The organism is Sphingomonas spermidinifaciens, from assembly GCF_002351485.1.
GTDB classification, from domain to species: Bacteria; Pseudomonadota; Alphaproteobacteria; order Sphingomonadales; family Sphingomonadaceae; genus Sphingomonas; species Sphingomonas spermidinifaciens.
Window position 1 is genome coordinate 54935 of sequence record NZ_NWMW01000002.1, and the last position, 54681, is coordinate 109615.

The 54681-nt window shown below is 68.7% G+C and carries 58 protein-coding genes (2 of these 58 only partly in view); 32 read left to right on the forward strand and 26 right to left on the reverse strand.

The window, feature by feature from the left end:
* Both COC42_RS10355 and topA read right to left on the reverse strand, forming a co-directional pair.
* A protein-coding gene (locus COC42_RS10355) for an asparagine synthase-related protein (RefSeq protein ID WP_096343281.1) crosses the window boundary here: on the reverse strand, nt 1-101 show its start. The gene continues 1645 nt to the left of window position 1, outside the view; only the first 101 of its 1746 coding nucleotides appear in the window; the start codon lies at nt 99-101; its stop codon lies beyond the left edge, outside the window.
* A gap of 221 nt (nt 102-322) precedes the next feature.
* Nucleotides 323-2881 (reverse strand): type I DNA topoisomerase, encoded by a 2559-nt coding sequence (topA, locus tag COC42_RS10360; RefSeq protein WP_096343282.1) that lies wholly within the window; start codon nt 2879-2881, stop codon nt 323-325.
* A gap of 144 nt (nt 2882-3025) precedes the next feature.
* Between topA and COC42_RS10365 the strand changes: the two genes are divergently transcribed.
* Nucleotides 3026-3460, forward strand: coding sequence for a hemerythrin domain-containing protein (locus COC42_RS10365; RefSeq protein ID WP_245844213.1), 435 nt, complete (start codon nt 3026-3028; stop codon nt 3458-3460).
* A gap of 16 nt (nt 3461-3476) precedes the next feature.
* On the opposite strand, the gene dprA is transcribed toward COC42_RS10365, so the two are convergent.
* Nucleotides 3477-4559 (reverse strand): DNA-processing protein DprA, encoded by a 1083-nt coding sequence (gene dprA / locus COC42_RS10370; protein ID WP_096343283.1) that lies wholly within the window; start codon nt 4557-4559, stop codon nt 3477-3479.
* Nucleotides 4552-5160 carry a glycerol-3-phosphate 1-O-acyltransferase PlsY gene (gene plsY / locus COC42_RS10375; RefSeq protein ID WP_096344131.1) on the reverse strand — a complete coding sequence of 203 codons (609 nt, stop codon included), beginning with the start codon at nt 5158-5160 and terminating at the stop codon, nt 4552-4554. Before plsY ends, dprA begins: the two co-directional genes overlap by 8 nt.
* A gap of 123 nt (nt 5161-5283) precedes the next feature.
* Between plsY and murI the strand changes: the two genes are divergently transcribed.
* Nucleotides 5284-6081 carry a glutamate racemase gene (murI, locus tag COC42_RS10380; RefSeq protein ID WP_096343284.1) on the forward strand — a complete coding sequence of 266 codons (798 nt, stop codon included), beginning with the start codon at nt 5284-5286 and terminating at the stop codon, nt 6079-6081.
* On the opposite strand, the gene COC42_RS10385 is transcribed toward murI, so the two are convergent.
* On the reverse strand, nt 6078-7505 hold the full coding sequence (locus tag COC42_RS10385) for an MFS transporter (protein ID WP_141395831.1): 1428 nt from the start codon (nt 7503-7505) through the stop codon (nt 6078-6080). The genes murI and COC42_RS10385 overlap by 4 nt on opposite strands.
* Before the next feature lie 103 nt (nt 7506-7608).
* On the opposite strand from COC42_RS10385, the gene COC42_RS10390 reads away from it, so the two are divergent.
* A complete protein-coding gene (locus COC42_RS10390) occupies nt 7609-8832 on the forward strand; it encodes an MFS transporter (RefSeq protein ID WP_096343286.1) in 1224 nt (407 codons plus the stop codon).
* Nucleotides 8829-9719, forward strand: a complete 891-nt coding sequence (locus tag COC42_RS10395; RefSeq protein ID WP_096343287.1) for an alpha/beta hydrolase — start codon at nt 8829-8831, stop codon at nt 9717-9719. Before COC42_RS10390 ends, COC42_RS10395 begins: the two co-directional genes overlap by 4 nt.
* Before the next feature lie 3 nt (nt 9720-9722).
* On the opposite strand, the gene COC42_RS10400 is transcribed toward COC42_RS10395, so the two are convergent.
* Nucleotides 9723-10400, reverse strand: a complete 678-nt coding sequence (locus COC42_RS10400; protein ID WP_096343288.1) for a TetR/AcrR family transcriptional regulator — start codon at nt 10398-10400, stop codon at nt 9723-9725.
* Nucleotides 10401-10498: 98 nt separating this feature from the next.
* On the opposite strand from COC42_RS10400, the gene COC42_RS10405 reads away from it, so the two are divergent.
* The 6 genes from COC42_RS10405 to COC42_RS10430 all read left to right on the forward strand — a co-directional run bounded on the left by COC42_RS10405 (nt 10499) and on the right by COC42_RS10430 (nt 17684).
* Nucleotides 10499-11614, forward strand: coding sequence for an LLM class flavin-dependent oxidoreductase (locus COC42_RS10405; RefSeq protein ID WP_096343289.1), 1116 nt, complete (start codon nt 10499-10501; stop codon nt 11612-11614).
* The gene (locus COC42_RS10410; RefSeq protein WP_096343290.1) at nt 11614-12171 is read left to right on the forward strand and encodes an NADPH-dependent FMN reductase; all 558 of its coding nucleotides are present in this window, start codon (nt 11614-11616) and stop codon (nt 12169-12171) included. Before COC42_RS10405 ends, COC42_RS10410 begins: the two co-directional genes overlap by 1 nt.
* An 83-nt stretch (nt 12172-12254) precedes the next feature.
* Nucleotides 12255-14552: a TonB-dependent receptor gene (locus tag COC42_RS10415; RefSeq protein WP_096343291.1), complete on the forward strand. Its 2298-nt coding sequence runs from the start codon at nt 12255-12257 to the stop codon at nt 14550-14552.
* Between the two features lie 60 nt (nt 14553-14612).
* Entirely contained in the window at nt 14613-15380 is a 768-nt protein-coding gene (locus COC42_RS10420) for a TIM barrel protein (protein WP_096343292.1), read from the forward strand.
* A 1-nt stretch (nt 15381) separates the two neighbouring features.
* Entirely contained in the window at nt 15382-16695 is a 1314-nt protein-coding gene (locus COC42_RS10425; protein WP_096343293.1) for an MFS transporter, read from the forward strand.
* 14 nt (nt 16696-16709) lie between these two features.
* The gene (locus tag COC42_RS10430; protein WP_245844040.1) at nt 16710-17684 is read left to right on the forward strand and encodes a ThuA domain-containing protein; all 975 of its coding nucleotides are present in this window, start codon (nt 16710-16712) and stop codon (nt 17682-17684) included.
* On the opposite strand, the gene COC42_RS10435 is transcribed toward COC42_RS10430, so the two are convergent.
* A complete protein-coding gene (locus COC42_RS10435; protein WP_096343294.1) occupies nt 17666-17929 on the reverse strand; it encodes a DoxX family protein in 264 nt (87 codons plus the stop codon). The two genes, COC42_RS10430 and COC42_RS10435, sit on opposite strands and share 19 nt — an antisense overlap.
* A gap of 297 nt (nt 17930-18226) precedes the next feature.
* On the opposite strand from COC42_RS10435, the gene COC42_RS10440 reads away from it, so the two are divergent.
* Genes COC42_RS10440 through COC42_RS10465 form a run of 6 tightly spaced genes read left to right on the forward strand, consistent with a single transcriptional unit; the run spans nt 18227 to nt 25743 of the window.
* Nucleotides 18227-19234, forward strand: coding sequence for a sugar phosphate isomerase/epimerase family protein (locus COC42_RS10440; protein WP_096343295.1), 1008 nt, complete (start codon nt 18227-18229; stop codon nt 19232-19234).
* A gap of 13 nt (nt 19235-19247) precedes the next feature.
* Entirely contained in the window at nt 19248-19640 is a 393-nt protein-coding gene (locus COC42_RS10445; RefSeq protein WP_096343296.1) for a C-glycoside deglycosidase beta subunit domain-containing protein, read from the forward strand.
* A gap of 57 nt (nt 19641-19697) precedes the next feature.
* A complete protein-coding gene (locus COC42_RS10450) occupies nt 19698-22076 on the forward strand; it encodes a beta-glucosidase (RefSeq protein WP_096344133.1) in 2379 nt (792 codons plus the stop codon).
* Between the two features lie 10 nt (nt 22077-22086).
* Nucleotides 22087-23202 (forward strand): Gfo/Idh/MocA family protein, encoded by a 1116-nt coding sequence (locus COC42_RS10455; protein ID WP_096343297.1) that lies wholly within the window; start codon nt 22087-22089, stop codon nt 23200-23202.
* Between the two features lie 11 nt (nt 23203-23213).
* Nucleotides 23214-24269, forward strand: a complete 1056-nt coding sequence (locus COC42_RS10460; protein WP_096343298.1) for a sugar phosphate isomerase/epimerase family protein — start codon at nt 23214-23216, stop codon at nt 24267-24269.
* Nucleotide 24270: 1 nt separating this feature from the next.
* Nucleotides 24271-25743, forward strand: a complete 1473-nt coding sequence (locus COC42_RS10465; protein WP_245844041.1) for an MFS transporter — start codon at nt 24271-24273, stop codon at nt 25741-25743.
* Here COC42_RS10465 and COC42_RS10470 read toward each other — a convergent pair.
* Both COC42_RS10470 and COC42_RS10475 read right to left on the reverse strand, forming a co-directional pair.
* Nucleotides 25710-26246: a hypothetical protein gene (locus tag COC42_RS10470; RefSeq protein WP_096343299.1), complete on the reverse strand. Its 537-nt coding sequence runs from the start codon at nt 26244-26246 to the stop codon at nt 25710-25712. The genes COC42_RS10465 and COC42_RS10470 overlap by 34 nt on opposite strands.
* Nucleotides 26237-26845, reverse strand: coding sequence for a thioredoxin family protein (locus COC42_RS10475; RefSeq protein WP_096343300.1), 609 nt, complete (start codon nt 26843-26845; stop codon nt 26237-26239). The genes COC42_RS10470 and COC42_RS10475 overlap by 10 nt, the downstream gene beginning before the upstream one ends.
* 82 nt (nt 26846-26927) lie before the next feature.
* Between COC42_RS10475 and COC42_RS10480 the strand changes: the two genes are divergently transcribed.
* Nucleotides 26928-27566: a gluconate 2-dehydrogenase subunit 3 family protein gene (locus COC42_RS10480; RefSeq protein ID WP_245844043.1), complete on the forward strand. Its 639-nt coding sequence runs from the start codon at nt 26928-26930 to the stop codon at nt 27564-27566.
* 5 nt (nt 27567-27571) lie between these two features.
* Nucleotides 27572-29257, forward strand: coding sequence for an FAD-dependent oxidoreductase (locus COC42_RS10485; RefSeq protein ID WP_096344135.1), 1686 nt, complete (start codon nt 27572-27574; stop codon nt 29255-29257).
* Between the two features lie 21 nt (nt 29258-29278).
* Here the strand turns inward: COC42_RS10485 and COC42_RS10490 are convergent, their stop codons facing one another.
* Nucleotides 29279-30490 (reverse strand): UbiH/UbiF/VisC/COQ6 family ubiquinone biosynthesis hydroxylase, encoded by a 1212-nt coding sequence (locus COC42_RS10490; RefSeq protein WP_096343302.1) that lies wholly within the window; start codon nt 30488-30490, stop codon nt 29279-29281.
* Between the two features lie 194 nt (nt 30491-30684).
* Here COC42_RS10490 and COC42_RS10495 point away from each other — a divergent pair, with 194 nt between their 5' ends.
* From COC42_RS10495 to COC42_RS10510, 5 genes are all read left to right on the forward strand, one after another.
* Nucleotides 30685-33009 carry a DNA translocase FtsK gene (locus tag COC42_RS10495; RefSeq protein WP_096343303.1) on the forward strand — a complete coding sequence of 775 codons (2325 nt, stop codon included), beginning with the start codon at nt 30685-30687 and terminating at the stop codon, nt 33007-33009.
* A 62-nt stretch (nt 33010-33071) separates the two neighbouring features.
* Nucleotides 33072-33686: a LolA family protein gene (locus COC42_RS10500; RefSeq protein ID WP_096343304.1), complete on the forward strand. Its 615-nt coding sequence runs from the start codon at nt 33072-33074 to the stop codon at nt 33684-33686.
* Between the two features lie 214 nt (nt 33687-33900).
* Nucleotides 33901-34698 carry an exodeoxyribonuclease III gene (locus COC42_RS17930; RefSeq protein ID WP_245844044.1) on the forward strand — a complete coding sequence of 266 codons (798 nt, stop codon included), beginning with the start codon at nt 33901-33903 and terminating at the stop codon, nt 34696-34698.
* Nucleotides 34695-35753, forward strand: a complete 1059-nt coding sequence (ribA, locus tag COC42_RS10505; RefSeq protein ID WP_245844045.1) for a GTP cyclohydrolase II — start codon at nt 34695-34697, stop codon at nt 35751-35753. Before COC42_RS17930 ends, ribA begins: the two co-directional genes overlap by 4 nt.
* A 54-nt stretch (nt 35754-35807) precedes the next feature.
* A complete protein-coding gene (locus COC42_RS10510) occupies nt 35808-36314 on the forward strand; it encodes a DUF6265 family protein (protein ID WP_141395832.1) in 507 nt (168 codons plus the stop codon).
* Here the strand turns inward: COC42_RS10510 and COC42_RS10515 are convergent.
* The 3 genes from COC42_RS10515 to COC42_RS10525 are packed head-to-tail and all read right to left on the reverse strand — an operon-like array spanning nt 36311 to nt 38219.
* Nucleotides 36311-36859: a PH domain-containing protein gene (locus tag COC42_RS10515; RefSeq protein ID WP_176484635.1), complete on the reverse strand. Its 549-nt coding sequence runs from the start codon at nt 36857-36859 to the stop codon at nt 36311-36313. The two genes, COC42_RS10510 and COC42_RS10515, sit on opposite strands and share 4 nt — an antisense overlap.
* A 29-nt stretch (nt 36860-36888) precedes the next feature.
* The gene (locus tag COC42_RS10520; protein WP_096343308.1) at nt 36889-37554 is read right to left on the reverse strand and encodes an HAD family hydrolase; all 666 of its coding nucleotides are present in this window, start codon (nt 37552-37554) and stop codon (nt 36889-36891) included.
* Nucleotides 37551-38219 (reverse strand): YggS family pyridoxal phosphate-dependent enzyme, encoded by a 669-nt coding sequence (locus tag COC42_RS10525; protein WP_096343309.1) that lies wholly within the window; start codon nt 38217-38219, stop codon nt 37551-37553. Before COC42_RS10525 ends, COC42_RS10520 begins: the two co-directional genes overlap by 4 nt.
* Before the next feature lie 22 nt (nt 38220-38241).
* Between COC42_RS10525 and COC42_RS10530 the strand changes: the two genes are divergently transcribed.
* Nucleotides 38242-38799, forward strand: a complete 558-nt coding sequence (locus COC42_RS10530) for a thiamine phosphate synthase (RefSeq protein WP_096343310.1) — start codon at nt 38242-38244, stop codon at nt 38797-38799.
* 92 nt (nt 38800-38891) lie between these two features.
* On the opposite strand, the gene COC42_RS10535 is transcribed toward COC42_RS10530, so the two are convergent.
* The 5 genes from COC42_RS10535 to COC42_RS10555 all read right to left on the reverse strand — a co-directional run bounded on the left by COC42_RS10535 (nt 38892) and on the right by COC42_RS10555 (nt 43809).
* Entirely contained in the window at nt 38892-40358 is a 1467-nt protein-coding gene (locus tag COC42_RS10535; RefSeq protein WP_096343311.1) for an alpha/beta fold hydrolase, read from the reverse strand.
* A 16-nt stretch (nt 40359-40374) separates the two neighbouring features.
* Complete coding sequence (locus COC42_RS10540; RefSeq protein ID WP_096343312.1) at nt 40375-41010, reverse strand: hypothetical protein; 636 nt, start codon at nt 41008-41010, stop codon at nt 40375-40377.
* Nucleotides 41007-41279 (reverse strand): PadR family transcriptional regulator, encoded by a 273-nt coding sequence (locus COC42_RS10545; RefSeq protein WP_096343313.1) that lies wholly within the window; start codon nt 41277-41279, stop codon nt 41007-41009. Before COC42_RS10545 ends, COC42_RS10540 begins: the two co-directional genes overlap by 4 nt.
* A 135-nt stretch (nt 41280-41414) precedes the next feature.
* Complete coding sequence (locus COC42_RS10550; RefSeq protein ID WP_096343314.1) at nt 41415-43334, reverse strand: CocE/NonD family hydrolase; 1920 nt, start codon at nt 43332-43334, stop codon at nt 41415-41417.
* Nucleotides 43335-43416: 82 nt separating this feature from the next.
* Nucleotides 43417-43809, reverse strand: coding sequence for a MerC domain-containing protein (locus COC42_RS10555; protein ID WP_096343315.1), 393 nt, complete (start codon nt 43807-43809; stop codon nt 43417-43419).
* Between the two features lie 182 nt (nt 43810-43991).
* Between COC42_RS10555 and COC42_RS10560 the strand changes: the two genes are divergently transcribed.
* Nucleotides 43992-44696: a GDSL-type esterase/lipase family protein gene (locus COC42_RS10560; protein WP_176484636.1), complete on the forward strand. Its 705-nt coding sequence runs from the start codon at nt 43992-43994 to the stop codon at nt 44694-44696.
* Between the two features lie 39 nt (nt 44697-44735).
* Here COC42_RS10560 and COC42_RS10565 read toward each other — a convergent pair whose 3' ends face one another.
* Nucleotides 44736-45779 (reverse strand): DUF2332 domain-containing protein, encoded by a 1044-nt coding sequence (locus COC42_RS10565; protein WP_096343317.1) that lies wholly within the window; start codon nt 45777-45779, stop codon nt 44736-44738.
* Nucleotides 45776-46501: a dienelactone hydrolase family protein gene (locus COC42_RS10570; RefSeq protein WP_096343318.1), complete on the reverse strand. Its 726-nt coding sequence runs from the start codon at nt 46499-46501 to the stop codon at nt 45776-45778. The genes COC42_RS10565 and COC42_RS10570 overlap by 4 nt, the downstream gene beginning before the upstream one ends.
* A 70-nt stretch (nt 46502-46571) precedes the next feature.
* On the opposite strand from COC42_RS10570, the gene gpmA reads away from it, so the two are divergent.
* Nucleotides 46572-47258: a 2,3-diphosphoglycerate-dependent phosphoglycerate mutase gene (gene gpmA, locus COC42_RS10575; RefSeq protein ID WP_096343319.1), complete on the forward strand. Its 687-nt coding sequence runs from the start codon at nt 46572-46574 to the stop codon at nt 47256-47258.
* Here gpmA and COC42_RS10580 read toward each other — a convergent pair.
* Nucleotides 47240-48442, reverse strand: coding sequence for a phospholipase D-like domain-containing protein (locus COC42_RS10580; protein ID WP_096343320.1), 1203 nt, complete (start codon nt 48440-48442; stop codon nt 47240-47242). The two genes, gpmA and COC42_RS10580, sit on opposite strands and share 19 nt — an antisense overlap.
* 125 nt (nt 48443-48567) lie before the next feature.
* On the opposite strand from COC42_RS10580, the gene rpoZ reads away from it, so the two are divergent.
* Nucleotides 48568-48912, forward strand: a complete 345-nt coding sequence (gene rpoZ, locus COC42_RS10585; protein WP_096343321.1) for a DNA-directed RNA polymerase subunit omega — start codon at nt 48568-48570, stop codon at nt 48910-48912.
* Nucleotides 48913-48974: 62 nt separating this feature from the next.
* Here rpoZ and COC42_RS17675 read toward each other — a convergent pair whose 3' ends face one another.
* Nucleotides 48975-49145 carry a hypothetical protein gene (locus tag COC42_RS17675; protein ID WP_176484637.1) on the reverse strand — a complete coding sequence of 57 codons (171 nt, stop codon included), beginning with the start codon at nt 49143-49145 and terminating at the stop codon, nt 48975-48977.
* Nucleotides 49146-49370: 225 nt separating this feature from the next.
* Between COC42_RS17675 and hemA the strand changes: the two genes are divergently transcribed.
* Entirely contained in the window at nt 49371-50615 is a 1245-nt protein-coding gene (hemA, locus tag COC42_RS10590) for a 5-aminolevulinate synthase (protein WP_096343322.1), read from the forward strand.
* A 3-nt stretch (nt 50616-50618) separates the two neighbouring features.
* Here the strand turns inward: hemA and COC42_RS10595 are convergent, their stop codons facing one another.
* Nucleotides 50619-50993, reverse strand: coding sequence for a response regulator (locus COC42_RS10595; RefSeq protein WP_096344136.1), 375 nt, complete (start codon nt 50991-50993; stop codon nt 50619-50621).
* 36 nt (nt 50994-51029) lie between these two features.
* Between COC42_RS10595 and COC42_RS10600 the strand changes: the two genes are divergently transcribed.
* From COC42_RS10600 to COC42_RS10615, 4 genes are all read left to right on the forward strand, one after another.
* The gene (locus COC42_RS10600) at nt 51030-51308 is read left to right on the forward strand and encodes a DUF3572 domain-containing protein (protein WP_096343323.1); all 279 of its coding nucleotides are present in this window, start codon (nt 51030-51032) and stop codon (nt 51306-51308) included.
* The gene (locus tag COC42_RS10605) at nt 51305-51946 is read left to right on the forward strand and encodes a hypothetical protein (protein ID WP_096343324.1); all 642 of its coding nucleotides are present in this window, start codon (nt 51305-51307) and stop codon (nt 51944-51946) included. Before COC42_RS10600 ends, COC42_RS10605 begins: the two co-directional genes overlap by 4 nt.
* Nucleotides 51943-52407 (forward strand): RidA family protein, encoded by a 465-nt coding sequence (locus COC42_RS10610; protein WP_096343325.1) that lies wholly within the window; start codon nt 51943-51945, stop codon nt 52405-52407. Before COC42_RS10605 ends, COC42_RS10610 begins: the two co-directional genes overlap by 4 nt.
* Before the next feature lie 206 nt (nt 52408-52613).
* Nucleotides 52614-53462 carry a TorF family putative porin gene (locus COC42_RS10615; protein WP_096343326.1) on the forward strand — a complete coding sequence of 283 codons (849 nt, stop codon included), beginning with the start codon at nt 52614-52616 and terminating at the stop codon, nt 53460-53462.
* A gap of 67 nt (nt 53463-53529) precedes the next feature.
* Here COC42_RS10615 and COC42_RS10620 read toward each other — a convergent pair whose 3' ends face one another.
* The 3 genes in view from COC42_RS10620 to ileS are tightly spaced (each overlapping or abutting the next) and all read right to left on the reverse strand, a layout consistent with a single transcriptional unit that may run on beyond the window.
* A complete protein-coding gene (locus tag COC42_RS10620; RefSeq protein WP_096343327.1) occupies nt 53530-53964 on the reverse strand; it encodes a DUF3035 domain-containing protein in 435 nt (144 codons plus the stop codon).
* Entirely contained in the window at nt 53957-54475 is a 519-nt protein-coding gene (gene lspA / locus COC42_RS10625; protein ID WP_096343328.1) for a signal peptidase II, read from the reverse strand. Before lspA ends, COC42_RS10620 begins: the two co-directional genes overlap by 8 nt.
* Nucleotides 54475-54681 carry the final stretch of an isoleucine--tRNA ligase gene (ileS, locus tag COC42_RS10630; protein ID WP_096343329.1) on the reverse strand. It continues 2793 nt past the right edge of the window, so 207 of the gene's 3000 nt are visible here — the last part of the coding sequence; the start codon falls outside the window, past its right edge — the gene reads right to left on this strand; its stop codon occupies nt 54475-54477. Before ileS ends, lspA begins: the two co-directional genes overlap by 1 nt.

The following is a 54681-nucleotide window of genomic DNA, read 5'->3' on the forward strand; positions in this document are numbered from 1 at the left end:
GGCTGGCCGAAGCCGTGATCGCCATATTGCCGGGCGGCGGCGTCGATCCGCGCGCGCGCGCGATCGGGATCGTCCGCGCGGGTGAGATAGAGTCCGGCCATGCAGGTGGCCTAGCGCGGCATGCTTAACAAAGCGAATAGGGGTGGGGGGGCGGATGCGTGTCCGCCGGTCGCATCTCGCGGCAATACCCCCGGCGAAGGCCGGGGTCCCGTCGAGCGGCGCGTCCTCCGCAGCGTGCCGAAGGTGAGCCCAGGCCTTCACCGGGGTACGAGATGGAAGCGCGAGACGCTCCCTCGACACGTCACCCCGTGAAGGGCAAGGACTACGCTTTTTTCGCGACCGGTTTCTTTGCCGTGGCTTTTTTCGGTGCTGCGACCTTCGGCGCCGCCTTCTTCGCGGGTGCTTTCTTCTTCCCGCCCTTCTTCGCCGGGGCCGCTGCCGCGCGCGCGTCAATCAGCGCCGTCGCCTCCTCGAGCGTCAGCGCGTCCTTGTCGGCGGTCTTGGGTAGTGTCGCGTTGGTGGTGCCGTCGGTGACATAGGGGCCGTAGCGGCCCTCCATCAGCTTTACCTCGCCGCCGCTGGTCGGATGCGTGCCCAGCACCTTGAGCGGTGCCTGCGCCGCCCCGCGCGCCGGCCGGCCGCCGCCCGCTGCCGCTTCGGCGAGCTTCACGACTGCGGCGTTCATGCCGGTCTCGAACACCTCGGCGGTCGAGGCGAGGCGGGCATATTTGCCCGCATGCGCCAGATAGGGGCCATAGCGGCCGATCGAGGCGGTGATCGGCTCGCCGCTCTCCGGGTGCGCGCCGATCGTCCGCGGCAGGCTCAGGAGCTTGAGCGCCATTTCGAGATCGAGCTCGCCGATATCCTTGGGGATCGACGCGCGCTTGGCCTCCTTGCCCTCGCCGAGCTGGATATAGGGGCCGAACCGACCCGACTTGCGCTCGACCGGCAGGCCGGTTTCGGGATCGTTGCCCAGCGTTTCCGGCCCCGTATCCTCGCCCGCCTCGCCGCCCGGCTGCGCGAAACGGCGGGTATATTTGCACTCGGGATAGTTGGAGCAGGCGACGAACGCGCCGAAGCGGCCGCCACGCAGCGCCAGCCGCCCGTTGCCGCAATTGGGGCAGAGCCGCGGGTCCGAGCCATCGGCCTGTTTGGGGAAGAGATAGGGTTCGAGGAACTTGTCGAGCTCGGCGGTGATGTCGCTCGGCTTCTGTTCCATCACCTCGTCGGTGCGCGGGCGGAAGTCGCGCCAGAAGTCGGCGAGAACCGACTGCCATTCGGCGCGGCCGCCCGACACGTCGTCGAGCTCCTCCTCAAGCCCAGCAGTAAAGTCGTAGCTGACATATTTCTCGAAGAAGCGCTCGAGGAAGGCGGTCAGCAGCCGGCCGCTTTCCTCGGCGAAGAAGCGGTTCTTCTCGACCCGGACATATTCGCGGTCCTTGAGCACCTGAATGATCGACGCGTAGGTCGAGGGGCGGCCGATGCCGAGCTCCTCAAGCCTTTTCACCAGCGAGGCTTCGGAGAAGCGCGGCGGCGGCTGGGTGAAATGCTGCTCGGCGTTGACGCCATGCCTGGCCGGCGCGTCGCCGGTGCGCAGGAGCGGCAGGCGGCGGGAGTCCTCGTCGCCCTCGTCATCCCGGCCCTCTTCGTACAGCGCGAGATAGCCGGGGAAGAGCACGACCTGACCCGTCGCGCGCAGCATGTGGCGGCCGGTGCCGTCCTCCATCTCGATCGCGGTGCGCTCCATCCGGGCCGAGGCCATCTGGCTGGCGAGCGCGCGCTTCCAGATGAGGTCGTAGAGGCGCGCATGGTCGCCGGTGCCGACGCGGTCGCGGCCGAAGTCCGTCGGGCGGATTGCCTCGTGCGCTTCCTGCGCGTTCTTCGCCTTGGTCTGGTATTGGCGCGGCTTGTCGGGGACATAGCCCGCGTCATAGCGATGCGCGATCGCCGCGCGCGCGGCCTGGATCGCCGAGCCGTCCATCTGGACGCCGTCGGTCCGCATATAGGTGATCGCGCCATCCTCGTAGAGGTTCTGCGCGACCCGCATCGTGTGGCTCGCCGAGAAGCCGAGTTTGCGCGCGGCCTCCTGCTGAAGGGTCGAGGTGGTGAAGGGCGGCGGCGGATTGCGCGTCGCGGGCTTGGTCTCGACCGCGGTGACGGTAAAGCGGCCGGCCTCGACCGCCGCCTTGGCGCGCATCGCGGTGCCCTCGTCGCCGATCGACAGGCGGTCAAGCTTCTCGCCCTCGAACCGCGCGAGGCGGGCGGTGAAGCGGGTGCCGTCGGCCTCCATCTCGGCCAGCACGGACCAGTATTCCTGGGGGGTGAACCCCTCGATCTCGCGCTCGCGCTCGACGATCAGGCGGAGCGCCACCGACTGGACGCGGCCCGCCGACTTGGCCCCCGGCAGCTTGCGCCAGAGGACGGGCGAGAGCGTGAAGCCAACCAGATAGTCGAGCGCGCGTCTGGCGCGGTAAGCGTCGATCAGGTCAGTATCGAGTTCGCGCGGAGCCTTCATCGCCGCAAGGATCGCGGGCTTGGTGATCGCGTTGAAGGTGACGCGCTCGACCGCCTTGGGCAGCGCCTTCTTCTTGGCGAGCACCTCCTGCACGTGCCAGCTGATCGCCTCGCCTTCGCGGTCAGGGTCGGTGGCGAGGATCAGGCGGTCGGCCTTCTTGGCTTCGTCGGTGATCGCCTTCAGCTGCTTTGCCTTGTCGGCGTAGGTTTCCCATTCCATCGCGAACCCCTCATCGGGGTTCACCGACCCGTCCTTGGGCGGCAGGTCGCGGACATGGCCGTAGGAAGCGAGGACGCGGTAATCGCCGCCCAGATATTTCTCGATGGTTTTCGCCTTGGCGGGCGATTCGACGATGACGAGCTGCATGGAGGCGAAATGGTCCCTTACGTGTACGCGCGAGGATGGGGAGCCGGTACGGTGGGCGTCAACCCGTCGATCGTCGATCCGAAGCGGAGGCAGCAATCACAGGCCGTTAACCCGACTCGGGGCAGGGTCGCGAGCGTGACTGCGATGTTGCCTCCGATCGCGTCCTATGCGCGGCTGATCGGCGAACATGCCGAGATCGCGGCGCGCGCCGCGCGGCTGACGGCGGCCACGATCGACAGCGATCCGGTCGAGGTCCGCGACGCACTCGACGAACTGGCCGACGCACTGGTCGATCACCTCGCCACCGAAGACCGCGAGGTCCACCCGCGCCTCATGACCGCGCGCGACGGCGCGACGCGGTGGGCGGCAGAGGCAGCCCGGCAGCGCTACGAGACGCTGGCGGACGACTGGATCGCGCTGATCGGGCACTGGACGACGCCGCGCATCGCCGCCGATCACAACGGCTTCGCCTCGGCGTCGGCCGTGCTGATCGCGCGCCTTCACGACCGCATTCGCGAGGAGGACGACCTCCTCTATCCCGCGGCACTCGCGACGGGGCAGATGGCGCTGAGGGGATAGGCGCGATCGGACCGCGTCACGCGAGGCTCACCCGTGCGCCGGCATGGCGCTCCAGCCGTCCCGCCAGTTCGAGCTCGAGCAACACCGTCTGGACGATCGCGGGGGCGAGTCCGGACTGGCGGATCAGCTCGTCGATCGCGACCGGCACCGGGCCGAGCAGGCCGGTGATCGCGGCGCGCTCGCGGTCGCTGGCGTCCTCGGGCGGCGAGGCGCCCCAACCCTGCACCGGCGAGCGCAGCGCGCGCAGGTCGATTGGGCGGAGCTGTTCGAGGACATCGGCGGCGGTCTGGATCAGCGTCGCGCCCTCGCGGATCAGCGAATTGCAACCCTGCGCGCGCGGGTCGAGCGGGCTGCCGGGCACCGCCATCACCTCGCGCCCCGCCTCTGCAGCCAGTCGCGCGGTGATGAGCGAGCCCGATCGCGGCGCCGCCTCAACCACCACGGTCCCTTGCGCGGCGCCCGCGATGATGCGGTTGCGCTGGGGGAAGAAGCGCGCGAGCGGCTGGGTGCCCGGCGGCTGCTCGGCGATCAGCAGGCCTTCCTCGCCGATCCGCGCCTGCAGCCCCTCATTCTCGGGCGGAAAGGCGATGTCGATCCCGCTCGCGATGACCCCCACCGTCCCGCTGCCGATCGAGCCCTGATGCGCGGCAGTGTCGATCCCGCGCGCCAGGCCCGAGACGATCGTCACGCCCGCCTGTCCCAGTTCCTGAGCCAGGCCGCGTGCGAAGCGGCAGGCGGCGGCCGAGGCGTTGCGCGCGCCCACCATCGCCGCGCTTGGCCGCGTGAGCAGCGACAGGTCGCCGCGGACGATCAGCACCGGCGGCGCGCCATCGGCCTCGGCCAGCAGCGCGGGATAGTCGGGGTCGCCGGTTAGGCAATGGCGCGCGCCGGCCTTCGCCACGCGGCGCACCTCTTCGTCGATGCGGCGCGGGTCGGCGGGTTCGATCGGCCTGCCGGCGCCTCGCGCGGCGAGCATCGGCAACGCCTCCAACGCGGCGGCGGCGGTGCCGAACCGGGCGAGGAGCTGTGCATAGCCGACGGGCCCGACGCGGTGCGTGCGCGCGAGCCGGAGCCGCGCGCGGCGCTCGGGATCATCCACGCTTGCCGCTGCCGATGCGCGGCTCGGTCCCGCTCGCCAGCCGGTCGATATTCTCGCGGTGCTTCCACAGGACGATGAGCGCGAGCGCGAGCAGGACGAGGACGATGTCGAACCGCCCGAACCATGCCGCCGCGACCGGCGCGCTGATCGCCGCGCTCATCCCCGCGACCGAGGAGATGCGCACGAGCGCCAGCAGGCCGAGCCAGACGACGGCATAGACCGCGCCGACCGGCGGGCTGAGCGCAAGGGCGATGCCCATCAGCGTCGCCACCCCCTTGCCGCCGCGAAAGCGCAGCCAGACGGGATAGCAATGGCCGAGGAACGCCGCCGCGCCCGCAACCGGCGCCAGACCGGGCCAGACCGCCACGACGATCCAAACCGCCGCTGCGCCCTTCAGCGCGTCGAGCAGCAGGGTTGCCGCCGCCAGCCCCTTGCGCCCGGTACGCAGCACGTTGGTCGCGCCGATATTGCCCGAGCCGATCTGGCGCAGGTCGCCCGCGCCCGCTGCCCGCGTCAGGATCACGCCGAACGGGATGCTGCCGAGAAGATAGCCGATCAGGAGCGCCGCGACGGGCGGCAGCCAGATGATCTCGGTGGTCATGATCGGCACCCCATTGCCACGGGCTTTAGGGCAGGGGGGCACGGTCGCGCAACGATCTCGATCAGCGATGCTCGGTTGCGCGGCGGTTGTCCGCTTGCGGACCGAACGCTAAGCGCCGCCGCGATGAGCGACGCGCGGCCGATCCTGTTCTTCGATTCGGGGGTGGGCGGCCTGTCGGTCCTCGCGCCAACGCGCGCCCTGCTGCCGACCGCGCCGATCGTCTATGCCGCGGACAATGCCGGCTTTCCCTATGGGACCAAGACCGAGGTGGAGATCGCTGCGCGCGTGCCGGCGCTGCTTGGCCGACTGGTCGAGCGGGTGCGGCCGCGGCTGGTGGTCATCGCTTGCAATACCGCCTCGACGATCGCGCTGGCGGCGGTGCGCGATGGGCTCGATCTGCCCGTGGTCGGCACGGTGCCGGCGATCAAGCCTGCCGCCGGGATGAGCGTCACCCGCGCGATCGGCGTGCTCGGGACCGAGGCGACGGTGCGCCAGCCCTATGTCGACGATCTTGCCCGGCGCTTCGCCGCCGACTGCACTGTCGTGCGCCACGGATCGGCGGCGCTGGTCGCGCTGGCGGAGGCCGAGCTGGCGGGCGAGCGGCAGCCTGACGCCGCCTATGCTGAAGTGCTGGCGGGACTGCTGGGGCAGCCGGGGGGCGAGGTGATCGACGTCGTCGTCAATGCCTGCACCCACTTTCCGCTGGTTGCCGACCGACTGGCGGCGGTCGCGCCGCGCCCGCTGACCTTCGTCGATGGCGGGCCGGGAATCGCGCGCCGGATCGCGTTCCTGACGGAGGGGCAGGGCTGGCCCGACGCGCCGGTGCCGGGGCGGGCGATCTTCACCCGGCTCGACGAACATGCGCGGGCGCTGGCGCCGGCACTGGCGCGCTATGGGCTCGAGACGATCGAGGCGCTCTAGCGCTTGAAGATGACGGCCGGCAGTCGGAGCGCCGCGAGCATCGCCAGCCCGAGCAGGCCCACGAACGCCGCGCCGCCCGGGTAAAGTCCCGCCAGCCGGGCGCTCGCGCCATCACCCGCCGTGAAGTAGGCCGCGCCGATCAACGCCACGCCCGCCGCGCCGCCGATTTGCTGCGCAGTCTTGAGCGTGGCCGAGGCCGCCCCCGCCTGTGCCCGGTCGACGTCGGCGACGATCACGGGCGGTAATGGCCCGGCGAGCATGCCCATGCCTAGCCCCGCGACCGCCAGCAGGGTGATCGTCGCGGCGTCGCCGGCCTGACCCCCCGCGACGCGCGTGAGCACCGCGAACCCCGCCGTCGCCAGCACCATCGCCCCCGCGACGAGGAGCTTTCGCCCGAGCCTCGGCAGCCAGCGCCGGCCGATCACGCTGATCCCCGCCATTACCCCGAGCCCGAAGGGTATGTGCGCGAGTGCGGTGTCGAGCGCGCTGAATCCCAGCCCCTGCTGCAATGCGACCGCGAAAATGAGGAGGAACCCCGCCGACGCCGCCGAAAAGGCGAGCACCGCGACGAGGCCCCAGAAGAAGGTCGGCAGCCTGAACAAAGCGGTGGCGATCACCGCCGAGCCGAGCTTCGCCTCGCGCGCTTTGGCATGGAACCAGCCCCCGGCGACCAGCGCCGCCCCCGCCGCGAGCGCCGCGATGGTGAGCGGCGGCCAGCCGCGCTCCGGCCCCTCGATCAGCGCGGCGAGCAGGGCGGCGAAACCCGCCATGAAGATTGCCGCACCGACGATGTCGATACGAATGGTGGCTTCAGACTTGAGCGACGGCACGAAGCGCCATGCCGCGAGGAGGGCAGCCGCGCCGATCGGCACATTGACGAGGAAGATCGCGCGCCAGCCGAGCCCCATCACATCGGCATCGATCAGCAGCCCGCCCGCCACCGGCCCGAGGATCGCCGCAAGCCCACCGAGCACGCCGAACCAGGCGAGCCGCGCGACGCGCTCGAGCGGGCTATAGAGGAGCTGGACGATCGCCATCACCTGCGGTGCCATCATCGCGCCCGCTGCCCCTTGGATCAGGCGCGCGGCGACGAGCTCGTCGGGGGTGCGCGACAGGCCGCACAGGCAAGAGGCGGCGACGAACGCGGCGATGCCGATGCCGAACATCCGCCGATAGCCGAAGATGTCGCCCAGCCGACCGCCGATCAAGAGGAGCGAGCCGAGCCCCAGGAAATAGGCTGCGGCGATCCACTGCATCGCGATGTCGCCCGCCCCCAGCCCGCGGCGGATCTGCGGCAACGCGGTGTTGACGATCGTCGCATCGGCGACCTCGAGTACGAAGGCGGCAAGGACGGTGGCGAAGGCGAGCGTGCGCCGCCAGTCGCTGCGCCCGGCCGATACCGGCGCGGCTTCGATGGTCGACACAGGGCGGCTCCCCTTCCGCTGAAATAGAATATGCCTTCTATTATTGACGTGGACGCGCTAAGCGTCAAGCATCAGCGGCGAAACGGCGCGTGGGGAGAGGCAAGTGACGAGCGAGACGGGCGCAAAGCGGGCCGGGCCGGCGCAGGGGCTGACGGTGATTGTCGCCGGCTTCCTGCCGATCCTCGCCATCGTGTCGATGTTCCCGGCGGTGCCGGCGATGATCCAGCATTTCGCGAGCGACCCCGATGCGAGCTGGAAGGTGCCGGCGATGGTGTCGGCGCCCGGCCTGACGATCGCGATCGTCGCACTGTTCGCAGGCGTCCTGGTGGACCGGTTCGGGCGGCGGCGGCTGCTGCTCGCCGCGACGCTGATCTACGGGTTCTTCGGCGCGCTCCCGTTCCTCCTCGAATCGCTCGACGCGATCTATGCCTCGCGGCTTGCGCTCGGCGTCGCCGAGGCGGTGATCCTGACGACGCTCAACACGCTGATCGCCGACTATTGGGCGGAGGACGGGCGGCGCAACTGGCTGACGCTGCAGGGGCTGGTCGGCCCCGCGCTCTCCTCGGTCATGATCTTCTTCGCCGGCAGCCTCGCCGCGTGGCGGTGGAACGGCATCTTCCTTCTTTATCTCGTCGCCTTTCCGATCTTCCTGGCGATGCTGCGCTGGATGTTCGAGCCGGCGAGTGATCTCACGGCGCGGCGAAGGCTGGGGATGGACGAGGATCGGTCGGGCTCGCGCTTTCCCTGGCCGACCGTCATTTCGATCGGCGCGCTGACGCTGTTCGCCTCGGCGCTCTATTATGTCTTCATCATCAACGGCGGTCTTGTCTGGAAGGAGCTGGGCGTCGCCGACCCGCATGCGATCGGCCAGATCAGCGCGCTGCCGACGCTGTTCATCCTCGTCGGCGCGGCGATCTTCTGGTGGATGGGCAAACGCGGGCTGTCGTCGCGGGTGCAGATCGCGACCTTCCTCGCGATCCTTGGCGGCGGCCTTGCGATCATCGGCCTCGCCGCCGACTGGCGCTGGATGATCGCGGGGATGGTGGTGCAGCAGACGGGCGCCGGCATGGCGATCCCGTCGCTGATCGCCTGGGCGCAGTCGAGGCTGCCCTTCGCGCATCGCGGGCGCGGCATGGGCGTATGGACCGCCTGCTTCTTCTTCGGCCAGTTCAGTTCGCCGCTGATCGTCAACCTCATCTCGCGCGTGACCGGCACGATGCAGGGCGCGTTCCTGGTCGCGGGGGTGCTGGGTGTCGTGGGGGCGGTTGTCGCCTTCGCGCTGCTTGGCCGGCGGGCGGACCGCGTACATGCCGTTGCGACGGCATGAGGACAGCGCTGATCCTTACGTTGCTGGTCGCGGGGACCCCCGCGGCTGCGCAGGTCCCGCGCACGATGGTCCCGACTCATGCCCGTCCGCAGCCGGGCGAGGTCGTGCTGGGCGACCCCGGGGGCCCCGACCGCGAGCAGTGGATGCTGCGCGACGGCGGCGTCGATGTGCGCAACATCACGCGACCGACGCTGACGCCGGTGCTGCCGGTCGGCCCCGGCAGCGGCGCGGCGGTGATCGTCGCGCCAGGCGGCGGCTTCCTCGGCCTCGCGATCGAGGACGAGGGGTGGAGGGTCGCGCGCTGGCTCGCCAATCACGGGGTCGCCGCGTTCGTGCTCAAATACCGCGTTCTGCCGACCCCGCGCGACCCGGCGGTCTGGCAGGACAGCCTCGCGCGGGCGATGCGCGGCGAGCGAACCGGCATCGCGCCGCCCGACGACACCCCGCCCGAGGCGCTGGCCGACGGCCTCGCCGCGCTTCGTCACGTCCGCGTGCAGGCGGGACGTTACGGCATTGACCCCGCCCGTGTCGGCTTCATGGGGTTCTCGGCGGGCGGGTTCCTGACGCGCAGCGTCGTGGCGAAGGGCGGAGCGGACGCGCCCGCCTTCGCCGCGCCCATCTATCCCAACATGAAGCCGATGGACGTCCCCGCCAACGCTCCGCCGATGTTCGTGACGATCGCCGCCGACGATTCCCTGCTCGGCCAGGCGGGCGGGTTCGGCCTGGTCGACAGCTATCGCGCGGCGGGCAAGTCGATCGAGTTCCACCTGCTCGCCGATGGCGGCCACGGGTTCGGCCTCGGCAAGCCGGGCACCGCAAGCGAGGGGTGGATCGAGGCGTTCTACCGCTGGCTCGGCGCCCGCGGATTCCTGAAGCCCGCCCGCTGACGTTCAGCGCGAGGTGCGCAGGTACGCCAGCACCATTTCGGCCAGCTCGACGCGCAGCGCGCCGAACGCCGTCTGGTCGGCGCCCTCCGCGGTCGAGCCGAGGCTGAGGTGCCGCGCCATCGTCGCGAAGATGATGTGAAAGGCGGCGAGCGCCTTTGCCGCGGGATCGGCGGCAGGCATCTCGTCGCGGAAGTGCAGCATCGCCTCGACCGCCGTCCGGGCTGACTGGGCGGCGGTCGCCTTGCCCGGCCCCGACACCGCCGGATCGAACGAGGCGCGCTGCATGACGAGGCGCAGCATCGGCGCGTGCTCGGCCAGCAGCTGTGAGTAGCGCTCGACATAGCGGGGCACGAACTCGGCCAGCGACTTTGACTGGTCCGCAACCTCGGCCAGCATCGCCGATTCGCTCGATATGATCTCGGTCAGCGCCTCGGCGATGACGGCGTGGATCAGATTGTCCTTGCTCTCGAAGCGCAGATAGATCGAGCCGATCGAGACCGCCCCGCGCTCGCTCACGTCCTGCAGCGTGAACTCCTCGCTCGCGCGTTCGAGCATCAGCTCGCGCGTCGCAGCCAGCATCCGCTCGAACGATTCGCGGCTGCGCCCCTGGCGCGGCTGTCTGGAGACGGCGCCCGCGGCAAGCTGGGCGGTGGCGGCAAGGCTGGAATTGGCGGTTGACATGCCCGCGACGTTGAAACAAATAAAAACAGAACGTCAATTCTAATTCATCTGCCGACCTTTGTTTTGATTCGAGCGGATGAGCCTGGGAGGGTCTGGCCATGCGTTTCTCTGTTTTCCTCAACGCGCGCACCATGCGACCCGAGGAGGATCGCCAGCTGATGCGCGACCTCGAGCGTCATGCCGTGAAGGCTGCCGATCAGGGTTTCTCGGCGATTTTCATGCCCGACCATCACTTTAACGGGTACATGCCGGTGGCCAGCGACAGCTTCGTCTTCGCGGCGTATCTCGCCGCCAAGCTCCCGCACATGCATTTCGGCTTTTCGGTGGTGTCGGTGCCGCTCCACCATCCGGTACGCTTTGTCGAGCGGATCAACATCCTCGACCAGCTGACCGACGGCAAGCTGCTGGTCGGGATCGGCTCGGGCACTACGCCCGAGGAGATGATCGGCTTCGGCGTCAACTATAAGGACGCGGGCGCCGTCGCCGAGAAGAACCTCGAGCTCGCCGAGGCGCTTTGGTCGAAGGCGATGGAGGATCCCGCGATCGTCATCGATAACGGCCCGCACCAGGGCCGCGTGCTGCAGCGCATCGCGCCGGCGAACTACACGCCGCGCCACGCGCGGCTGATGCCGGTCGCCATGAAGGAGGCGAGCATGCGCCGCGCGGCCGACAATGCGTGGCCGGCGTTCATTCCCGCCTTCACCCCGCCGAAGATCGGCGGGACCGAGCCGTTCGTCCATGTGAAGAAGTATTTCGACGCCTACCACGATGCGCTCACTGCCGCCGGCCATTCGGACGAGGCGGTCACGGCGGCGCTCGATTGGACGACGCACACCTATCAGTGCGTCCATGTCGCCGAGAGCGACGACCAGGCGCGTGAGGAGCTGGAGGTCATCCTGCGCGCCTATCAGGACGCGATCGAACGCGAGGCCGAGTTCAATGCCCGCGCCGAGAGCGACGACGCCAATAAGAAGACGGATCGCACGCCCAATGCGCTGACCGACGACTGGATCGGTACCTGGTGCCTTTACGGCTCGCCCGAGACGGTGATCGAGCATCTCGAGCCCTACCGCGACCTCGGCATCGGCAACATCCTGTGCGGGACGACGACCGGGCCACTGACCGAGGAGCGGCTGCGGCTGGCTGACCAGACGCTCGACCTGCTGTCGCAAAAAGTGATGCCCGCGCTCGCCAAGTCGCCGGTCGCCGCCTGATGCGGGTCGTCGGCATCGGCGGCACGCTGCGTGCCGGCTCGTCGAGCGAGCGGCTCGCGCGGGCGGTGCTCGCCGCGTGCGGGCGGCGGGGCGCGGAGGTGCGGATGTTCGACGGCCCGCATCTCGCCCGGCTGCCGCATTTCGATCCCGGAGCGCCCGACCGCTCGCCGGCCGAGGCCGAGCTGGTCGAGGCGGTGCGCAGCTGCAACGCGCTCGTCATCGCCTCGCCCGGCTATCACGGCGGCGTCTCGGGGCTCGTCAAGAACGCGATCGACCTGCTCGAGGACCTGCGCGTCGATTCGCGGCCCTATTTCGACGGGCGGCCCGTCGGGCTGATCGTGTCGGCGGCGGGATGGCAGGCGGGCGGCGTCACGCTCGCGGCGCTGCGCGGCATCGTGCACGCGATGCGCGGCTGGCCGACGCCGATCGGGCTGGCGGTCAACAGTATCGAACAACAGCCTTTTGACGCTCAAGGCGCGCTGGCCGACCCCGGCATCTCCGCCGCTGTCGAGGCGATGGCCGACCAGCTGACGCAAGGTGTGCGCCCCGGCGCTTGACAGCAAAACAAAACGAACTAGAACAATAATTCTATTAACTAAGCGCCGGCCCATTCGAATCGGCGCAGTTAGGGGAGGGTTACATGGCTCGATTCTCGAAGAAGTGCGTCCTGCTCGCAGGGTGCGGCCTGATGGCGGTGGCGACGCCCGCGCTGGCGCAGGACGTCCCGCCTGCCCCGGCCGACTCGCCGGCCGCCGAGGAGATCATCGTCACCGCGCAGAACCGCGCCGAACGTGTCGAGGACGTGCCGATCGCGATCGACGTGGTGGGCGCGGAGGCGATCGCCCAGGCCGGCGTCACCGACTTCCGCGAGGTCGAGCGGATTGCCCCCGTTCTCCAGATCACCCAGGATTCACAATATACCCGCGTCGCGGTCCGCGGCGTCGGCACCAATTCGAACGACGAGGCGCAGGACCAGTCGATCGCCATCAACATCGACGGCGAATATCTGAACCGCCCGAACATCCTCAACGTCTCGCTGTTCGACCTCGACCGGGTCGAGGTGCTGCGCGGCCCGCAAGGCACGCTCTACGGCCGCAACGCGACGGGCGGCGCGATCAACTTCATCACGCGCAAGCCGGGCAAGGACTTCGGCGTCAACCTGAATGCCAGCTATGGCAACTACAACGCCTTCACCGTCGAGGGCGGCGTCGATGTGCCGTTCGGCGACTTCGGCGGGCTGCGCCTGTCGGGCATCTATACCGACCGTGACGGCTATTTCTATCATCCCAACATCGACGCGCGCAGCGGATCGGCCGGGACCAAGGGCGGCCGTGCCAGCCTTCGCCTGACGCCGGTATCGGGGCTGACGGTCGACCTGGTCGGCGAATATGTCGAGATCGACAACATCATCCCCGCCTTCGCCGCGGTTAACGTCAATCAGGGCGGCCGTGCGCCGGGCGCGGGCTGTTCGGGCATCGGCTGGACGGAAGTCGCGCCGCTGACGCCGGGGACGCAGTGCATCCCGACGGGCACCAGCTATCTTCAGACGATCGACCGCAAGACCTATGATGCGCCGCTGTCGGGCCTCAGCCCCAACCACATCGAATCGACCGCGATCCGTGGCCGGCTCCAGTACGACTTCGGCGCGGCGACCTTCACCTATACCGGCGGCTATCGCGACAGTGCGCAGGCGACGCAGCAGTCGCTGCCCCCGGCTTACGAGTTCCTAGAGTTCGGCAACAATGTCGAGACGCAGAGCCACGAGATCCGGCTGAACGGCAACAACCCGGCGGGCGGTTTCCAGTGGCAGGTCGGCGGCTTCTACTTCCAGGAGAAGCTCGACAATGTCCGCGGCCTGTTCAACCGCTTCATCGGACCCAACGGCAGCTTCATCAACTTCTTCACCCGCGACAGCGAGATCAAGAGCTATGCCGCGTTCGGCCAGGTCGATGTGCCGATCACCGAGCAGCTGACCGCGGTGGGCGGCATCCGCTACACCAGCGACGACCGGACGGGCGTGTTCGGCAATTACGGCTTCGTCTTCAACTCGGGCCGAGTCGACCAGACGACCGTGCGGCCCGCCCCTTCGGTCCTGACGCCCGAGGCGAAGGGTGAGAAGGTGACGTGGCTGGCGGGCCTCAACTACAAGCCCAACCAAGACACGCTGATCTACGGCAAGGTCTCGACCGGCTACAAGGCGGGTGGGTTCGACAGCGTCGGGTCCTACGACCCGGAGAGCAACACTGCCTATGAAGTCGGCGGCAAGTTCGGAATCGGACCGCACCAGATCAACACCTCGGCCTTCTATTACGACTACAAGGATCTGCAGGCGTCGGTGCTGCTCAACCCGGCGGTCGGCGGCCAGATCTTCAACGCCGGCAAGGCGACGATCTGGGGCATTGAGGTCGAGGGCAATTTCAAGCTGTCGCGGAACGACACCTTCAGCGCGACCTTCAACTATCTGAATGCCAAGTATGACGACCTGCTTGCCGCCTACACGGTGTTCTGCGTGGGCTGTGCCGCCACGTCGGTCGGCGATCTCGACAACAATCCCGCCACGGTTACTCAACCCAACCTGGCCGGCAACAAGCTGCCGCAGAGCCCCGATGTCATCATCACCCTGGGCTACGACCATGTCTTCGACCTGGGCAGCGCCGGCACGCTGACCGCGAGCGCCTTCTCGCGGTTCAAGAGCGACTATTTCCTCGACATCTTCAACTATAATGACAGCCGCCAGCGCGGTTTCAGCCAGACCGACCTGACGCTGATCTATCGCCCGACCAGCGAGAAATTCAGCATCCAGGCGTTCGTCCGCAATCTCGAGGACGCGCAGCCGCTGGCGTTCGGTACTTTCGTGGCGGCGGGCCCCGACGACATCTACAACTGGAGCTTCGGCGCGCCGCGTACCTACGGCGTCCGCCTAACCGTCGACTACTGATCCCGTACTGGGGCGCCGCTCATCCTCGCGGCGCCCCGCTTTTCTTCTGGGAGTGATTGCGTGAAGCTTTCTGCGTGCATCGAATGGCAGTTCGCTGAGGGGAACGAGGGGCTGGGCGACCGCATCCGCGCTGCACACGCGGCCGGGCTCGACCATGCCGAGTTCCATCTCTGGCGCGACAAGGACATGGCGGGCGTGGCCGAAGCGCTGGCCGAAACCGGCGTCACCCTCACCGGGTTCTGCGTCGACCCGCGCCGCTCGATCGTCGATCCGGCGCAGCATGAAGAGTTTCTGGGCGCGGTCCGCGACACGCTCGCCGCAGCGCAAAAGGTGGGGTCTCCGCCGCTGATCGTCGCCTCGGGCTTCAATCGGGAGGGCGTGAGCCCCAACGAACATTTCGCCGAGGCGGTGAAGGCCCTGCGCGCCGCCGCCGATCTGGCCGAGGCTGCCGGCGTGACGCTGGTGCTCGAGCCGCTCAACGACCGGATCGACCATCCGGGCATGTACCTCGTCTCGACGACGCTCGGCCTCGACCTGATCGAGGCGGTGGGCAGCCCGCGCCTCCGCCTCCTCTACGACGTCTATCACAGCCGCGTGATGGGCGAGGACATGAAGGCGGTGCTCGCCGGCCGCATCCATCTGGTCGAGCATGTCCAGGTGGCCGACCTGCCCGGCCGCAACGAGCCGGGGACAGGCGACCTCGACTTCGCCGCGATCGTCGCCGACCTGCGTGCGCTGGGGTACGAGCGCGCGATCGGCCTCGAATACCGGCCGACGCTGCCCGCCGAGGCGTCGCTCGCCCAGACACGCGATGCGCTCGGCCTCTGACATGACGCAGAAGCTGAGCCTCACCGAGCGGCTCAGCTACGGCTTCGGCGATTTTGGCTACAGCCTCGCCTACAACATGGCGGGGGCGTTCCTCCTTTATTACTACACCAACGTCGCAAAGCTTCCCGCGGCGGCGGTGGGAACGATCTTCCTCGCCGCCCGCCTGCTCGATGCGGTGATCGACATCCTCGTCGGCATCGCCGTCGACAAGACCCGGTCGCGCTGGGGGCGGACGCGCCCCTATTTCCTGTTCACCGCCGTCCCCTATGCGGTCGTGGTCGTGCTGCTGTTCAACGTGCCCGACGGCAGCGAGACGATGCGGCTCATCTACGCTTTCCTCACGTTCAAGGCGCTCGGCATCCTCATGTCGCTGGGGTCGATCCCTTATACCGCGCTGTTGCCGATGATGACGCTCGACACGGGCGAACGGCTGAAGCTCAGCGGCATGCGTTCGATCGGCACGTCGGTATCGGTAATCCTCGGCACCGCGGCGACGATGCCGCTCGTCGGGCTGTTCGGCGGCGGCGACGAGCAGCGCGGGTTTCTTGCGACGGCGACTCTGTTCGCCGGGTTGTCGCTGGTGGCGCTGTTCATGCTGTTCCGCAACTGCCGCGAGCGGTTCGACGACAACGCCTCGCCGCGGTTCGCCGTCCTCCCGGCGATCGGCCAGATGCTGCGCAATCGCGCGTGGGGCGTCTGCTTCGGCTTTACGCTGCTCTATTTCGTTCGCTTTGGCACGATGATCTCGCTCACCGCCTTCTTCGCGGTCGAGGTTTTGGGGCGGCCGTGGATGATCTCGATCCTGCTGCCCGCGATTTCGGGCATGCTGCTGCTCGCCGCCTTTATCGCGCCGCCGATCCTCGCGCGCACGGGGCTGCGCAAGGGGTGCCTGGGCGCCATCCTCATCTCGATCGCGCTGTTCGCGCTGCTGCCGCTGACCGAGGCGTCGCCGCCCGCATTCATCGCCGTCTATCTCGCTGCGTCGGTCGCGACGTCGGTGACAATCACCGGCATCTTCACGATGGCGGCGGAGGCGGTCGATTATCACGAGGCCGAGTTCGGGACGCGCAACGAGGGGCTGCTGTCCTCGGGCATCAGCCTCGCCACCAAGATCGGCATGGCGGTGGGGACGGCGGCGATCGCCTATTCGCTGGGACTTGCCGGTTATGTCCCCGGCGGCGTGACCGAGACCGCACGCGAGACAATCCGCTGGTCCTATTATGGCTGGCCCATCGTGCTCCTCGCGCTCCAGGCGGGCGTCATCCTGCTCTGGCCCACGGTGCGGCGTCCCGCCGCGACCCTCGCTACCGCTTGATCCGGAGAAGACCGATGAAGCTCCTCGCCCTGCCGCTCCTCCTGTCCGCAATGCAGCACGTGCCCGTCGCCGAGATCCCCAAGATGCCCGGCAACAAGCCCTATGCTCCGCCAGAGACGGTGCAGCGCGTCGTCACGCCCGTCGATCCCAAGGAAGCGCGGCTCCGCGTCCTCATCATCAGCGGCCAGAACAGCTACGAGCATGACTGGACCGGGGTGAACAATCAGCTGCGCACGATGATGAAGGACACCGGCCGCTTCGACGTGCGCGTGACCGAGGATTTCGACGACGGCACGCTGGCGATGCTGAAGAAATACGACGTCGTGCTGCTCAACTACGCCAGCCGCTGGAACTATGGCGACAAGGAACAGCATCTCTGGTCGCCGGGCGCGTTCAAGGCGCTCTATGACTATGTGCGGGAGGGCGGCGGCCTCGTTGCCTTCCACTCGAGCTTCACCTGGGGCCGTGACATTCCCGAATATAAACGGCTGCTCGGCGCGGTGATGGTGCCGGGCGAGAGCCGCCGCTCGCCGCCCGACGCGTTTCGCGTGAAGATCGAGACGCAGGCGCACCCCGTCACCGCGGGGCTGCGCCCGTACATCTGGAGCTTCATGGAGGACAAATACACCAACATGTCCTTCGACCCCGCGGCGAAGGTGACGGTGCTCGCGACCGCGTTCGACGACGCCGCCGATTACGTGCCCGAAAAGGCGGGACCGAAATACGATTACGAGGCGTACAAGGCCGCCAACGTCGCCCGGATGAAGGGGATGAACGCGCCCAATCCGGTCGTCTGGACGCAGGACTATGGCAAGGGCCGCGTCTTCTCGATCACGCTCGGCCACGGGCCCGACACGCTCCAGTTCGACGGGGTGCGGACGCTGGTGACGCGCGGGGCCGAATGGGCGGCAACGGGCAAGGTGACAATCCCGGCGCTCGACAAGGCCTCGGGCTTCGACATTCCGGCGGCCTACCGCACCGAGAAGTAGCGCCGCGAGAGCCACGCGACGGAACCGAGCGCGGCGATCAGCACCGCGTTCTGTGGCAGTGCCTGCGCCTCGCCCGCGCCGGCATGGACCGCGGCGGCGACGAGCTGATTGGCGATCAGGATCATCGCCGCCGCCCCGCCGATCCGCGTATGGCCCGGTGCGAGGCCGGCGAGCAGCAGCAGCGCGCAAAGGATCTCGCTCACCCCAACCGCGCTGCCGAGCGGCTCGGAATCCGGACCGTCCATGCGCCGTGCTGCGCCAGCAGGCCAAGCGGCGCGCTCGCCTTCATCCAGCCGACGAAGCCGAAAAGGCGGCGAGCGGCAGCGACAGGAGGATGCGCAGCAACATCATCATTTCTTCGCTCTCCGCTTGACCGTCGCGCCCCGATATAGAATATAGGTTCTAATTGAGATGGGGAGAGGAGTCGAGCGGTCGGGCGCGTGAGCGCCTCATCCCGCCATGCCAAAACCCATGCTCGGTGAGGGTGCGCCGCCGGCGGCCCGCCTCCTGCGGCAATGCCGCGCATCGACGAGGGAATGGCCATGGCCGAGATCAAGCGGGGCGTCAGCCTCTACAGCTTTCAGAACGACACCTTTCAGGGGAAGATGACCCTGGAGGACTGCATCCGCACCTGTGCCGACATGGGCGCCAAGGGCATCGAGATCATCGGCGAGCAGACCTTCTGGGGCTGGCCGGAGGTCGGCGTCGATCAGGCAAAGGTCGAGGAGTGGCACCGCCTGATCAAGCAGTATGACTGCGTGCCCGTCAGCCACGACTTCATGCTCGACTACAAGCGCTACAAGGGCCGCGAGATGCCCTTCGACGAGCAGGTCGCGAGCGTGAAGAAGGACATCGATTTCGGTGCGCTGCTCGGCATGAAGTATATCCGCGCGCTCGTCTCGATCGCGCCCGAGGTGCTGGTCGCCGCGGCGCCCTATGCCGAGGAGAAGGGCATCACGATCCTGATCGAGGTCCACGCGCCGCTGCACTTCGACCATCCCTGGATCGTCCGCCATGCCGAGGCCTTCGAGAAGTCGGGCTCGGATGCGCTTGGCTTCCTCCCCGACATGGGCATGTTCCTTTTCAAGTTCCCGCGCGTGTGGAAGGCCAAGTTCGAGCGGATCGGCGTGCCCAAGCACATCGCCGACTATATCGAGAAAGCTTACGAGGACCGCGTCCTCAGCGAGTACGTCATCCTCAACGTCCGCGAGATGGGCGGGCAGGGGCCGGCGATCGCGATGGCCGAGACGCTGCGCCACAATGCCGCGTTCGAGCCCAAGCGGATGCTCGACTACATGCCGCGCATCCACAACATCCACGGCAAGTTCTACGAGATGGACGCCGATCTCTACGAGCCGTCGATCCCTTATGACGAGATCGTCCGCGTGCTCCAGAAGGGCGGGTACGACGGCTACATCTGCTCGGAGTACGAGGGCAATCGCTGGATCGAGGACGTCGAGGAGCCCGATTCGGTCGAGCAGGTCCGCCGCCAGCAGGAAATGCTCAAGCGCCTGATCGGCGAACCCACCCCCACCGCACTCGCCGCCTGAAAGGATCAGCGCCATGATGGACAACAAGATGATCTGCGTCGACGGCTTCGAGAATGTCGTCGAGGGCGGCGAGACGACCGGCTTCGCGTTCCTGGGGCGGCTGCCCTATTATCGCGGTCTCGGCCTTTCGATGGTCGAGGATATCGCCGTCGCCGTGGATGGCGAGGCGGTCGCGCGCGAGGATGTGCGCTTCTCGGTGCGTGGCAAAACCTACACGCTCGACGAGATGGAAACGGTTTATGACGACCGTTGGAACTTCGGCGAGAAGGCGCGCATCATCGTGCTGCGCGCGGGCGGGCTGACGCCGGGCAAGCACCGGATCGAGTTCGCCGTGCGGATGCGCGTTTCCTACCTGCCCTTCGTGCCGACGACGAAGGATGCAAAGGAACTCGACCTCGCCGCCTGACGGCAAGCAAGGCGCCCCGCCCGGCAAGGGCGGGGCGCTTTTTTCATGGAAATGACGATGCGCGATCCGACGATCGAGGATATGACCCGCCTGACCGCGGGCGCGGCGATGTGGGCGAGCCACGCGCTTCCCGAGGCGGGCATCCCCGCCTTCACGATGAGCGACGGGCCGATGGGCATCGCGTCCGGCCACGTCGACGAGCGCGACATCGCCCGGCTCAGCCCCTGCGCGACGGCACTCGGCGCGAGCTTCGACACCGACCTCGTCCAGCGGATCGGCGCGCTCGTCGGCAGCGAGGCGGCGGCGCGCGGCGTCGATGCAGTGCTCGCCCCCAACATCAACCTTGCGCGCAGCCCGCTCGCCGGCCGCGCCTTCGAATATTTCGGCGAGGATCCGCTCCATGCCGGCATCCTCGGTGCCGCCTGGATCACCGGGTTGCAGTCGACGGGGACCGGGTCGGTCGCCAAGCATCTGGTCTGCAACGACAGCGAGACCGAGCGCGACACGCTCGACGTCCGCATCGACGAGCGGACGCTGCGCGAGGTCTATCTCCTCCCGTTCGAGTTCGCGGCGCGCGCGGGCTGCGTGGGCATGCTGGCCGCCTACAACAAGGTGAACGGCGATTGGTGCGCCGAGCAGACGCACATCATCACCGAGGTGGTGAAGGGCGCGTGGGGCTATGACGGCCTTGTCATGTCCGACTGGTTCGGCACGCACTCGACCGCGCCGACGCTCAATGCGGGCCTCGATCTGGAGATGCCGGGGCCGGCGCGCTTCCTCGGCTTCAAGGCGGACGAAGCCGTCGCTGCCGGCGAAGTTCCGCCCACGCGCGTCGCCGACGCGGCCGAGCGGATCGCGCGCGCCGCGAAGCGCGTCACCGGCGCCAAGACTCAGCCCTATACCGACGACGAAACGCGCGACCTGCTGGTCGAAGCCGCGGCGGCGGGGTTCGTGCTCCTCAAGAATGACGGGCTGCTGCCGCTCGCGCCGGGCAGGCGGATTGCGGTGATCGGCCCCAATGCCGCGGCGCCGTGCTTCCAAGGCGGCACCTTCGCCAAGATCTCGGTGTCGCCCGACCTGCCGAGCCCGGCACAGGCGATCGCCGCGCGCTATGGCGCGGACAAGGTGACGTTCGAGGCGGGCGTCGATCCCGCGCCTCGACTGCCCGGCATGCCCGTGACCCCCGCGCGCGACATCGGCGACGGCTGCACCCGCGGCATGACGCTCGACTATTTCGCGAGCGACGACTGCACTGGCGAGCCGCTGACCAGCGAGACGCGCGCGACCAACTCGCTGGTCTGGTTCGTCGGCGTGCATGAGCAGGGGCCGTTCGACAAGGGCGGATCGGTGCGCGCGAGCGGCGTGTTCACCCCCGAGCAGAGTGGGCCGCACCGCTTCTATCTGGGCGCGACGGGGGAGGCGCGGCTGACCGTCGATGGCGAACCGATCGTTTCGACAGGCGCGACGCTCGCCAAGGACGTGATGGGGAAGCTCAAGTCCGGCGACGCCGAAACCGGCGGAGTGGTGCTCGAAGCGGGGAAGCCCGTCCGCATCGTCGCCGAGTTCGCCTATGCCCCCGCCCGCGTCCACGGCCTGTGGTACGGCGTGCGCGGGCCGGACAGCCGCGAGGCGATGCTGGCGCGTGCCGAAGCCGCCGCGCGGGACGCGGAGGCGGTGCTGCTGTTCGTCGGCGAAACCTCCGATTCGAGCGTCGAGAGCAAGGACCGGCCCGACACCCGCCTCGCCCCCGAACAGGCCGAGCTCGTCGCGCGCGTCCTCGCCGCCAATCCGCGCACCGCGATCGTCGCCAATATCGGCCACGCCTTCGACGCGAGCTGGGCCGAGGGCGCCGCCGCGCTGATCGCCGCCTGGTATCCGGGCGAGGGCTTTGCCGAGGCGATAGCGCAGGTGCTGGCGGGCGACCGCGAGCCCGGCGGACGGATGCCCGTGTCGATCGCGTGCGCGGAGGCCGACTATCCCGCCTTCGGCCTCAAGCCAGGCGAGGGCGGGCGGCTGTCCTATGAGGAGGGAACACGGATCGGCTATCGCGGCCTCATCGCCAACGGCACGCCGGCACGGCACTCGTTCGGCAGCGGCGAGGGCTATACGCGCTTCGACTGGGCCGAAGCGGCAGTCGAGGGTGGTGGAGTGGCCGTCACCGTGCGCAACATCGGCGACCGCGCGGGCAGCGAAATCGTCCAGCTCTATCGCGACACGCCCGAGCCGACCCTGGTCGGATTCGCCAAGGTCCACCTCCAGCCCGGCGAGGAACGCCGCATTTCCATCGCGCTCGCCGCCCGCCGGTTCATGATCTGGGGCGAAGGGGGCTGGACGCCGATCGGTCGCACTCTAAACCTGCGCGTCGCACGGCATGCCGAGGACCCCGGCATGCCGCTCACCGCCGCGTTCGCCGACCTGGACGACGCGGCTCTTTAGGGAGAGGCGAATGGCGCGGTTGCGCATGGGTATGATCGGCGGCGGACCGGGGGCGTTCATCGGCCCCGTTCACCGCATCGCCGCCGAGCTCGATCGGGAGATCGAGCTGGTGGCCGGCGTGTTTTCCTCCGATGCCGGACGCTCGCGGGCGGGGGGCGAGGCGTACCGGATCGATCCGGACCGCGCCTATCCGTCGCTCGATGCGATGTTCGCCGCGGAGAAGGCGCGGGAAGACGGCATCGACTTCGTCGCGATCGTCAGCCCCAACCACCACCACCTCCCCGCCGCGAAGGCTGCGCTGGAGGCCGGCTATCCGGTGCTCAGCGACAAGCCGATGACCGCGACGCTTGCCGAGGCGAAGGAGCTGGGCGGCGTGGTGGCGCAGGCGGGGCTGCCCTATGGCCTCAGCTACACCTATTCGGGCTATCCGCTGGTGCGCGAGGCGCGTGCGCGCGTCGCCGCGGGTGCGATTGGTAGCGTTCGCAAGGTCGTGGTCGAATATCCGCAGGGCTGGCTCGCGGGCGAGGCGACGGGAAAGCAGGCCGAATGGCGCGTCGATCCGGCCAAATCGGGCGCGGGCGGCTGTATCGGTGACATCGGCGTCCACGCCTTCCACCTCGCCGAGTTCATCACCGGTCTTCGCGTGACCGAGCTGCTCGCGGACCTCGCCGCCGTGGTGCCGGGCCGCGCGCTCGACGACGACTGCACGGTGCTGCTCCGCTTCGACAATGGCGCGCGCGGCGTGCTGCTGGCCAGCCAGATCGAGGTGGGCGAGCTGAATGGCCTGCGCATCCGGCTTTATGGCGAAAAGGGCGGGCTGATCTGGCGGCAGGAAACGCCGAACGAGCTGACCTTCCACTCGATCGACGGCTCGACGCAGGTGATCCGTGCCGGCGATGCGGCGATCGGCCCCGATGCGCGCGCGGCGACGCGTACGCCCGGCGGCCATCCCGAGGGCTATCTGGAGGCGTTCGCCAACCTCTATCGCGACTTTGCCAAGCAGCTGCGCGGCGAGCCCGGCTCGCTGATCCCCGGCATCGACGACGGGCTTCGCGGCATGGCGTTCATCGACACCGCCGTCCGGGCCAGCGCCGACCGCGCCGGCTGGACCGTGCTTCAGGTTTGAGGAGTAGGATTATGCGCACGATCAAGGGACCGGCGATCTTCCTCGCCCAGTTCGCGGGCGACAATGCGCCTTATAACAGCCTCGATACCATCGCCGATTGGGTCGCCGGCATGGGCTACAAGGGCATCCAGATCCCCAGCTGGGACGGACGCCTGTTCGACCTCGACAAGGCGGCCGAGAGCCAGACCTATTGCGACGAGGTGAAGGGCCTGCTTGCCGACAAGGGGCTCGAGATCACCGAGCTGTCGACGCACCTTCAGGGCCAGCTTGTCGCCGTGCATCCCGCCTATGACGCGCAGTTCGACGGCTTCGCGCCGGCGGCGGTCCACGGCAATCCCAAGGCGCGGCAGGCATGGGCGGTCGATCAGGTGAAGAAGGCTGCCCTCGCCAGCCGCCGGCTGGGCCTCACCGCGCACCCGAGCTTCTCGGGGGCGCTCGCATGGCCGTACATCTATCCCTGGCCGCAGCGGCCCGCGGGGCTGGTCGAGGACGCGTTCGACGAACTCGCGCGGCGATGGAAACCGATCCTCGACGTGTTCGATGAGAACGGCGTCGATCTCGCCTTCGAAATCCATCCGGGCGAGGATCTGCACGACGGCGTGACGTTCGAGATGTTCCTCGATCGCGTGGGCGGCCATGCGCGCTGCAACATGCTGTTCGATCCCAGCCATTATGTGCTGCAGCAGCTCGACTATCTGGCGCACATCGACATCTATCACGAGCGCATCAAGTGCTTCCACGTGAAGGATGCCGAGTTCAACCCGACCGGCCGGTCGGGCGTCTATGGCGGCTATCAGGGTTGGGTCGACCGCCCCGGTCGCTTCCGTTCGCTGGGTGACGGGCAGGTCGATTTCGGTGCGATCTTCTCGAAGATGGCGCAGTACGATTTCGCCGGCTGGGCGGTGCTCGAATGGGAATGCGCGCTGAAGCATCCCGAACAGGGTGCGGCCGAGGGTGCGCCGTTCATCGACGCGCACATCATCCGCGTGACCGAGCATGCGTTCGACGATTTCGCCGCCGGCGGCGCCGATCGCGAACTCAACAAGCGGATCATGGGCATCGACTGAGGTGAACGACCCGGCGAAGCTCGGCTGGGGCACGCGCATCGGCTTCATGGCCTGCGCGATGCCCGAGCTCATCAAGAGCTTCGCCTGGGACGCCTTCGTCCTCTTTTTCTATGCGCAGGTGGTCGGGCTCGATGGCTATCGCATCGGCCTGGCGCTGGCGATCATCCTCGTCTTCGATGCAGTCGCCGATCCCTATATCGGCGCGCTGTCCGATCGGATGGATCGCGCGCCGCTCGGGCGGCGGCACACGCTGATGGCCGCCGCGGTGCTGCCCTTCGCGGTCGGCATCGCGCTGGTCTTCGCGCCGCCCCAAGGGATGGGGCAGTGGCAGACCTTTGCCTGGCTGCTCGGCTTCGGGCTGCTCGCCCGGGTCGGCATCTCGTTCTGGACGGTGCCCGCCTATGCGATGGGCGGCGAGCTGACGCGCGATGCGGGCGAGCGCAACCTCGTTGCGGTGATGCGCAACCTCGGCAACCAGCTGGCGATCCTGACGGTGCCGTGGATTGCCTTCTCGGTGTTTTTCGTGGCGAGCCCCGGCTTTGCCAAGCCGCAGCTCAATCCCGCGCCCTATCCGGGCTTCGGCCTGTTCGTGGCGTTACTCGGCGCGGCGCTGATGGTCGTCGGGCTGGTCGGCACGCGGGCGCGGATGCGCGCGATCGAGGCGGCGGATCGCGGGATCACCGAAAGGAGCGCGATCGAGACGCTGCCGCAGCTCCTCCGGCGCCTCGTCGCGGCGATCCGGACGACGCCCAATATCGGCCGCCTGCTGATGGTCGCGCTGCTCGTCCTGTTCACCAATTCGGTGGTCAATCAGCTGACGCTGCACCTCTCCACCTATTTCTGGCAGCTCGATGGCGGCTGGACGCAGCGGCTGCTGCTGGCGGGCACGTTCGGCTCGATCGCGGCGATGTTCCTCGCACCGGCGTGGATGAGGCGGGTGGGCACGCGGTTCGCGATGGTGAGCGGCCTGATCGCGTTCTTCGTCGTGCAGGTCGCGGCGGTGCTGCTGCCATTACTCGGTCTTGCGCCGGCGGCTGGGACGTTCGCGATCGGCGCGTTCGTGTGCGCTGCGCGGGTGCTGGGGGGCTTCGCCTATGGCCTCTATGTCGTGCCTTTCAACACCGTCACCTACGACATCGGTGACGAGCACGAGGCGAATACCGGCGTGCCGCAGCAGGGGCTGGTCGCAAGCTTCATGTTCATCGGATTGCAGGTGGGCAGCGGCCTCGTTGCGCTGCTGGCGGGGTCGTTCCTGGGGATCATCGACTTCCCGGCGGGGGTGCCGGTCGATCAGGTGCCCGCCGGCAAGGTGCGTGCGCTCGCCTGGTTCGTCGCCGGGCTGATCGTCGTGGCGGGCGCGGCTATGGCGTGGCTGGTCGGGCGGTTCGACGTGTCGGCGGAAAAGCAGGCGGAAATCCGGCGCGTGCTCGCGGAGCGGCGTCAGGCCACCACGAAATCTGCACCCGCGCCGTAGAAGCGAACCGTCCCGCCCGCATCGCCGCCGCTGACGCCGACCGACAGTTGCAGCCCGAAGCGGAGCCGCAATGGTGCGGCGAGCGGCAGCTCGGTCAGTCGCCGGGCAGTTGCGGGATAATATTCGCGCCACTGCTCGGGCGGATCGAAGGGAACGGGGACCGAGGGCGGCGGTGTCCCCGGCGGCGTCAGCGGCAGGCGCTCCATGCCGCCATGCTGGAGCACGACCCAGTGGATCGACGCGCCGTCGAGCGTCTCCCACAAGAGTGACACGCCGGTGCAGGCGAGCGGCTCGCCATTGTGATGGACCGAGGTCGGGATGGGAAAGTGAAACCAAACGTCGCGGCCCGGATGGAGGCGGAAGGCGGAGAAAAAGCCGCGATTATAGCCCGCCTGTTCCGACCAGGCGGCGCCATCGACGGGCAGGAACACGCCCGGCCCGCATTCCTGCGGCACGACGGCGGCCGAGGGCACCCAGACGCTTTCGACGATCTTCACGCCCATGACGGATCCTTGCCTTCCTTCCACTTGATCGAGCAGCCGGCGCTCGGTCGTTGCGGCTCAGGCACCGGCCGCCCGGCGAGCACCGCGTCGACCGCCGCGCGCATGTCCTCGCCGGTGACGGGCAGGTCGGTGCGCAGCGGTACGCCGGGCAGCGGCGGGCGGTTGATCTTGGGCCGGCTCGCGTCGAACTGACCGGCATAGGCGAGCGTGCGGTCGGGACCGTAGAGGAAGAAGTCGGGCGTGCAGATCGCGCCATAGGCGAGCGCGACGGCCTGATCGCCGTCGTAGAGATAGGGGAAGGTAAAGCCGTATCGCGCGGCAAACGGCCCCATATGCTCGAACCCGTCCTCGGGGAACTCGGCGGTGTCGTTCGAGCTGATCGCGACGACCTGTAGCCCGCGGTCCGCATAGTCGCGCGCGAACGCGGCGAAGGCGTCGGCAATGTGCAGCACGAACGGACAATGATTGCAGATGAAGGCGACAAGCAGCGCGGGGCTCACATCGAACTCGGCGCAGGTGCGGATCCGTCCCTCGGTATCGGGCAGCACGAAATCGGGCGCGCGCTTGCCCCCGTCCACCTGTCGCGACTGGCGAAGCATTCTTGCCACTCTCCCGAAATAGAATTATCGTTCTGATATAGGCCGTGCGAGACGTGAGGCAAGCACGAAGCGGGAGAGGCGAGTGGCGAGCGAATCTGGCCGGGGGTGGAACCGGCGTGATTTCATGGGCGCGGCGGCGCTGCTGGCGATGGTGGTGGGCGTGCCTGCGGGCGCCGCGATCTGGGCGAAGGTGGAGGACGACGACGCGCCGACCGACCGTCAGCGCGCGATGATGCGCGAAGTGGCGCAGATCGTAATTCCCAAGACCGGCACGCTCGGCGCGGGCGAGGTGGGGGCGGGCGATTTCGTCATCCTCGCGCTCGCGCACGGGCTTGACGGGACACGCGATCCGGGCGCGGCGGCAGCGATCCCGGCGGGGATGACGGTGCCGCGCCGGCCCGACGGCAGCCTGCGCCACCTCGACTGGCTAGAGGCCGAACTCGACCGACGGGCGAAAGGCAACTGGGCAGGCAAGGATGGTGCGGCGAAGACCGCCGCCGTCGCAGCGCTCGATGCCGAAGCCTATGGCGGCGACGGCCGTGCGCCGCACCCATGGAAGGCGATCAAGGGCCTGATCCTGACGGGATATTACACCAGCGAAGTCGGCGGGTCTCAGGAGCTTCGCTACGAGCCCGTACCCGGCCGCTTCGACCCCGCGCTGCCCATGAGCCCGGGCACGCGCGCCATTTCCAACGACTGGACCGCGGTGGACTTCGGATGAGCGACATGGATTTCGATGCGATCGTCGTGGGATCGGGCATCACCGGCGGCTGGGCGGCGAAGGAGCTGACCGAGGCGGGGCTCAAGGTCCTGCTGCTCGAACGCGGGCGGATGATCGAGCATCAGACGGGCTATGGGAACGAGACCAAGGCGCCGTGGGAGATGCCGTTCCGCGGCGTCGGCGATGCCGAACTCTACGCTCGCGAATATGCGGTGCAGGTGAAGAACCGGCACTTCAACGAGTATACGCAGGACCATTTCGTCAACGACGCGGCGAACCCCTATGTCACCGCGCCCGGCACCGACTTCACCTGGTTCCGCAGCTATCAGCTCGGCGGGCGATCGCTGACCTGGGGACGGCAGAGCTATCGCTGGTCGGATTACGACTTTGGCGCGAACAAGCGAGACGGGCACGGCACCGACTGGCCGATTCGCTATGCCGACCTCGCGCCCTGGTATGACAAGGTCGAGGAGTTCATCGGCGTGTCGGGGGCCGCAGAAGGTCTGCCGCAGCTGCCCGACGGCCGGTTCCAGCCGCCGATGGCGCTCAACGTCGTCGAGCAGGCGGCGCGCGAGAAGATCATGGCGCGCTGGCCCGAGCGGCGGCTCACGATCGGCCGCACCGCCAACCTGACTGTCGCCAAGGACGAGGAAGGCCGCGCGGCGTGCCAGAACCGCTCGATTTGCGCACGCGGCTGTTCGTACGGCGCCTACTTCTCGACGCAGAGCTCGACGCTGCCCGCCGCGCAGAAGACCGGGCGGCTGACGCTCGTCACCGACGCGGTGGTCGAGAAGGTCGATTACGATCCCAAAACCCGCCGCGCGACCGGCGTGCGCTGGATCGACACCAGGACAAAGGCACGCAAACAGGCAACCGCGCGGATCGTGTTCCTGAACGCCGGGGCGTTCAACTCGGTCCACCTGCTGCTCAACTCCGCGAGCGAGGCGATGCCGCAGGGGCTCGCCAATTCGAGCGGGGTGCTGGGCAAGCACATCATGGACCATGCGAGCACGCTGTCGGCGATCGCGATGATGCCGGGGTTCGAGGGCTATACGACCTTCGGCAACCGACCGACCGGCGTCGTCATCCCGCGCTTTCGCAACATGGAGACGATCGACGGCAAGGGGCATAGCCGCGGCTTTTCGTATCAGGGCGGCGCGCTGCAATCGGGCTGGACGCGCGGCAAGCGCGAGGGCGGGATCGGCGCGGACTACAAGAACGGCCTGCAGGCGCCGGGGCCGTGGCGGATGGTCCTCGTGGCCTTCGCCGACTGTATGCCGCGAGCCACGAACCGCCTGACGCTGAGCAAGACCAAGGTCGATGCCAACGGCCTGCCCGCGCTGGAGATCGCCTTCGCCTTCGGGGCGGAGGAAAAGGCCGCGCTGGCCGACGCCAGGGCGGAGGCGGCGGCGATGCTGACCCATGCGGGCGGGCAGGTGATCATGGGGCTCGACAGCCCCAATCCGGGCGGCGGCGCGATCCACGAGATGGGCGGGGCGCGGATGGGGCTCGATCCCAAGACGTCGGTGCTCGACCGCTTCAGCCGCGCGCACGATGCGGGCAATTTGTTCGTCACCGACGGCGCGCAGATGAGTTCGTCGGCGTGCCAGAACCCGTCGCTCACCTATATGGCGCTGACGGCCCGCGCCGCCGCGCACGCGGTCGAGCGGTTGAAGGCGGGGGCGCTTTAGGTTCGTCCGTGACGCCTCAGATCAGGCCAGCACCCCCGTCAGCAGCTTGGGTCGATCGCCACTTTCGCCGCGAGCTTCGGCCATGAAGCGGGCCTTCAAGGGCGCGATCGCATCGACCGCGCCGATGCCGAAGCGGCGCACGGCCGACGCCGCCTTGCCCGGCACGCCGAACAGGCGAGTGAGTGTGTCTGTCGCGCCCGCGACCATCAGCGTGTCGAGTCCGCGCCACCGCTCATAGCGCTTCAGGAGCTCGGCATCGCCGACGTCAAGGCCCAGGCGCTTGCCCTCGACCAGCACCTGCACCAGCGCCGCCACGTCGCGGAAGCCGAGGTTGAGGCCCTGGCCCGCGATCGGGTGGATGCCGTGGCCGGCATCGCCGACAAGGACCAGCCGCTCCGCCGTCAGGCGCGCGGCGTGGTGGAAGCCGAGCGGATAGCTGGTGCGCGGGCTGACCGGGCCGAGCGCGCCGAGGAACCCGCCCATCCGTTTCGCCGCCTCGGCCAGCCAGGCACGATCGGACAGCTTGAGCATGCCGGGCGCGTCCTTTGCATCGACCGTCCAGACCAGCGCCGAGCGATGGCCGCGTGCGTCGTCGGTGAGCGGCAGGATCGCGAAGGGGCCCGCGGGGTAGAAGATCTCGTAGGCGCAGTCGCCGTGCGCGTGTTCGTGGTTGAAGGTCGCGATCATCGCGACATGGTCGTACTGCCAGCGCGCGACGTTGATCCCGGCGGCCTCGCGAGTCGGTGAGCGGCGTCCCTCGGCGGCGACGAGCAGCCGGGCCTTGACCACCGATCCGTCGTCGAGCGTCGCGGTGACGCCGGCCGGGCCGCGGTCGATCGAGACGGCGCGGCGCTGCATCCTGAGATCGACCTGCGGCGCCTCGCTCGCGGCGGCGTGGAGTGCGCGGCGCAGCGTGCGGTTCTCGTACATCGTGCCAAGCGCGCCATCGTCCTCGTCCGGCACGAAGTCGAGCTTGCCCGGCGCCAGCCCGTCGGACACGCGGATCGATAGGATCGGATTGCCCTCGCCCGTCAGCCGGGCGCCGACGCCGATCGCGTCGAGCATCCGGTGACTGGCGCTCGCCACGGCAGAGGCACGGCCGTCATGGCCGGGCGCGAGGATCGCCGCCGGGTCGGCGGGATCGACGACGATGCTGGTCAGGCCATGCGCGGCGAGCGCGGTCGCGAGCGTCGTGCCGACCAGGCCCGCGCCAAGGATGAGGACATCGGTCATGGACCGTGACTTAATGGGCGGACGGACGCTTGGCCACCGGGCTTTGGGGTACCCCCTTCCGTCACTCCGAAACAAGGGAGGGGCGACAGACTCGGGAGGCGTGAGACGCCCCGCCTGCCGCGCCACCTTGACGCCAACCCCGCACCGGGCGATGATTCTGCGGCAGTTTCAGGGACATTCGGGGGACGTTCGTCATGGCCAGCCGTGCGCAGGCCCAGCATCGCTTGTGGCGCGATACCGTGCGTGAGGGGGCGCGGCGGTCGGGCGCGCTGCTCGGCGCGGCGGCGCTGTTCCTCGGCACAGCGATCCTTCTCCTCGCGCTTGCGAGCTTCCGGCCCAGCGATCCGGGGTTCAATACCGCCGCAGGCGGGCCGGCGGAGAACTGGCTGGGCCTGCCGGGTGCCTATGCCGCCGATGGGCTTTATACGCTGTTCGGCGTGCCGGCGTTCCTGATGCTGCCGCTCGGCCTCGTTTTTGCCAGCCGCCTGTGGCGCGACCGGCCGGTGGGCGCGTGGAAGGCGATGCTGCGCGGGGTGCTGATCGGGGTCGTGCTGATGGGGACGGCGCTGTCGTTCCTCGCCGGCGGGTCGGTGCTGGCGCTGCCTGCAGGCTATGGCGGCATCTTCGGTATGGGGCTCGCCGCGGCGGCGCGCGCGGGGGTGGGGCTGATCGGCAATCCGGTGGCGGAGCTCTGGACGATGCGCGTGGTCGGCACCGCCGCGGCGCTGGCGGGCATCTTCGTCTGGGCGCGGGGCATGACGATCGAGCTGCCGCGCACCGCCCTCCGCCTGCCGCGCCGCGCCGGCCGCGATATGGAAGCAGCCGAAGAGCTGCCGTTCGATGTCGATGACGAGGTGGTCGAGGCCGCCCCCGAGCCGCGCATGCCCGCACCGCCGCGCAAGCCGGTCGCGCCCGACCCGCGCCCCGCGCCCGCGATTGCAGAGCGCGCGCCCGCGGTCGCACCCGCCGCGGCCAAGCCGCAGCATGCGCTCGATCTGCGTGACAATTACCGCCTGCCGCCGCCCGACCTGCTTCAGGCGGCACCGGCGAACGCCAAGAACACCGTCGACAAGGCGGCGCTCGAGCGCAACGCCCGCCTACTCGAGACCGTGCTCGACGACTTCAACGTCCGCGGCTCGATCGTCGGCGTGCGCCCCGGCCCGGTGGTGACGATGTACGAGCTCGAGCCCGCGAGCGGCATCAAGGCGAGCCGGGTCATCCAGCTTGCCGACGATATCGCCCGCAACATGAGTGCGGTGTCGGCGCGCGTCGCCACGATCCCGGGGCGCACCGTGATCGGCATCGAACTGCCCAATGCCCGGCGCGAGACGGTCAACCTGCGCGAGCTGATCGCCAGCCAGGGCTTTGCCGACCAGGCGGCGCAGCTGCCGATCGTGCTCGGCAAGAACATCTCGGGCGATCCCGTCATCGCGGACCTCGCCCCCATGCCGCACCTGCTGGTCGCCGGCACCACCGGGTCGGGCAAGTCGGTCGGTCTCAACTGCATGATCCTGTCGCTGCTCTATCGGCTGACGCCCGACCAGTGCCGGATGATCATGATCGACCCCAAGATGCTCGAACTCAGCATGTACAAGGGGATCCCGCACCTCCTCGCCGACGTCGTCACTGACCCGCCCAAGGCGGTGCGCGCATTGAAATGGGCGGTCGAGCAGATGGAGGACCGCTATCGCATGATGGCGAGCGTCAACGTCCGCTCGCTCGGCTCCTTCAACGAAAAGGTCCGCGCGGCCAAGGCCAAGGGTCAGAAGCTTGGGCGGAAGGTGCAGGTCGGCTATGACGACAATGGCCGTCCGATCCATGAGGAGGAGACGCTCGACCTGTCGCCGCTGCCGCAGATCGTCATCATCGTCGACGAGCTCGCCGACCTGATGATGACTGCGGGCAAGGAGGTCGAGTTCCTGATCCAGCGCCTCGCGCAAAAGGCGCGCGCGGCAGGCATCCACCTCATCATGGCGACGCAGCGTCCCTCGGTCGACGTCATCACCGGCGTCATCAAGGCGAACCTGCCCACCCGCATCAGCTTCCACGTGACCTCCAAGATCGACAGCCGCACGATCCTGGGCGAGCAGGGTGCCGAGCAGCTCCTGGGCCGCGGCGACATGCTCTATATGCCCGGCGGCAAGGCGCTCGCGCGCGTCCACGGTCCCTTCGTCAGCGATGAGGAGGTGCAGGCGATCGCCGACTTCTGGCGCGGTCAGGGCGAGCCCGATTACATCGACGCGGTCACCAATGAGCCCGACGGCGACGGCGACTTCAGCATGGACGGCGCCCCCGTCGGCGGCGACAGCCCCGAAGACCAGATGTACCGCAACGCGATCGCGCTGGTCGCGCAGAGCCAGAAGGCCTCGACGTCGTGGCTCCAGCGGCAGCTGCGTGTCGGCTACAATTCGGCCGCGCGTCTCATCGAACGGATGGAGAAGGACGGCCTCGTCTCGCGCCCCGACCATGTCGGCCGCCGCGAGGTGCTGATGGACGAGGAGGGGCGGCCGCTCGCCTGAACGGGGAGTTCACCCCGCCTTCATCGCGGAACCGTTAGCCGGCTCGCATGTCTAGGACTGCCATGATCCGTTTTGCCCCTGCCGCGGCGCTCGTCGCCGTCGCCGCCGCCATTCCGTCCGCCAGCGCCCAGCAGGGCGACCTTGCCGCCGTGCAGGCGCATCTGCGCAGCGTCGACAGCATGACTGCGGCGTTCAGCCAGACCGACCGGGCAGGCAAGGTGCTGACCGGTACCCTCACGCTCAAGAAGCCGGGCAGGATCCGCTTCCAGTACGAAAAGGGGGTGCCGATCCTGATAGTCGGCGATGGCAAGGCGATCTGGTTCCTCGACTATTCGGTGGGACAGCGGTCGCGCTGGCCGATCGGCGATTCGCCGCTCGGCGTGCTGATCGATCCCAGCCGCGACATCTCGAAATATGCCAAGGTCGTGCCGAGCGGCAGCCCGAACGTGCTGAGCGTCGAGGCCTATGACGCCAAGCGGCCCGAATATGGCCGGATCACGATGATCTTCGAGCGGCAGGCATCGGCACCCGGCGGGCTGATGCTGCAAGGGTGGGTCGCGCTCGATTCGCAAAAGAATCGCACCACCGTCCGCCTCTCGAACCAGCGGTTCAACGTGCCCGTTTCCGACAACACGTTCCGTTTCAACGACCCGCGGAGGGGAACGCGCCGGAACTGACAATCTGTTCATCCGTGCGCAAGGTAGCGACCCTTATTTGTGGCGTTGCGGAGATGGGGCGCTTTCCGGGATTTTCCCCCTGTTGCCCGGGCTTCGGCCTCCATCCTCCAGCCTGCGTGACTGAACGCCAGGTCGGCCCCCGTTCCATGCCCCCGGAACGGGGGCCTTTCCGTATCTGGCGAACCGTCCCGCGCGCGGCTACATCCCAGCCCGCATGACCGACACGCTCAAGATCGCTTCGTGGAACATCAATTCGGTGCGATTCCGGATGGACATCGTCACCCGCTTCCTGACCGAGGCGGCGCCCGACATCCTCTGCCTCCAGGAAACCAAGGTGGTGGACGAGGCCTTCCCGCACGCGCCGTTCCACGCGCTCGGCTACGACCAGATCGTCATTCACGGCCAGCGGATGCACCACGGCGTCGCGATCCTGTCGAAGCTGCCGCTCGTCGAGGACGACCGCTTTGACTGGCAGGCGAATGGCGAGGCGCGGCATGTTGGGGTGCGACTGCCGAACGGCCTCCGGCTCGAGAATGTCTATGTGCCCGCCGGCGGCGACGTGCCCGATCGCGAGATCAATCCCAAGTTCGGCCAGAAGCTCGATTTCGTCGAGCGGATGACGCGCTGGTCGGAGGGGCTCTCGGGCATCCCGACGCTGCTGGTCGGCGACTTCAACATCGCCCCGCTCGAATGCGACGTGTGGAGCCACAAGCAGCTGCTCGACGTCGTCAGCCACACGCCGGTCGAGGTCGAGGCGCTGGCACGCCTGCAATCGGCGAACGACTGGGTCGATCTCGGCCGCCGCTTCGTCCCGCCGCCAGAGCGCCTTTATACCTGGTGGAGCTATCGCGCGAAGGACTGGGCGGTGTCGGATCGCGGCCGGCGGCTCGACCATATGTGGGCGAGCGCGGACGTGGCGGCGACCGCGACCGCGCACCGGGTGTTCGAGGATTGCCGGAGCTGGCTGAAGCCGAGCGACCACATCCCGCTGATGACCGAGTTCACGCTGTGAGTGATGCAAGGGCGGCGGCGCGGGCGATCGACGCGCTGCGCCGCGGCTGGCCCGTCGCGATCGCGGGCGTGGACGGCGCGATCGAGGTGCTGGCGATCGAGAGCGGCGACGCCAACCGGCTCGCTGCGTTCGACGTGGGCGAGCCTGCCGACGTGCTGCTGTCGGCGGGGCGTGCGGCGACGCTCAAGCTCGCCAACCAGGCCGATGCGGCGGTGCCCGATGCGCCGGTGCGGATCGCGCGCGCGCCGTGGCTCGACTTCGCCGCCGCGACTGCGCTCGCCGATCCGCAGTTCGATCTCGCGACGCCGCTCAAGGGGCCGTTCCGCGCGGTGCCCGTCGATCGGGCCGATGCCGCCGCCGCAGCGCTGCGGCTTGCCCGGATCGCCGGCATCCTGCCCGCCTTCTTCGTCCGGTGGTACGAAGGCACCGACGCGCTGCCGATCGCGGCGATCGACGCGCACGAGGATGCCGGCCGTCTCGCCATCGCCGCGCGCGCGCGCCTGCCGGTGGCGGAGGCGGAGGACGCAGAGATCGTCGCCTTCCGCACGCCCGAGGCGGCGGGGGAGCATGTCGCGCTGCTTATCGGCCAGCCGACGGGTGCACCGCCGCTCGTCCGGCTGCACAGCGAATGCCTGACCGGCGACGCGCTCGGCAGCCTCAAATGCGATTGCGGGCCGCAGTTGCAGGCGGCGCTGCGTGCGATGCGCGCCGATGGCTGGGGCATCCTCCTTTACCTCCGGCAGGAAGGGCGGGGGATCGGACTGGTCAACAAGCTGCGCGCCTATGCACTGCAGGACCAGGGGTTCGATACCGTCGATGCCAATACGCGGCTGGGGTTCGCGATCGATGCGCGTGATTTCGGGGTGGCGGCGCGGATGCTAAAGCTGCTCGGTCAGACGCGCATCCGGCTCCTCACCAACAATCCCGAGAAGGTTGCCTCGCTGGAGGCGGCGGGGATCGCCGTGGCGGAGCGTGTGCCGCACAAGCTGCCGCCCAACCCGCACAACGAACGCTATCTCGCGACCAAGCGCGACCGGACGGGCCACCAGCTATAGGCGCTTGCGCCGCCACGGGCGGTATCGGATGCTCGGGGAGACAGGGGAGCGATGATGATCCGACTCGCGTTGGCCGCAATGTTTCTGCTCGCCGCGCCTGCGCACACGCAGGAGCGGACCCGCGCGCTCGGCACCTCTGCCTCGCCGCCCGCGTCGATCGAAGATCTTGCGTGGCTGGCGGGCAGCTGGACCGGGACTGCGATGGGCGCCAGTGTGAGCGAGACCTATTCGGCGCCGCTTGGCGGGCGGATCACCGGCCACTTCGTGATGGCCGACCACAAGGGCGGCACCGCCTTTACCGAGATCGTCGATTACGTGCCCATCGGCCGTTCGATCGCCTATCGCGTCCGCCACTTCAATCCCGACATGACGGGGTGGGAGGACAAGACCGGCAAGCCCGTCGTCTTTGCGCTGCTCGCCGTGGAGAAGGACCGCTGGTTCTTCGACGGCATGACGATCGAGCGCAACGGGCCCGATGCGCTGACGATGTGGGTGCGGATCGATCGAGCGGGGAAGGCTGAAGACGTGCCCTTTCGCCTTTCCTGCGCGGTGCGGCCCTAGCCGCCAGTCTCGATCCGCGCTTCGAGCCGGACCAGCAGATCGCGGATTTCGGCGAGCAGGGCATGCTGCGGGTCGGCCATTCGAAGCGGCGCCTCGGGCGACCCGAGCGCGTCGCGTTGCTCGAGAATGCGGTCGCGGATCGCACGCGCATTGACGAGACCGGTCAGGTCGGCATCGGACTTGCCGGTGCTCGACTGGCTTTGTCCCGCGGTCTCGATCCGCAATTGCAGGATGCCGAGTGCCGACAGAAGCGGCCCCTCACGGATCGAGATGTCCTGTATCTTGTCGAGGGGGATCGTCATCTCGCGGCGAAACAACACGCCGCGGGCGATCACGACGGTACGTTCGGTAAGCTCGCAGCGCAGCGAGGCATGATAGCGTCGGATCCAGAGGGGACCGAACACCAGCCAGAAAGGCAGTAGTGGAAGTCCGATGATCGAAGCGACGAACGGCAAGCCCCAATAGACCAGCATGTAGAGGCGCAGCCTGGAGCTGAACTCACCCCGCAACAGCACCGTGGGCCGGTTCGTGGTCAGGTCGTCCATCGTTGTCCCCCGTTTCCACGGAGATCCTATCAAAGGCCGACCAGCCGCGCGACCTCGCTGAAATCGGCGGCGATGTCGTGGACCCCGATCGCGCGTAGCACCGCAGCGTGATCGGGTGGGCAGTGCGTGCCCGCGCATAAGCCGATGACATGCGCGCCCGAGGCGACGGCGCCGGTCGCGCCGACCGGCGAGTCCTCGATAATGGCGCACGCCCCGATCGACACACCGATCGCGGCGGCGGCGTGGAGGTAGAGGTCGGGGGCCGGCTTGCCGCGGGCGACGTGCTCCTTGCCCGAATAGACATGCTCGCCGAACGCATCCTCTAGCCCCAAGTGGCGCAGGTGCGTGCGGATCCAGTGCGTCGAGGAGGACGAGGCGATCGCGCGCGGCAGTTCGGGTGGGAGCGAGCGGACGAACGCGACCGCGCCAACGACCTCGCCAATCCCCTCGGCCAGCACGCGCTCGTTCTCGATCTCGCGCTCGGCGTGGAAGTCGGCGGGCAGGGTGCGGCCGATCCGCCCCTCGATCGCGTCAATGAAGCCGCGGCCCGACAGGCCCATATAATGCTGCATCGCCTCCGCCGGCGTGTGCGCATGACCGATGCGCGTGAGGTATTCAGCGAGGTGGCGATTGCCCTCATACTCGCTTTCGACCAGCACGCCGTCAAAGTCGAAGATCAGGCCGGCATATTTCACGTGCGATCTCCGAACAGCGCGGTGCCGACGCGTACATGGCTGGCGCCGAGCGTGACGGCGGTGCGATAGTCGCCTGACATGCCCATGCTGAGCCCCGAGAGCCCGTGATCGCGCGCCAGCTTGGCGAGCAACGCGAAATAGGGGGCGGCTTCGACGTCGAGCGGCGGGACCGCCATTAGCCCGGCGACCGGCAGATCGGCGACGCGCGCCCCGGCGAGCAGGGTGGGGAGATCGGCAACCGGGCAGCCGCCCTTTTGCGGCTCGCCGCCGATATTGACCTGGACGAAGCAGTAGGGGCGGCGGCCGGCCTTGTCCATTGCTCGGGCGAGCGCGGCAATCAGGCTGGGGCGATCGACCGAGTGGATCGCGTCGAACAGCGCGACCGCCGCCTCGGCCTTGTTCGACTGGAGCTGGCCGACGAGGTGAAGGACGAGGTCGCTGGTTTCGTCGCGCAGCGCGGGCCACTTCGCCTCCGCCTCCTGCACGCGGTTCTCGCCGAAATGGCGCTGACCGGCCGCGATCAGCGGGCGGATCGCCGGGGCGTCGTGGGTCTTCGACACCGCGATCAGGGACACGTCGTCAGCCTTGCGGCCCGCGGTCGCGGCGGCACGGGCGATCTCGGCGCGAACGGCGGTCAGGCGGGCGGCGGCATCGTCTTCGATCATCGCGCGCGCTATAGGCGCGGTGATGCGCGCCCGCCACCCCGATCGCCTGCCGCGGCTGTGGCTGATGACCGACGAACGGCTGGGCGAGCGGGTCTGGCCGGCCCTGGCGGCGCTGCCGCGGGGGTCGGGCGTCGTTTTCCGCGATTATGCGACGCCGCTGGCCGAGCGGCGGGCGCGGTTCGCGCGAGTATGTGCTGTCGCGCGGCGCCGGGGGCTGGTCCTCGTGCGGGCCGGCGACGTGCCGATGCGGAGAGAGGCGGGCGTTCACAATGGCCGTGGGCGCGGGCTGCGGACCGCATCGGCGCACTCGCCCGCCGAGCTGGTCGCCGCGCGGCGATCGGGGGCCGATCTCGTCTTCGTCTCGCCCGTCTTCGCCACGCGCTCGCATCTTGGTGCGCGCACCCTCGGCCCGGTCCGGCTGGGCCTGTTGCTGCGTCGAGCGGCACTTCCGGCGATCGCGCTGGGCGGCATGAACGCGCGCTCGTTCCGCCGGTTGCGCGGCCTGGGCCTGCACGGATGGGCCGCGATCGACGGATTGTCGGATCGAACCGCGCCGTCATCGACAGGCAGCACAACCTGACGACGGCACCGCGTGCCTCGGCAGCGAGCAACGTCGTGACGACGTGAATCCTCACCATCCCCGCCACGGCCGCGATGGGTGTGGCCTAATTCCTAATCAACCGATTTAAGCGCGCTCGCGACGAAATCGCCGACCAGCGCGACGACGCGCGGCGAGCCGAGATTGGGACCGAGCCCGGGCACCTCCTTCTCATCGCCGGTGACCGCACCGTCCTGGAACCAGTGGCTGAGATCGTCAAAGACGACGACGGTTGCTTTCCGATTCGCGGCGAGCGCGGTTCTGGCCGCTGCGGCCTCGGGCGCTGCGATGACGAGCGGATCCTTGCCGCCATAAATCGCGAGCACGGGCGCCTTCGTGGCGGCGAGGTCGCTGGCCGAACACACCCTGTCGGCGGCCCAAGCCTCGGGCACGTCGATCATCTTGAGGCCGCTCTCCGCCTCCGGCCGGGTGAAGCCGAGCCCCTGAAGCCTCTCGACGAGCGTGAGGCGGAGCGGCGCGACAGCCGCCTCGTCCCGTCCGGCGGCGCGAGCGCGCAGCAGCGTTAACGCGGCATCGACCGCCGGGTCGATCGCGGCGGCGGGGCGCTTTGCCGCGATCATCTGGCGACGCAACGCCTCCGCCAGCCCGGTAAATCCGTCGCCGACCGAACCGCCCAATGTGACGACCGCGCCGATCGAGGGATCGGCCGCGGCGACGGCGGGGGCGACGACGCCGCCCTGGCTGTGACCGATCAGCGCGACGTGGCGCCCGTCGATGTCAGGCCGCGCGCGCATCGCCGCGACCGCGGCCTGCGCATCGGTGGTGAGCAGGCCGATGTCCTCGACATAGGTGCCGGTCGACTGGCCGATGCCGCGCTTGTCGTACTCGAGCGCGGCGATGCCGTCGCGGTTCAGGCGGGCGATTACCGGGTCGAAGCCGCCGCGGCCGTTGGGGCCGTGACCCTGGATGACGATCGCGACGGGAAAGGGGCCGTGGCCGGTCGGCAGGTGGAGCGTGCCGGCGAGTGTCGCCTGTTTCGACGGAATCGTTAGGTCGATGGGGACAGCGGCGGGGTGGAAGGCTGCGAACGCCTTCGCGGCGACGGGCGCGGGTGCCCAGGCGACGGGACCGAGCATGACCTGCGTATTGACCTGCCCGAGCGTCACCACCAGCGATTGCGATCCTGCGGCCAGCGCGGACGGGGAAGTGCCGGTGACGGTGAAGCGCTGCCACTTCGGGGTGAGGGCGAGATCGGTCGTCGCCAGCTGCACATAGGCGGGCTCCGGTCCCTGTATCGCGGCGGTCGTGCGCATGGGCAGGGCGGCGCGTGCCCAGAAGGTCGCCGACACCGGCTCGCCCGCGGCGATCGCATGGGGCAGCTTCAGGACGGCGCCGCTCGACCAGGGCTCGGCGCGCTTGGCGGGCGGCAGCGCCGCGCGAATCGCGCCGCCTGGAACACTCGAATCGCGTTCGTGGGTCGAGGTGGTGCCGTAGATGATCCAGCGGCCGGCATCCTCGACCTGTGCGTGTGCCGGCGTGGCAAGGAAGGCGGCGATGGCGAGGGAGATCGTGGCCTTCATTGCGGGGTGCCTTTCGCTAGAATGCGGGCTGTTCGTGGCGGGGCAGATGCGACTGCCACGTCGCGAGGGTGAAGATCGCGGCGATTTCGGCGGCGAGGACCCAGATCGGGAGGATCAGCGTCGTTGGGTCGATCGCCGCGCAGCCCGAGACGATCGTCAGCGTCGTGACGGCGGCGGCGCCGAAGCGGCTCGCCCTGCCGACACGGTCCCAGTCGCGATCGAGGATCCACCACGCGACCGGCAGGTGCAGCCCGGCGGTCAGCAACATGAGGAACAGAAGCGACGGCGCGGCGATCATGTTGCCGACGTTGAGGAGGAGGGTGCGCTCGCCGCTGCCAAAGAGAAAGCCGGCAAGGCCGTCGCTCGCCGCCATGAACGGAAAGCCGAAGGTCGCCGCGATCGAGAGCATCCCTGCGACCGGCAGGACGACGCCGATCGCAAGCGCATGGGCGACGAGTGTGAAGCGTCCCTCGGCATCGCCCAGCATCGTCCGCCACGTGCCGAAAAGGCAGCCGAGCGCGAAGCGAAGCGGGTGGCCCTGTGCCTCGGCGACCTCGAGCTCGGCGGCCATCGCCCGGGCCCAGTCCGAGCGGCGTGGACCCAGGCTGCGCGCGGTCAGCGCCATCAGCGTCCAGGCGAGGCGGCGGGTCATGCCGGCGCGCCCTCACGGTCGCCGAGCGGGCCTTGCCCGGCCAGTTCACGCGCGAGGGCGAGGCCGCTTGGCGTCAGCCGATAGGCGTGACGCGGCGGGCGGCCGGGCTGAGCGGGGGGATGCCACTCGGCCTCGACCAGCCCCTGGTCGGCCATGCGCATCAACAGCGGATAGAGGGTGCCCGAGGCGAGCCCCGTTTCCTTCATCAATTCATAGCCGTGCTGCGCGGCGGGGGCGTGCGCATAAAGCCGCTCGAGCAGGCGGCGCATTTGCGGCGAGGGACGGCGATTACGAACCATCAACTCACAACAACATATGTAGAGTTATGAGTCAACTTATCTCGTTACCCCGGGTCAAACCCGGGGTGACGAAAAGGGGAGAGGGCGGGGTCCCACTCCGTCGGGTTAGGGCGCGGGCGGCGCCTTGACGATCGGCAGCCAGACCGCGCTCGCCGCCGCGCCGCCGCGTTCGAGCGTCACGGTCGCCTTCTGGTAATCGGCCTTCTTCGCGAGGAAGATGTTGGGGACGTATTTCTGCGGGTTGCGGTCGTAGAGCGGGAACAGGCTCGACTGGACCTGTACCATGATGCGGTGGCCGGGCTGGAAGACGTGGTTCACCGTCGGCAGGCGGAAGCGATAGCGCTGGACCTTGCCCGCGGGAATCGCGCTCGGCTTTTCGAGGCTGTCGCGATAGCGGCCGCGGAAGATGTCGAGGCTGACCGCGAGCTGATAGCCGCCCATCTTGGTGTCGCTCGGCACCTCGTCGGGATAGACGTCGATCACCTTGACAACAAAGTCGCCGTCGGTGCCGGTCGTCTTGGCATAAAGGTCGGCAATGGGGGCGCCCGACACGCGCACGGGCGTGGTGAGGACGGGCGTGGTATAGGTCATCACGTCGGGCCGACCGTCGACATGGCGCTGGTCGCTGACCAGCCAGTCGGGCCAGCGGCCGTCGGCGAAATTGACTGGCCGGGGGAGGTGCGGGACGGGCTTGTCGGGATCGCTGACATAGCTGTCGGCACCCGCCGCGCCCCTGTCATAGGCAAGGCCGCCGTTCGCCGCGAGATAGATGGGTGTCAGCGGCGCGGCGCAGCCCGCTTCGCACGCGAGCGGCCAGCTTGCGAACCGCTCCCACTTGTTCTCGCCGGTGTTGTAGATGGTGGCGGCGGGCAGGTTCACGGGCGGGCCGTCCTTCAGATACTGGTTGAAGAGCGGCAGCACCATTTCCTCGCGGAATTGCGCGGCGGTGTCGCCGTTCCACTGGAAGGGACCGAGCGAGCGGCCCTCGCGATTGACCTGGCTGTGCCGCCACGGGCCCATGACGAGGAAGTTGTTGCCGGATTTGCCCTTGGCCTTGAGCGCTTCCCACGCGGTGATCGCGCCGTAGATGTCCTCCTGATCCCAGAGCCCCTGTTCCCAGATCGTGGGAATGTTCGAGGGGTTGGCGGCGAGCAGCTTGTCGAGCGCCTGCCCCTGCCAGAAGCCGTCATAGGCAGGATGCGCCACCATCTTCTGCCAGGCGGGCAGCTGGTCGAAGCCCGAGTTCTTCGCCCATTCGTTGGCGCCGCCCAGCCGGCGGAACTCCTCGTAATTGTCGTAGATGCCCGTCGCTGGCTCCTGTCCCGCACCCTTGTAGCCCGTCTGCGAGCCGATCCAGCCGATATTGGCGAGGCGGAAGGCGCCGTTGTGGAACCAGTCGTCGCCGCGCCAGCCGTCGATCATCGGGCTTTCGGGTGCGGCGACCTTGAGCGCCGGGTGCGGGTCCAGGAGCGCCATGACGACGGTGAACCCCTCGTAGCTCGATCCGATCATGCCGACGCGGCCGTTCGATTCGGGCAGGTTCGCCTTGTTCACCAGCCAGTCGATCGTGTCGTATGCGTCGGTAACGTGATCGGTGCTCGTTGGGTTCAGCGGCCCGCGCACGGGGCGGGTGACGATGTAATCGCCCTCTGACCCGAACTTGCCGCGAATGTCCTGATAGACGCGAATATAGCCGGCTTTCACGAACGCCTCGTCCGCAAGCGGCAGGGTCGACAGGATGTGCGGGCTGTCCATCCGGTTGGCCCGGCCCGATGCATTGTAGGGCGTGCGCGTGAGCACGATCGGCGCGTTCGTGATCCCCTTGGGATAAACGATGACGGTATGCAGCTTCACCCCGTCCCGCATCGGGATCATCACCTCGCGCTTCACATAGTCCCGCGCGTCGATCGGCGGGGTGAAATTGGCGGGAATGTCGCTCGGCGGGAACTGCTGCGCGCCGGCGGGGAGCGCCGCGAGCAGCGCAAGCGTGAGCAGCGAGAGATGACGCGAGCGCAGCCGGACCATGGAACGGACCCTTTGATCGGGGGAGGGAGACAGCATCGATGAAGCGGGTTGTGCGCCGCCGCGCGCGGATCGGCAATGCGCCTTAGCGGAACGGCCGGGCATGGCGCACAGCGCGGGCGTTAAGGACGTGCGCCGCGGCCAGCAGCAGCGAGCCCGGCACGGTGACCAGCGTCTCGATCGCCTCGCCGAGCGGTGCCAAGGCACCGAGGCCGATCGCCGCGAGGCCGACAACCGCGAGCGCGGCTGGTCGCCAGCGCTGATGCCGCCGCCAACCGATCGCCAGCGCCGCCGCGCTCGTCGGCAGGGCAAAGGCGAATGCGATCGGATGGAGCGCTCTCGGCAGCGCCAGCACGGTCGTCAGCGCCGGCAGCGCCACGAGCAGCGCTGGCAGGACGAGGCAATGGATCAGGCACAGGGTCGAGGCGCCAATGGCAAGATCGTCGAGCAGGCGTCGGGGCAGGCGTAGCGCAGTCATCGGAGTCTCCCTCGCCAGTGATCCGATGATACAATGTATCATGACCGTCAAGGGTATCGGGTCGGATCGCCTTGCGAGCGTCGCTCTTTCCCGCGCCGTTCCGGCCGCCTAGAAAACGCGGACGCGAGCGTCAGGACCGGCATGCGCTCGCGGTCGGATCGGCCGGTCATGAGAGGGTCTTGATGAATCGACGCCAGCTTTTCGCCGCGGGCGCGCTGTTGCCGCTGGTTCCCGCGGCGGTACGCGCCGACGATGCCGCCGATCGCCGCCTGCGCGAGGACTGGGCCTGGCTCGGCCGCTATGCCACCGAGAACGCGGCGCTCAAGGCCAGCGGCGCGAAGACCGACATCGTCTTCATGGGTGATTCGATCACCGAGGGATGGCGTGGCCAGCGGCCGGACTTCTTCCGGCCGGGCCGGGTCGGGCGCGGGATCAGCGGACAGACGACGCCGCAGATGCTGGTGCGGATGATGACCGACGTGATCGCGCTGAAGCCGCGCGCGGTCCACATCATGGCGGGCACCAACGACGTCGCGCGCAATACCGGGCCGATGACGCGCCAGCAGACCTATGACAATCTCGCCGCGATGGCGACGCTTGCGCGCGCCAACGGGATCACCGTGCTGCTGGCGAACGTGCCGCCCGCCGCCGCCTTTCCCTGGCGACCGGGGTTGGAGACGATCGCGCGGATCGCCGAGATCAACCGCTGGATCGCCGACTATGCGCGGCAGACCCGGGCGATCCATGTCGATTATGGCCCGGCGCTCGGCGACGGGCGCGGCGGCATCCCGCCGGCGCTGGCCGGGGACGGGGTGCATCCGACCGCGGCGGGTTATGCGGCGATGGAGAAGGTGCTGACGCCAATCCTGACGCGGCGGGGGCTGTAACCGGCACCCCGCCCCAGGGATCGCCAGGGCGGGGTGCCGTCAAGGGGCGATCCCAGCTTGCGCGGGTGAGATCCAGCGGCCGTGGGGGTGGCTGGCGGCGAGGTGGTGCGTCTCGCCGCCGGGCCAGAGCGTCGCGTGCACCTGATGCCGGGCGAGGTCGCGGTCGGGTTCGAGGCGGACCCAGGCGAGCGGGCGATCCTTGGTCGCGCGGGCGCCGGCGGCGTCGAGCGCGGCGGCGATGCGTTGCTGGCGATCGGGGCCAAGATACTGCCAGACGACCGAGTGCATCAAGACGCGCGTGCGTACCGCGGGCTGCGGCTCAGCAAGGCGTGCCTCGACCCATTCGGCGGCGTCGCCGCGCTCGAGCAGTGGCGGGTCGGCGGCGAACATCGCGATGGCGGCGTCGAGGCGCGCATAGCGGTCGGGATGATCGGCCCAGACATAGGCGCGCAGGCGATCGGCGTCGGCGGGGTGGGTGAGGTCGAGCGGTGCGACATCGACGCCGCGAGCCGACGCGACCTGGATCTCGACGGGATCGGGCGAGGTACCGCGCCAGTCGGGGGCGAGCGTGACGGGCGAGTCGGCGGGACCGATGCGGCTGCCGCCAAGGTCATAGGCATAGCGACCAATCAGCAGGTTGAGGCCCGCGCTCGACCCGATTTCGAGCACATCGATCGGGTGGCCGAAGCGGCGCGCGGCGAGCATGAGGCCAAGCATCAGCGCGGCCGAGCGCCCCGGTTCGTTGGTCTGCGGCGGGCCGTCGAGCCATGGCAGCAGCGCGTCGTCGTGATCGCGCAGCGCCGCGGTGAGGACGGCCACCGCCTCGCCCGCTCCCTCGAACAAGGCGGCGAGATCGGGGGCATCGCCTCTCAGCGCCAGCGCGCGAAGGCCGCCGATCAGGCGGAGCGGCAGGGCATCCTCGATCGCATTGCCTGCCCAGCCGAGCACGCGGCCCCCCGTCAGCGTCGTGTCGTCGAGCGCCTCGGCCAGCGCGGCGGCGATGCGGCCGGTGATCGGCGCGTCCATCGCCTCGCAGAAGCCCGCCTGGGCGAGGAAGGCGCTGCGGACCGCGCGCTCGCTCATGCCAGCGCCTCGGCGAGCAGCCGCTGCATCGCCGCCCAGCTCGACGCATCAGCATCGGCGTCATAGCCGAAGCCGGGGCGCGTCGATCCCTGCATCGACCGGTCGGTGAAGCCGTGCCCGGCATGGCCATAGGCGTGGAGCTGCCACCGCGCGCCGCCCTCGGTCAGCTCGGCGGTGAGCGCGGCGGCGCTTTCGGGCGGGGCGAGCGGATCGGCCCAGCCGTGGCAGACGAGGATGCGCGGCGCGATCGGAGTGACGTTGGCATAGCTCGGCCGGTCGAAGATACCGTGAAACGAAACGACCGCGCGAAGGTCGGCGCCCGAGCGGGCGAGGTCGAGGACGCATTTGCCGCCGAAGCAATAGCCGATCGCCGCGGTGCGTGCGGGGTCGACCTCGGGCTGTGCCTTGAGCGCGGCCAGGCTGGCGTGGAGGCGGTCGCGCAGCAGGGGGCGGTCGGCGTTGAGCTGGTTCATGTAGCGGGCAGGGTCTGGCGACTCGCGCGTCGTCCGCTTGCCCTGGCCGAACACGTCGGCGGCAAGGCCGACATAGCCGAGCGCGGCGAGGCGTTCGGCGACGAGGTTGTCCGCCTCCTTCTGGCCCAGCACGTTGGGGACGATCAGCACGCCGGGGCGCGCTTCGCCGGCGTCGGGATCGAAGGCGAGAACGCCCTCGAACGGGCCGCCGGGGCCGTCATAGACAAGCTCGCGTCGCTGGATCGCCATCGCTCTGCCTCCGGTTTGCCAGCCGCGCCGCAATCGGTATGGACGGGCCGAACCTCTTCGGGGAGCAGATATGCCGACACTCGTCCTCATTCGCCATGGCCAGTCGGCCTGGAACCTCGAGAACCGCTTCACCGGCTGGTGGGACGTCGATCTCACCGAGCAGGGCGTCGAGGAAGCGCGCGCGGCCGGCGAGGCGCTGGCGGCCAAAGGGCTCGACTTCGACCAGTGCTTCACGAGCTTCCAGACGCGGGCGATCAAGACGCTCAATATCGCGCTGGAGGCGATGGGCCGGCTGTGGCTGCCGGTCGAGAAGAACTGGCGGCTGAACGAGCGGCATTATGGCGGCCTGACCGGCCTCGACAAGGCCGAGACCGCGGCGCGCCACGGCGACGAGCAGGTCAAGATCTGGCGTCGCAGCTTCGACATCCCGCCGCCGCTGCCCGAGGCGGGGAGCGCCTTCGACCTCACGGGCGACCGCCGCTATGCCGGTATCCCGATCCCCGCGACCGAGAGCCTGAAGGATACGATCGCGCGCGTGCTCCCCTATTGGGAAACGCGGATCGCGCCCGAGCTCAAGGCGGGCAAGCGCGTGCTCGTGTCGGCGCACGGCAACTCGCTGCGCGCGCTGCTCAAGCACCTGTCGGGCATTTCCGACGCCAATATCGCCAGCCTCGAGATCCCGACGGGGCAGCCGATCGTGTACCAGCTCGATGACAAGATGAACGCGATCGACCGATACTATCTGTCCGAGCGCTGAGGGCGGCGGCGCTCGCCCCAGGCGATCAGCCGGCGGCTGATCTGCGGGTCGATGACCGCCATCACGGCATAGGCGGCTGCCTGCTTGAGGCGCGTCCAGAGGGTCATCGCGGCGCGGTGATCCTCGCGCGTGATCCGGCGCGAGTCGGCGATCTCGCCATCGACATAGGCGCGGACGTGCGCGGTGAAGGCGGGGTTCTCGATCCGGAGCATGAGCTCGAGGTTGAGGAACAGGCTGCGGATATCGAAATTGGCCGAGCCGATATGCACCACGCCGCCGATCGCGACGAGCTTGGTGTGAAGCTTGGTCGCCTGATACTCCCAGATGCGCACGCCGCGGCGCAGCAGCCCGGCATAGGTGAAGCGTGACGCCCAGATTGCCATATAGTTGTCGGTCACGGCGGGCAGGACGACGTTGACCACACCCCGGCGCGCCGCCCGACGCAGGCGGCGCAGCATGGACGGACCGGGGGCGAAATAGGCAGCGATGAGGTCGATGCGCTCGCCGGCTATCGCCGCGGCGCGTATCTCCCGCCGGATCGCGCGCGCCCAAGGCGATAATCGGCGAGCCGGGCCGCCCATCAGCCAGCGCACCTCGCCCTCCGCCTCGCTGTAGCGGCGCAGGACCCGGGCGAGGGTGCGGACGGGCGCGCGCTCGTTTCTGCTCCAGCGGGCGAGCGCGTCGAAATAGCGGGCGAGCCGGCCGGCGGCGGGGCCGTCGAGATGGAGGCCGAGGTCGCGCCATGCTTCGCCCGCTGCATCGGGCACGCCGAAATAATCGGCCTTGATGTTGAAGCCGCCGATGATGACGCGCGACTCGTCGGCAAGCGCCAACTTCTGGTGGTTGCGCAGCAGATATTTGCGGCCGTAGCGCGGGATGAAGCGGCAGACCTCGATCCCTGCCGCCTCCAGCGGGGCGAAGAAATGCGCGCGGGCGGCCGGTTCGCTGCCGAGGCCGTCGACGATCAGCGAGACCTGCACGCCGCGCGTCGCGGCGGCGATCAGCGCGGCGCCGACGGCGCGGCCCGCCTCGTCATCCTCGTAGATATAGTAGAGCACGCGCAGAGTCTGTTGCGCGCCGCCGATCAGGTCGAGCAGCGCCTGCATCCGGCGTGGGCCGGTGTCGAGCAGGCGGATGGCGTTGCCCGCGACCACGAATGTCGGCTGTTCGGGCGGTTCGGCCATGCGCCACCCATGGCCCGCGGCGGACGAGGGCGCAACGCAGGCGCGCAAAATCTTGACTTTGGCGGGCTGCCGCTCTAGCTCGCACGCTTTCCCGAACCCATCGGTATCAAGCGAAGGAAGCGTTCATGGCGCGCGTCACCGTCGAGGATTGCGTCGACAAGATCCCCAACCGGTTCGACCTGGTGCTGCTCGCTGCCCAGCGCGCGCGACAGATCTCGGGCGGCGCCGAGCTGACGCTCGATCGCGATCGCGACAAGAACCCGGTGGTCGCGCTGCGCGAAATCGCCGAGGAGACGGTCCGGCCCGATGCGATGCACGAGGCGCTGGTGTCGAGCCTGCAGCGCGTGCAGATCGACGACGAGGAAGCGCCCGACGAGATCGGTTCGCTGTCGGCCTCGGCCGAGGCACTGCGCCTCACCGCCGCCGCGCCGCCGCGCAATCAGAATGCGGGCGGCGACTACGACGGCTGAACTGCCGCTTCGTCATTCTGAAAAGGGCCGCCGCTCGATCCCGAGTGGCGGCCCTTTTCGTGTCAGGCAGCACGAGGTGAAGGAGGCACTGCGCGCGCAAGTTCGGCCAGCTCGACATAGCGGCCGGCCAACTCTTCGTGCACGCGGCGCGCGGTCACGTCGGTGCAGCGGTTGGCGACAGCGCGCTCCTGCTCGGCGCGGGTCAGATAGTAGTTGCGGTCCTGCGGTTCCATGACGATGCTCCTCTGCCAAGCGGGAGCGCGGTCGGTCTCTCAGCCGCCGGCATGCTCGGAAGGGTCCACGCGCCGGCGATGAAGTTTCTCTATCATACTGATCGCAGGGCCAATATGATCGAGGATAAGTCGCTGTAAAGCGGTCGCACGACGACCTCGTCCCGCCCCATGATGCGAACCGTTCGCGCTGGAAAGCGGCGACAAAATCGCGTATCGGGCCGCCGCATGATCGAGGCGCGTAACCAGCCCCCCGCGGTCGATTACGGCCGAGTCTTCGCCCAGGCCATCGACCGGCTGCATGCCGAGGGGCGCTACCGCGTCTTCATCGACATCCTTCGCAACAAGGGCGCATACCCCAATGCGCGCTGCTTTGCCGGGCATAATGGGCCGAAACCGATCACCGTCTGGTGCTCGAACGACTATCTCGCGATGGGCCAGCACCCCAAGGTGATCGCGGCGATGGAGGACGCGCTGCACGACGTGGGCGCCGGCTCGGGCGGCACGCGCAACATCGGCGGCAATACGCATTACCATGTCGATCTGGAGGCCGAGCTGGCTGACCTGCACGGCAAGGAAGCGGCGCTGCTCTTCACCTCTGGCTATGTCTCGAACGAGGCGACGCTATCGACGCTGGCCAAGGTGCTGCCTGGCTGCGTCGTCTTTTCCGACGAACTCAATCACGCCTCGATGATCGCGGGGATCCGTAATTCGGGCTGCGAGAAGCGTGTGTTCCGGCACAACGACCTCGCGCATCTCGAGTCGCTGCTTGCGGCCGAGGACCCCTCGGTGCCCAAGCTGATCGCCTTCGAGAGCGTCTATTCAATGGACGGCGATGTCGCGCCCATTCACGCGATCTGCGACCTGGCCGACAAATATAATGCGCTCACCTACCTCGATGAGGTGCACGCGGTCGGCATGTACGGTGCACGCGGTGGCGGGATTTCGGAGCGGGACGAGGCGGCGCACCGGCTGACGATCATCGAGGGAACGCTGGGCAAGGCGTTCGGGGTGATGGGCGGGTACATCGCCGCGGACCAGACGATCGTCGACGTGATCCGCAGCTATGCGCCGGGCTTTATCTTCACCACCAGCCTGTCGCCCGTGCTGGTCGCTGGCGTGCTGGCAAGCGTGCGTCACCTCAAGGCCTCCAGCACCGAGCGCGAGGGGCAGCAGGCGGCGGCGGCGCGGTTGAAGGCGATGTTCGAGGAGGCCGGGCTGCCGGTAATGCCGACGACGACGCATATCGTGCCGCTGATGGTCGGCGATCCCGTCCGCGCCAAGCGGATCAGCGACATCCTGCTTGCCGAATACGGCGTCTACGTCCAGCCGATCAATTATCCCACGGTGCCGCGCGGAACCGAGCGGTTGCGCTTCACCCCAGGGCCGGCGCATACGCAAGCGATGATGCGCGAGCTGACACAAGCGTTGGTCGAGATCTGGGGCCGCCTGGAGATGCGCGCGGCCGCGTGACGCTCAGGCGGGCGGGTCGAGGAGGTTTCGGACTTCCTCGATGAAACGCAGCACCGAAATGGGTTTGGAGACATAGGCGGTCGCGCCCGCGGCGCGGATGCGCGCCTCGTCCTCGTGCCCGGCATAGGCCGTGACGGCCATGATCGGCACGCTTTTCAGCCGCGGATCGGCACGGAATCGCTGGATGAGCTCGAGGCCGGTAACGTGCGGCAACTGGATGTCGGTGACGATCAGATCGGGTGCGCTTTCCCGCGCCCTCGCCACCGCCTCGCGCCCGTCGCGCACCGGCGTCGGTGCGAAACCGTGCGCCCGGAGCAGGTCGCAGAACAGCTTGAGGTTGAGCTCGTTGTCCTCGACAACCAGCACGGGGCGCGGCAAGGCGGCGGCTTCGTCCATCAAGGCCAGCCCTATTCGATGCCGATCCGTGAGACAAATGCCGAACCCGATCCGCGCGCGATCGCGCTGGGGGCGCTGGGCTGGGCGGTAAGCGACGGGACGCGCGCCGACCGGCTGCTGGCGACGACGGGGCTCGATCCGGCAGGTCTCCGCGCGCGGGCGGGCGAGGCGGCGACACTGGCGGCGGTGCTTTCGTTCATCGAAGCGCACGAGCCCGACCTGATCGCCTGTGCCGACGCGCTGGGTGTCGAGCCGGCGGTCCTCGTGCAGGCGCGGATGCGGCTGGAGGGCGAATGAGGCCGCTGCTGATCACCGACTGCGACGAGGTGCTGCTGCACATGGTGCGGCATTTTCGCGGCTGGCTGAACGAGGCGCATCGGATCGACTTCACCTTCACGCACGATTTCGCGAATGCCATGAAGCGGGCGGATGGGTCACGGCCGACACAGCGCGAGATGTGGGCGCTGCTCGGCGGGTTCTTCCCAGATCAGATGCATCGCCAGACGATCGTCCCGCATGCGCGAGAGGCGCTGGCGCGGATTGCCGAAACGGCTGACATCGTCGTGCTCACCAATCTGGAGGACCACTGCCAGACCCACCGGGTCGAGCAGCTTGCCGCACACGGCATCGCGCACCGCGTCGAGTGCAACCAGGGCGGTAAGGGCGCGGCAGTCGCGCGGCTGGTCGCCGAGCACGGCCGGCCGGTGACGGTGTTCGTAGATGATCTGGGCGTCCATCACGCCTCGGTCGCTGAGGCGGCGCCGGGCGTCCATCGGCTGCACATGGTGGCCGAGCCGGACCTTGCCCCGCTAGTGCCCAAGGCCCCGACCGCACACGCACGGATCGACGATTGGCGCGAGGCAGCGGACTGGATCGAGGCGCGCTTCGCTTCGGGCTTGCCCGCCGATGCGGTGGCGGGCAGAGCGACGGCATGAGCACGCGCATCGAAACCCGCCTCGCCGAACTCGGCCTCTCGCTTCCTGAAGCCGCCGCGCCGGTCGCGGCCTATGTACCTGCGGTCGAGCATGGTGGACTGCTTCACATTTCCGGCCAGCTACCCTTCGATGACGGCGCGTTGATGATGGGCCGCGTCGGCGAGGACCGCGAGCTGGGCTTTGCGCAGGAAGCGGCCAAGCGCTGTGCGCTGATGCTGCTGGCACAGGCGAAGCGGGCGCTGAGCGGCGACCTGTCGCGGATCGAGCGGGTCGTGAAGCTTGGCGTTTTCGTCAATTCGGCACCGGGCTTCACCGACCAGGCCAAAGTCGCCAACGGCGCGTCCGAGCTGATGATCGACCTTCTCGGTGACATCGGCCGCCATGCTCGGAGCGCGGTGGGCGTCGCGGTGCTGCCGCTGGGTGCGGTCGTCGAGATCGACGCGATCATCGCCGTCCGCTGACCGGTTGCGCGCGCAACTTTTGTTGCGGCTGGGCCACAGCTGCATTCCTTTTGTGACATAGGACAGCGTTGAAGCCTTGTGCACTGCGGCATGTTGCGGCACATCGGCGTCGTCGGTGAACGATCGCGCGTGCTTTCAGCACCTCTGACAGACGCGGCATCCCGGCAGCAGGAGAGAACCATCGCCTCTTAATGAAAGGGCCAACGATGCGGTTCTCTAATCTCGGGCTTTCGGCCCTGTTTGTCGTTTGCGCTACCCCTGCCCTCGCGCAGGAGGAAACCGCCCCCCCCGAGCCGGTGACGGTATCGGGCAGTGTCGCACTCGCTTCCGACTATCGCTTCCGCGGCGTTTCGCAGAGCGACAAGGAAATGGCGATCCAGGGGGGCATCACCATCGCCCACGAAAGCGGCTTCTATGTAGGCACCTGGGGCTCCAACCTGTCGGGCTGGGGCACGTTCGGCGGTGGCAACATGGAGCTCGACCTGATCGGCGGCTTCAAGACCCCGATCGGGGGCGGTGGTACACTCGACGTCGGCGTCACCTGGTACATGTATCCCGGCGGCGCGGACAAGACCGACTTCGCCGAGCCCTACATCAAGCTGTCGGGCACCACCGGCCCTGTCACGCTGACCGCAGGCGTCTTCTATGCGCCGCAGCAGGAAGCGCTTGGCCGCTGGTACTTCACCGGCGCTGACGCGGCGGCGGGCGTCTACAATGATCCAGGCGACAAGGAGGACAACCTCTATCTGTCGGGCGATGCGGTCGCGGCGATACCCAACACGCCGATCTCGCTGCGTGGCCATATCGGCTATTCGGACGGCAATGCCGGCCTCGGTCCCAACGCGACCAGCGTGGCGCCGACCGGGCAGTATTGGGACTGGACGCTGGGTGCCGACCTGACGTTCAAGAACCTGACGCTGGGCGTTTCGTACATCGACACCGACATCAGCGAGGCCGATGGGGCCTATCTCCAGCCCAGCTTCAGCAAGGGGCAGGACGGCACCGGCAGCATCGCCGACGGGACGATCGTGGTGTCGCTAACCGCCGCGTTCTGATCTGCGGCGAATGCGAAAAGGGCTGCGCTTCTACTCGAAGCGCAGCCCTTTTCGTGCAAGCCCTTTTTCAGTTCTGCGGCGGCGTGGTCGCGGGGGCAGGCGTGCCGGCGACGGCGCGTGCATCCTGACCGTCGCCCTGAGGGGCGGCGACGACGTCGCGGACCGTCGTGCCCTTGTCGATGACGTTGGTCGAGGGGTCGCCCACGGCCGAGCGCACGCCCGGATCGGCCGAGCTGCCACCCGCGGCGCGGATCGCGGCGCTTTCGCCGGCGCTGCGCGGGGCCGGGCCGCCAAACAGCGCGTCGGCGGCCTGCACCGAGGGACTGACGTCTTGCGGTCGGGGCGCGCCGGGCTGCGGCGGTACGAGTGCAAAGTCGGGCGGGATCACCAGCGGGGCCTGACGGGCCGTCGCGAATTCATCCGGCCGGTCGCGGTCGAGGCCGCTCTTGCCGCAGCCGGCGAGGGAAAGGGCCACGAGGCCGAGCGCGAACATCTTACGCATTGGGTTTCTCCACAGGAGCGGGCGCCGCCGGCTTGTCGCTGCGCACGAACAGGGCACGGATCAGAAGAATGATGACGCCGATGGTAATCGCAGCGTCGGCCACGTTGAAGACGAGAAATGGCCGCCACTCGCCGAAATGCAGGTCGGCGAAGTCCACCACATAGCCGAAGCGGATGCGGTCGAGGATGTTGCCGAGCGCTCCGCCGAGGACGAGCGCGAGCGCGGCCTTGTCGCGGGGGTTCGCCTCGCGCCGCATCCAGATCGCGACGCCCACGGCGATCGCGCCGGTCAAGAGGACGAGCGCCCAGCGCATCCAGCTCGAATCGGCGGGCAGCAGGCCGAGCGACACGCCGACATTGGGCACGAAGCGCAGGTCGAAGATGCTGATCAGCGGCTTGACCGCGCCGATCCGGTCGATGCCGAGCGGGCCCGTCACCAGCCACTTGGTGAGCTGATCGACGAGGAAGACCGCTCCTGCGATGCGGAAGCCCCAGTTGCGCGCGGACGTCATCACTTCACCACCTCCTCGCAGCGGTGGCACAGCGCGCCGTCCTCGGCAACCTCGGGCAGGAGGCGCCAGCAGCGGCCGCACTTGTGATGCTCGCTTCGCGCGATCGCGATGCCGTCGCCGCCGGCATGGACGGTCGAGGTGATGAAGAGCTCGGCCAGATCGTCGGCGCGCAGCGGCAGCTCGGGCAGCGTCACCTCGGCCTCGAG

What these genes read in the sequence shown, in the direction of transcription:
- topA (WP_096343282.1), bottom strand. Translation starts at nt 2,881, where the DNA reads ATGCAGCTCGTCATCGTCGAATCGCCCGCCAAGGCGAAAACCATCGAG.
- COC42_RS10365 (WP_245844213.1), top strand. Translation starts at nt 3,026, where the DNA reads ATGTTGCCTCCGATCGCGTCCTATGCGCGGCTGATCGGCGAACATGCC.
- plsY (WP_096344131.1), bottom strand. Translation starts at nt 5,160, where the DNA reads ATGACCACCGAGATCATCTGGCTGCCGCCCGTCGCGGCGCTCCTGATC.
- murI (WP_096343284.1), top strand. Translation starts at nt 5,284, where the DNA reads ATGAGCGACGCGCGGCCGATCCTGTTCTTCGATTCGGGGGTGGGCGGC.
- COC42_RS10395 (WP_096343287.1), top strand. Translation starts at nt 8,829, where the DNA reads ATGAGGACAGCGCTGATCCTTACGTTGCTGGTCGCGGGGACCCCCGCG.
- COC42_RS10400 (WP_096343288.1), bottom strand. Translation starts at nt 10,400, where the DNA reads ATGTCAACCGCCAATTCCAGCCTTGCCGCCACCGCCCAGCTTGCCGCG.
- COC42_RS10405 (WP_096343289.1), top strand. Translation starts at nt 10,499, where the DNA reads ATGCGTTTCTCTGTTTTCCTCAACGCGCGCACCATGCGACCCGAGGAG.
- COC42_RS10410 (WP_096343290.1), top strand. Translation starts at nt 11,614, where the DNA reads ATGCGGGTCGTCGGCATCGGCGGCACGCTGCGTGCCGGCTCGTCGAGC.
- COC42_RS10415 (WP_096343291.1), top strand. Translation starts at nt 12,255, where the DNA reads ATGGCTCGATTCTCGAAGAAGTGCGTCCTGCTCGCAGGGTGCGGCCTG.
- COC42_RS10425 (WP_096343293.1), top strand. Translation starts at nt 15,382, where the DNA reads ATGACGCAGAAGCTGAGCCTCACCGAGCGGCTCAGCTACGGCTTCGGC.
- COC42_RS10430 (WP_245844040.1), top strand. Translation starts at nt 16,710, where the DNA reads ATGAAGCTCCTCGCCCTGCCGCTCCTCCTGTCCGCAATGCAGCACGTG.
- COC42_RS10435 (WP_096343294.1), bottom strand. Translation starts at nt 17,929, where the DNA reads ATGGACGGTCCGGATTCCGAGCCGCTCGGCAGCGCGGTTGGGGTGAGC.
- COC42_RS10440 (WP_096343295.1), top strand. Translation starts at nt 18,227, where the DNA reads ATGGCCGAGATCAAGCGGGGCGTCAGCCTCTACAGCTTTCAGAACGAC.
- COC42_RS10445 (WP_096343296.1), top strand. Translation starts at nt 19,248, where the DNA reads ATGATGGACAACAAGATGATCTGCGTCGACGGCTTCGAGAATGTCGTC.
- COC42_RS10450 (WP_096344133.1), top strand. Translation starts at nt 19,698, where the DNA reads ATGCGCGATCCGACGATCGAGGATATGACCCGCCTGACCGCGGGCGCG.
- COC42_RS10455 (WP_096343297.1), top strand. Translation starts at nt 22,087, where the DNA reads ATGGCGCGGTTGCGCATGGGTATGATCGGCGGCGGACCGGGGGCGTTC.
- COC42_RS10460 (WP_096343298.1), top strand. Translation starts at nt 23,214, where the DNA reads ATGCGCACGATCAAGGGACCGGCGATCTTCCTCGCCCAGTTCGCGGGC.
- COC42_RS10470 (WP_096343299.1), bottom strand. Translation starts at nt 26,246, where the DNA reads ATGGGCGTGAAGATCGTCGAAAGCGTCTGGGTGCCCTCGGCCGCCGTC.
- COC42_RS10475 (WP_096343300.1), bottom strand. Translation starts at nt 26,845, where the DNA reads ATGCTTCGCCAGTCGCGACAGGTGGACGGGGGCAAGCGCGCGCCCGAT.
- COC42_RS10485 (WP_096344135.1), top strand. Translation starts at nt 27,572, where the DNA reads ATGGATTTCGATGCGATCGTCGTGGGATCGGGCATCACCGGCGGCTGG.
- COC42_RS10490 (WP_096343302.1), bottom strand. Translation starts at nt 30,490, where the DNA reads ATGACCGATGTCCTCATCCTTGGCGCGGGCCTGGTCGGCACGACGCTC.
- COC42_RS10495 (WP_096343303.1), top strand. Translation starts at nt 30,685, where the DNA reads ATGGCCAGCCGTGCGCAGGCCCAGCATCGCTTGTGGCGCGATACCGTG.
- COC42_RS10500 (WP_096343304.1), top strand. Translation starts at nt 33,072, where the DNA reads ATGATCCGTTTTGCCCCTGCCGCGGCGCTCGTCGCCGTCGCCGCCGCC.
- COC42_RS17930 (WP_245844044.1), top strand. Translation starts at nt 33,901, where the DNA reads ATGACCGACACGCTCAAGATCGCTTCGTGGAACATCAATTCGGTGCGA.
- COC42_RS10510 (WP_141395832.1), top strand. Translation starts at nt 35,808, where the DNA reads ATGATCCGACTCGCGTTGGCCGCAATGTTTCTGCTCGCCGCGCCTGCG.
- COC42_RS10515 (WP_176484635.1), bottom strand. Translation starts at nt 36,859, where the DNA reads ATGGACGACCTGACCACGAACCGGCCCACGGTGCTGTTGCGGGGTGAG.
- COC42_RS10525 (WP_096343309.1), bottom strand. Translation starts at nt 38,219, where the DNA reads ATGATCGAAGACGATGCCGCCGCCCGCCTGACCGCCGTTCGCGCCGAG.
- COC42_RS10530 (WP_096343310.1), top strand. Translation starts at nt 38,242, where the DNA reads ATGCGCGCCCGCCACCCCGATCGCCTGCCGCGGCTGTGGCTGATGACC.
- COC42_RS10535 (WP_096343311.1), bottom strand. Translation starts at nt 40,358, where the DNA reads ATGAAGGCCACGATCTCCCTCGCCATCGCCGCCTTCCTTGCCACGCCG.
- COC42_RS10540 (WP_096343312.1), bottom strand. Translation starts at nt 41,010, where the DNA reads ATGACCCGCCGCCTCGCCTGGACGCTGATGGCGCTGACCGCGCGCAGC.
- COC42_RS10545 (WP_096343313.1), bottom strand. Translation starts at nt 41,279, where the DNA reads ATGCGCCGCCTGCTCGAGCGGCTTTATGCGCACGCCCCCGCCGCGCAG.
- COC42_RS10550 (WP_096343314.1), bottom strand. Translation starts at nt 43,334, where the DNA reads ATGGTCCGGCTGCGCTCGCGTCATCTCTCGCTGCTCACGCTTGCGCTG.
- COC42_RS10555 (WP_096343315.1), bottom strand. Translation starts at nt 43,809, where the DNA reads ATGACTGCGCTACGCCTGCCCCGACGCCTGCTCGACGATCTTGCCATT.
- COC42_RS10560 (WP_176484636.1), top strand. Translation starts at nt 43,992, where the DNA reads ATGAATCGACGCCAGCTTTTCGCCGCGGGCGCGCTGTTGCCGCTGGTT.
- COC42_RS10565 (WP_096343317.1), bottom strand. Translation starts at nt 45,779, where the DNA reads ATGAGCGAGCGCGCGGTCCGCAGCGCCTTCCTCGCCCAGGCGGGCTTC.
- COC42_RS10570 (WP_096343318.1), bottom strand. Translation starts at nt 46,501, where the DNA reads ATGGCGATCCAGCGACGCGAGCTTGTCTATGACGGCCCCGGCGGCCCG.
- gpmA (WP_096343319.1), top strand. Translation starts at nt 46,572, where the DNA reads ATGCCGACACTCGTCCTCATTCGCCATGGCCAGTCGGCCTGGAACCTC.
- COC42_RS10580 (WP_096343320.1), bottom strand. Translation starts at nt 48,442, where the DNA reads ATGGCCGAACCGCCCGAACAGCCGACATTCGTGGTCGCGGGCAACGCC.
- rpoZ (WP_096343321.1), top strand. Translation starts at nt 48,568, where the DNA reads ATGGCGCGCGTCACCGTCGAGGATTGCGTCGACAAGATCCCCAACCGG.
- COC42_RS17675 (WP_176484637.1), bottom strand. Translation starts at nt 49,145, where the DNA reads ATGGAACCGCAGGACCGCAACTACTATCTGACCCGCGCCGAGCAGGAG.
- hemA (WP_096343322.1), top strand. Translation starts at nt 49,371, where the DNA reads ATGATCGAGGCGCGTAACCAGCCCCCCGCGGTCGATTACGGCCGAGTC.
- COC42_RS10600 (WP_096343323.1), top strand. Translation starts at nt 51,030, where the DNA reads ATGCCGATCCGTGAGACAAATGCCGAACCCGATCCGCGCGCGATCGCG.
- COC42_RS10605 (WP_096343324.1), top strand. Translation starts at nt 51,305, where the DNA reads ATGAGGCCGCTGCTGATCACCGACTGCGACGAGGTGCTGCTGCACATG.
- COC42_RS10610 (WP_096343325.1), top strand. Translation starts at nt 51,943, where the DNA reads ATGAGCACGCGCATCGAAACCCGCCTCGCCGAACTCGGCCTCTCGCTT.
- COC42_RS10615 (WP_096343326.1), top strand. Translation starts at nt 52,614, where the DNA reads ATGCGGTTCTCTAATCTCGGGCTTTCGGCCCTGTTTGTCGTTTGCGCT.
- COC42_RS10620 (WP_096343327.1), bottom strand. Translation starts at nt 53,964, where the DNA reads ATGCGTAAGATGTTCGCGCTCGGCCTCGTGGCCCTTTCCCTCGCCGGC.
- lspA (WP_096343328.1), bottom strand. Translation starts at nt 54,475, where the DNA reads ATGACGTCCGCGCGCAACTGGGGCTTCCGCATCGCAGGAGCGGTCTTC.